The sequence below is a fragment of the Myroides sp. C15-4 genome (genome assembly GCF_050522745.1).
GTDB lineage: Bacteria > Bacteroidota > Bacteroidia > Flavobacteriales > Flavobacteriaceae > Flavobacterium.
This window is the reverse complement of the sequence record NZ_JBMVQX010000019.1, coordinates 1-57,671: the sequence shown is the minus strand read 5'-3', so window position 1 is coordinate 57,671 and position 57,671 is coordinate 1. Positions and strand designations below refer to the sequence as shown.

The 57,671-nt window shown below is 37.2% G+C and carries 47 protein-coding genes and 2 pseudogenes (1 of these 49 running past the window's edge); 35 read left to right on the top strand and 14 right to left on the bottom strand.

All coding sequences use genetic code 11. From position 1 onward, the window contains the following. Positions 1-39, top strand: partial view of a helix-turn-helix domain-containing protein gene (locus ACPDHL_RS09895; protein WP_430532605.1) — the final stretch only. 2,247 nt of this gene lie to the left of the window's left edge; only the last 39 of its 2,286 coding nucleotides appear in the window; its start codon lies beyond the left edge, outside the window; its stop codon occupies positions 37-39. A 5-nt stretch (positions 40-44) separates the two neighbouring features. Here ACPDHL_RS09895 and ACPDHL_RS09890 read toward each other — a convergent pair whose 3' ends face one another. Next, positions 45-1,190 carry an ATP-binding protein gene (locus ACPDHL_RS09890; protein WP_430532604.1) on the bottom strand — a complete coding sequence of 382 codons (1,146 nt, stop codon included), beginning with the start codon at positions 1,188-1,190 and terminating at the stop codon, positions 45-47. Between the two features lie 200 nt (positions 1,191-1,390). Here ACPDHL_RS09890 and ACPDHL_RS09885 point away from each other — a divergent pair, with 200 nt between their 5' ends. The 3 genes from ACPDHL_RS09885 to ACPDHL_RS09875 all read left to right on the top strand — a co-directional run bounded on the left by ACPDHL_RS09885 (position 1,391) and on the right by ACPDHL_RS09875 (position 5,133). Then, positions 1,391-2,581, top strand: coding sequence for a phosphoglycerate kinase (locus tag ACPDHL_RS09885; protein ID WP_430532603.1), 1,191 nt, complete (start codon positions 1,391-1,393; stop codon positions 2,579-2,581). A gap of 55 nt (positions 2,582-2,636) precedes the next feature. Beyond that, positions 2,637-4,130, top strand: a complete 1,494-nt coding sequence (locus ACPDHL_RS09880) for a transglycosylase SLT domain-containing protein (protein ID WP_430532602.1) — start codon at positions 2,637-2,639, stop codon at positions 4,128-4,130. 70 nt (positions 4,131-4,200) lie between these two features. Next, positions 4,201-5,133, top strand: a complete 933-nt coding sequence (locus ACPDHL_RS09875) for a DUF4837 family protein (RefSeq protein ID WP_430532601.1) — start codon at positions 4,201-4,203, stop codon at positions 5,131-5,133. Positions 5,134-5,253: 120 nt separating this feature from the next. On the opposite strand, the gene rnpA is transcribed toward ACPDHL_RS09875, so the two are convergent. The 4 genes from rnpA to ACPDHL_RS09855 form a co-directional block, all read right to left on the bottom strand. Further along, positions 5,254-5,667 carry a ribonuclease P protein component gene (gene rnpA / locus ACPDHL_RS09870; RefSeq protein ID WP_430532600.1) on the bottom strand — a complete coding sequence of 138 codons (414 nt, stop codon included), beginning with the start codon at positions 5,665-5,667 and terminating at the stop codon, positions 5,254-5,256. 127 nt (positions 5,668-5,794) lie between these two features. Next, positions 5,795-7,690, bottom strand: a complete 1,896-nt coding sequence (locus ACPDHL_RS09865) for a M1 family metallopeptidase (protein WP_430532599.1) — start codon at positions 7,688-7,690, stop codon at positions 5,795-5,797. Positions 7,691-7,773: 83 nt separating this feature from the next. Further along, positions 7,774-9,387, bottom strand: coding sequence for a S8 family peptidase (locus ACPDHL_RS09860; protein ID WP_430532598.1), 1,614 nt, complete (start codon positions 9,385-9,387; stop codon positions 7,774-7,776). Between the two features lie 73 nt (positions 9,388-9,460). Next, positions 9,461-10,321, bottom strand: a complete 861-nt coding sequence (locus ACPDHL_RS09855) for an MBL fold metallo-hydrolase (RefSeq protein WP_430532597.1) — start codon at positions 10,319-10,321, stop codon at positions 9,461-9,463. A gap of 542 nt (positions 10,322-10,863) precedes the next feature. Here ACPDHL_RS09855 and ACPDHL_RS09850 point away from each other — a divergent pair. From ACPDHL_RS09850 to sufD, 4 genes are all read left to right on the top strand, one after another. Then, positions 10,864-11,193 (top strand): HesB/IscA family protein, encoded by a 330-nt coding sequence (locus ACPDHL_RS09850; protein ID WP_430532596.1) that lies wholly within the window; start codon positions 10,864-10,866, stop codon positions 11,191-11,193. Between the two features lie 88 nt (positions 11,194-11,281). Further along, complete coding sequence (sufB, locus tag ACPDHL_RS09845) at positions 11,282-12,730, top strand: Fe-S cluster assembly protein SufB (RefSeq protein WP_430532595.1); 1,449 nt, start codon at positions 11,282-11,284, stop codon at positions 12,728-12,730. A gap of 60 nt (positions 12,731-12,790) precedes the next feature. Next, the gene (gene sufC / locus ACPDHL_RS09840) at positions 12,791-13,537 is read left to right on the top strand and encodes a Fe-S cluster assembly ATPase SufC (RefSeq protein ID WP_430532594.1); all 747 of its coding nucleotides are present in this window, start codon (positions 12,791-12,793) and stop codon (positions 13,535-13,537) included. Positions 13,538-13,592: 55 nt separating this feature from the next. Continuing rightward, complete coding sequence (gene sufD, locus ACPDHL_RS09835) at positions 13,593-14,912, top strand: Fe-S cluster assembly protein SufD (protein ID WP_430532593.1); 1,320 nt, start codon at positions 13,593-13,595, stop codon at positions 14,910-14,912. Between the two features lie 213 nt (positions 14,913-15,125). Here the strand turns inward: sufD and ACPDHL_RS09830 are convergent, their stop codons facing one another. After that, a complete protein-coding gene (locus ACPDHL_RS09830) occupies positions 15,126-15,776 on the bottom strand; it encodes a LuxR C-terminal-related transcriptional regulator (protein WP_430532592.1) in 651 nt (216 codons plus the stop codon). A gap of 90 nt (positions 15,777-15,866) precedes the next feature. On the opposite strand from ACPDHL_RS09830, the gene tssO (ACPDHL_RS09825) reads away from it, so the two are divergent. The 20 genes and pseudogenes from tssO (ACPDHL_RS09825) to ACPDHL_RS09730 all read left to right on the top strand — a co-directional run bounded on the left by tssO (ACPDHL_RS09825) (position 15,867) and on the right by ACPDHL_RS09730 (position 40,876). After that, positions 15,867-16,382 (top strand): type VI secretion system TssO, encoded by a 516-nt coding sequence (gene tssO, locus ACPDHL_RS09825; RefSeq protein ID WP_430532591.1) that lies wholly within the window; start codon positions 15,867-15,869, stop codon positions 16,380-16,382. A gap of 6 nt (positions 16,383-16,388) precedes the next feature. After that, positions 16,389-16,913 (top strand): type VI secretion system TssO, encoded by a 525-nt coding sequence (gene tssO / locus ACPDHL_RS09820; RefSeq protein WP_430532590.1) that lies wholly within the window; start codon positions 16,389-16,391, stop codon positions 16,911-16,913. Position 16,914: 1 nt separating this feature from the next. Continuing rightward, positions 16,915-17,823: a PKD domain-containing protein gene (locus ACPDHL_RS09815; RefSeq protein ID WP_430532589.1), complete on the top strand. Its 909-nt coding sequence runs from the start codon at positions 16,915-16,917 to the stop codon at positions 17,821-17,823. 2 nt (positions 17,824-17,825) lie between these two features. Further along, entirely contained in the window at positions 17,826-20,324 is a 2,499-nt protein-coding gene (gene tssR, locus ACPDHL_RS09810) for a type VI secretion system protein TssR domain-containing protein (protein ID WP_430532588.1), read from the top strand. Between the two features lie 14 nt (positions 20,325-20,338). Then, positions 20,339-22,804: an ATP-dependent Clp protease ATP-binding subunit gene (locus ACPDHL_RS09805; protein ID WP_430532587.1), complete on the top strand. Its 2,466-nt coding sequence runs from the start codon at positions 20,339-20,341 to the stop codon at positions 22,802-22,804. 5 nt (positions 22,805-22,809) lie between these two features. Continuing rightward, entirely contained in the window at positions 22,810-23,250 is a 441-nt protein-coding gene (locus tag ACPDHL_RS09800; RefSeq protein ID WP_430532586.1) for a GPW/gp25 family protein, read from the top strand. A gap of 12 nt (positions 23,251-23,262) precedes the next feature. Next, positions 23,263-25,161, top strand: coding sequence for a type VI secretion system baseplate subunit TssF (locus ACPDHL_RS09795; RefSeq protein ID WP_430532585.1), 1,899 nt, complete (start codon positions 23,263-23,265; stop codon positions 25,159-25,161). Positions 25,162-25,164: 3 nt separating this feature from the next. Further along, a complete protein-coding gene (locus tag ACPDHL_RS09790; protein WP_430532584.1) occupies positions 25,165-26,103 on the top strand; it encodes a hypothetical protein in 939 nt (312 codons plus the stop codon). Positions 26,104-26,122: 19 nt separating this feature from the next. Beyond that, positions 26,123-27,016, top strand: coding sequence for a TssN family type VI secretion system protein (locus ACPDHL_RS09785; protein ID WP_430532583.1), 894 nt, complete (start codon positions 26,123-26,125; stop codon positions 27,014-27,016). After that, complete coding sequence (locus ACPDHL_RS09780) at positions 27,013-28,170, top strand: hypothetical protein (protein WP_430532582.1); 1,158 nt, start codon at positions 27,013-27,015, stop codon at positions 28,168-28,170. The genes ACPDHL_RS09785 and ACPDHL_RS09780 overlap by 4 nt, the downstream gene beginning before the upstream one ends. An 11-nt stretch (positions 28,171-28,181) precedes the next feature. Further along, positions 28,182-28,817 carry a type VI secretion system contractile sheath small subunit gene (locus ACPDHL_RS09775; RefSeq protein WP_430532581.1) on the top strand — a complete coding sequence of 212 codons (636 nt, stop codon included), beginning with the start codon at positions 28,182-28,184 and terminating at the stop codon, positions 28,815-28,817. Positions 28,818-28,823: 6 nt separating this feature from the next. Next, a pseudogene (locus ACPDHL_RS09770) lies at positions 28,824-30,181 on the top strand (DUF5458 family protein). A 265-nt stretch (positions 30,182-30,446) separates the two neighbouring features. After that, entirely contained in the window at positions 30,447-30,854 is a 408-nt protein-coding gene (gene tssD, locus ACPDHL_RS09765; RefSeq protein WP_430532580.1) for a type VI secretion system tube protein TssD, read from the top strand. Positions 30,855-31,222: 368 nt separating this feature from the next. After that, entirely contained in the window at positions 31,223-33,196 is a 1,974-nt protein-coding gene (locus tag ACPDHL_RS09760) for a type VI secretion system Vgr family protein (protein WP_430532579.1), read from the top strand. 4 nt (positions 33,197-33,200) lie between these two features. Beyond that, positions 33,201-34,541: a hypothetical protein gene (locus tag ACPDHL_RS09755; RefSeq protein ID WP_430532578.1), complete on the top strand. Its 1,341-nt coding sequence runs from the start codon at positions 33,201-33,203 to the stop codon at positions 34,539-34,541. Continuing rightward, positions 34,538-34,840, top strand: coding sequence for a hypothetical protein (locus tag ACPDHL_RS09750; protein WP_430532577.1), 303 nt, complete (start codon positions 34,538-34,540; stop codon positions 34,838-34,840). The genes ACPDHL_RS09755 and ACPDHL_RS09750 overlap by 4 nt, the downstream gene beginning before the upstream one ends. A gap of 100 nt (positions 34,841-34,940) precedes the next feature. Next, the gene (locus ACPDHL_RS09745) at positions 34,941-39,578 is read left to right on the top strand and encodes a DUF6531 domain-containing protein (protein WP_430532576.1); all 4,638 of its coding nucleotides are present in this window, start codon (positions 34,941-34,943) and stop codon (positions 39,576-39,578) included. Then, the gene (locus ACPDHL_RS09740; RefSeq protein ID WP_430532575.1) at positions 39,578-39,910 is read left to right on the top strand and encodes a hypothetical protein; all 333 of its coding nucleotides are present in this window, start codon (positions 39,578-39,580) and stop codon (positions 39,908-39,910) included. The genes ACPDHL_RS09745 and ACPDHL_RS09740 overlap by 1 nt, the downstream gene beginning before the upstream one ends. Positions 39,911-39,957: 47 nt before the next feature. Then, on the top strand, positions 39,958-40,374 hold the full coding sequence (locus tag ACPDHL_RS09735; RefSeq protein ID WP_430532574.1) for a hypothetical protein: 417 nt from the start codon (positions 39,958-39,960) through the stop codon (positions 40,372-40,374). Positions 40,375-40,552: 178 nt separating this feature from the next. Beyond that, positions 40,553-40,876 (top strand): hypothetical protein, encoded by a 324-nt coding sequence (locus tag ACPDHL_RS09730; RefSeq protein WP_430532573.1) that lies wholly within the window; start codon positions 40,553-40,555, stop codon positions 40,874-40,876. 287 nt (positions 40,877-41,163) lie between these two features. On the opposite strand, the gene ACPDHL_RS09725 is transcribed toward ACPDHL_RS09730, so the two are convergent. The 6 genes from ACPDHL_RS09725 to ACPDHL_RS09700 form a co-directional block, all read right to left on the bottom strand. Further along, entirely contained in the window at positions 41,164-42,858 is a 1,695-nt protein-coding gene (locus ACPDHL_RS09725; RefSeq protein ID WP_430532572.1) for a ribonucleoside-diphosphate reductase subunit alpha, read from the bottom strand. 28 nt (positions 42,859-42,886) lie between these two features. Further along, positions 42,887-43,864 carry a ribonucleotide-diphosphate reductase subunit beta gene (locus ACPDHL_RS09720; protein ID WP_430532571.1) on the bottom strand — a complete coding sequence of 326 codons (978 nt, stop codon included), beginning with the start codon at positions 43,862-43,864 and terminating at the stop codon, positions 42,887-42,889. A 404-nt stretch (positions 43,865-44,268) separates the two neighbouring features. After that, entirely contained in the window at positions 44,269-45,309 is a 1,041-nt protein-coding gene (locus tag ACPDHL_RS09715) for a hemin-degrading factor (protein ID WP_430532570.1), read from the bottom strand. A gap of 13 nt (positions 45,310-45,322) precedes the next feature. Further along, positions 45,323-46,099: a heme ABC transporter ATP-binding protein gene (locus ACPDHL_RS09710; RefSeq protein WP_430532569.1), complete on the bottom strand. Its 777-nt coding sequence runs from the start codon at positions 46,097-46,099 to the stop codon at positions 45,323-45,325. Between the two features lies 1 nt (position 46,100). After that, positions 46,101-47,132, bottom strand: coding sequence for a FecCD family ABC transporter permease (locus ACPDHL_RS09705; RefSeq protein WP_430532568.1), 1,032 nt, complete (start codon positions 47,130-47,132; stop codon positions 46,101-46,103). Positions 47,133-47,142: 10 nt separating this feature from the next. Beyond that, on the bottom strand, positions 47,143-48,009 hold the full coding sequence (locus ACPDHL_RS09700; protein ID WP_430532567.1) for a heme/hemin ABC transporter substrate-binding protein: 867 nt from the start codon (positions 48,007-48,009) through the stop codon (positions 47,143-47,145). Positions 48,010-48,287: 278 nt separating this feature from the next. On the opposite strand from ACPDHL_RS09700, the gene ACPDHL_RS09695 reads away from it, so the two are divergent. From ACPDHL_RS09695 to ACPDHL_RS09670, 6 genes are all read left to right on the top strand, one after another. Continuing rightward, the gene (locus ACPDHL_RS09695; protein ID WP_430532566.1) at positions 48,288-49,085 is read left to right on the top strand and encodes a M48 family metallopeptidase; all 798 of its coding nucleotides are present in this window, start codon (positions 48,288-48,290) and stop codon (positions 49,083-49,085) included. Positions 49,086-49,841: 756 nt separating this feature from the next. Continuing rightward, a complete protein-coding gene (locus ACPDHL_RS09690; RefSeq protein WP_430532565.1) occupies positions 49,842-51,056 on the top strand; it encodes an aminotransferase class V-fold PLP-dependent enzyme in 1,215 nt (404 codons plus the stop codon). Between the two features lie 22 nt (positions 51,057-51,078). After that, the gene (locus tag ACPDHL_RS09685; protein ID WP_430532564.1) at positions 51,079-51,495 is read left to right on the top strand and encodes a SufE family protein; all 417 of its coding nucleotides are present in this window, start codon (positions 51,079-51,081) and stop codon (positions 51,493-51,495) included. Between the two features lie 28 nt (positions 51,496-51,523). Then, positions 51,524-51,844: an iron-sulfur cluster assembly protein gene (locus tag ACPDHL_RS09680; protein WP_430532563.1), complete on the top strand. Its 321-nt coding sequence runs from the start codon at positions 51,524-51,526 to the stop codon at positions 51,842-51,844. A gap of 1 nt (position 51,845) precedes the next feature. After that, a complete protein-coding gene (locus ACPDHL_RS09675; protein WP_430532562.1) occupies positions 51,846-52,361 on the top strand; it encodes a DUF2480 family protein in 516 nt (171 codons plus the stop codon). A 56-nt stretch (positions 52,362-52,417) separates the two neighbouring features. Continuing rightward, a complete protein-coding gene (locus ACPDHL_RS09670; RefSeq protein ID WP_430532561.1) occupies positions 52,418-53,263 on the top strand; it encodes a DUF3078 domain-containing protein in 846 nt (281 codons plus the stop codon). Positions 53,264-53,313: 50 nt separating this feature from the next. Here the strand turns inward: ACPDHL_RS09670 and asnA are convergent, their stop codons facing one another. Both asnA and hflX read right to left on the bottom strand, forming a co-directional pair. Beyond that, a complete protein-coding gene (gene asnA, locus ACPDHL_RS09665; RefSeq protein ID WP_430532560.1) occupies positions 53,314-54,315 on the bottom strand; it encodes an aspartate--ammonia ligase in 1,002 nt (333 codons plus the stop codon). Between the two features lie 255 nt (positions 54,316-54,570). Further along, complete coding sequence (gene hflX / locus ACPDHL_RS09660; protein WP_430532559.1) at positions 54,571-55,821, bottom strand: GTPase HflX; 1,251 nt, start codon at positions 55,819-55,821, stop codon at positions 54,571-54,573. A gap of 352 nt (positions 55,822-56,173) precedes the next feature. Here hflX and ACPDHL_RS09655 point away from each other — a divergent pair. Beyond that, positions 56,174-57,671: pseudogene (locus ACPDHL_RS09655) on the top strand (hypothetical protein); the annotation flags it as partial.

The window sequence follows — 57,671 nt, the reverse complement described above, 5'->3', positions numbered from 1 at the left end:
TTATATCAACGTACAATAACCGATAGCGAAACAGATTAGTTTCGCTATTTTTTATGAATTAAACGCGTTAGCTTAATCGAGAGATCTGTAAAAATCATTTTGCTGTTTCCATTGCGTTCAATGTGATAAATCGCATTGGACAGCTCTTCGAATATTTCGTCAATATTAGCACCATTGACAAATGGAGCAAAGTTTTCTAGTTTAAATCGATCAACAGTCGTTTGGTAGTAAACCAAATTAGCCGATTGGTAGTTGTGCAACAAGGCTTGGCGAAACAACTCAATACAAAATTCTAAAAATTGCTTTTGTTGTTCTCGTCCTAAAGTAGCCAAATCTTCACTCCAATCTACTAAATCTTTGATCACTGTAGCATTGCCTTTTGCGCGAAAGGCTGCTCTTACCCAAGTGACAAATTTTTGTTCAAAATCCGAAGAATCTGCTGCATTGCTCTTCAATTGCAAGGCTTTGTTGTAATTGCCTTGTGCCTGACGTGCAAGTAAAGCAGCTTGTTGTTTGTCACATCCTTGATTGACTAGGGCTTGTTCGATTTCAACACTGTTTAATGCAGTAAAACGCAACAATTGACAACGCGACAGAATCGTCTGGAGGATGGAGGTTTCATTTTCGGCAATTAAAATAAAAATCGTCTTGGCAGGGGGTTCTTCTAAAATTTTTAAAATCTTATTGGACGCTTCTGTATTGAGTTTATCAGCCATCCAAATAATCATGATTTTATACCCTCCTTCATAGGATTTCAGCGCTAATTTTTTGAGGATTTCTCCTGCTTCATCCACGCCAATTTGGCCTTGCTTATTTTGTATATCTATGTGATTGTACCAATCAAATAAACTGCCATAGGGATTGTTTTTGATAAAAACTCGCCAAGCTTCAGCGAATTTATCACTGGTTGGATGTTTGGTTACTTCCGTTGTTGTGGCTACAGGATAAACAAAGTGGAGGTCGGGATGCATCAACCCATTAAATTTGATATTACAACTTTCATTTCCACCTGTGTTTTCTCCACCTGTATTGCGACAAAGAAGGTATTGCGCATAGGCAATTGCCATAGCAAGAGTTCCTGTACCCTCCTGTCCAATAAACAATTGGGCATGCGGGATTCGACCAGATGCAGCACTTTGTACTAGGTGGTTTTTGATGTGGTTTTGACCAACGATTTCTGAAAATAACATAATGCAAATATAAAGGAATTCTTTGGGTATGAGGAAGTCTTAGAAAAGAAAACTTCCCCTTATTAGGGGAGGGATGTACTTCGCATTTCGAAATGCAATTGCCAAGAGAAAATTAAGATAATAATGAAAATAAACGTACGTTGGATTTTAAAAAGATTTATATTTGCGTTAATCGGAACCTATTTTAGAAAAATACAACTATGAAAACAATTGATACTGTGAATTTTAATAATAAAAAAGTTTTAATTCGCGTTGATTTTAATGTGCCGTTGAACGATGCTTTTGAGGTGACAGACACCAATCGTATTGAAGCGGCAAAACCCACGATTGACAAAGTGATTAAGGATGGTGGAATAGCCATTTTAGTTTCTCATTTGGGACGTCCAAAAGGAGAAAAAAACCAAGCGTACTCGCTACGTCATATTGTCGAGAAAACACAAGAGGTATTAGGTACAAACGTTACATTTGTGGACGATTGTATTGGAGATACAGTTAAACAAGCGGCTGCAAACAGTAAACCTGGAGCGGTGCTTTTATTGGAAAACTTGCGTTTTTATGCAGAAGAAGAAAAAGGCGATGAGTCCTTTGCTGCTGCTTTGGCTTCGCTTGCAGATTTTTATATCAATGATGCTTTTGGAACTGCACATCGCGCCCATGCTTCAACGACAATTGTAGCAAAATTCTTTCCCAATGACAAGTGTTTCGGTTATTTGTTAGCCAAAGAAATTGAGAGTATAAACAAAGTGTTGCACAGCACAGAAAAACCGGTTACGGCCATTTTAGGTGGATCAAAAGTATCTTCTAAAATTACGATTATCGAAAATATTTTGGATAAAGTAGACCACATGATTATTGGTGGCGGTATGGCCTTTACTTTTGTTAAAGCACTTGGAGGATCTATCGGTGATTCGATTTGTGAAGATGATAAAATTGAATTGGCTTTGCGTATTTTAGAGCAAGCTAAAGCAAAAAATGTTGAGATTCACTTGCCTATTGACGTAGTGGCAGCAAATGCGTTTGCAGCAGATGCACAAACGCAAATTGTCGCTGTAAAAGCAATTCCTGCAGGATGGCAAGGACTTGATGTAGGACCTGAGACACTAGCAAGTTTGAAAAAGGTGATTTTAGATTCTAAAATTATTCTTTGGAATGGACCACTAGGGGTATTTGAAATGGAGAAATTTGCCAATGGAACCATTGAATTAGGAAACTTCATCGCAGAAGCAACGACAAAAGGAACCTTCTCTTTAGTTGGAGGAGGGGATTCTGTTGCAGCTGTGAAACAATTTGGATTAGCGCCTAAAATGAGCTATGTATCGACTGGTGGTGGGGCTATGTTAGAAATGTTAGAAGGACAAATATTGCCTGGTATCAAAGCAATACAAGAATAATAGTATAGGGTATAGATAGCTATGGTGTCTATACCCTATATCAAAATATAAAATTATGATTTATAAAGGAGTAGCGTTATCCCTTATTAGCCTATTATCTTTAAGTTTAAGTGCACAAGAACAAACAGAAGGAATAGAAGGAAGTAAGAAAGAAGTAGATCCACAGGTATATTTGGATTCGATTAAGGCAAGTTTTGTCAATCATTCTACTAGCGAACGCATTGAGAAGCTTTGGCTAGGTGAATTGATTAACCAAGATTTGTATGAAGAGATGAATGCAGATTTGACAGGCGATGATTTTTTTAATGAAGAAGAGGCGGAGTATGATGGATTAACTACGGAAATTTTGAAAGAGCGATTGGCATTGATCAATGAAAAAACGCCATTTAACGTGGAGTATAACGAGTCCTTAGAGCGACTGATTAAGTCTTTCTTGAAGAAGAGAAAAAAGTCGTTTGAACGCTTATTAGGTCTTTCAGAGTACTATTTCCCTTTGTTTGAAGAACAATTAGCAAAAAATAATATTCCGCTGGAAGTAAAGTATTTAACGATTGTTGAATCAGCATTAAATCCAAAAGCGGTGTCGCATATGGGAGCTACTGGGTTATGGCAGTTCATGTACGCAACTGGAAAACAGTATAATTTAGAAGTGTCTTCCTTTAAAGACGATCGCGTAGATCCGTTAAAAGCCTCGGAAGCGGCAGCTAAATTCTTAGGAGACCTCTATACTATTTTTGGTGATTGGGACTTGGTTTTAGCTTCGTATAACGCAGGTCCAGGTAATGTTTCTAAGGCAATTCGCCGTTCTAATGGACTAACTAATTATTGGAATATTCGTCCGAATTTACCACGCGAAACGCAAAACTATTTGCCTGCTTTTTACGCAACTATGTATATTTTTGAATACGCAAAAGAGCACGGAATCAAGGCCAATGAAAATATTCCGATGAAACTAGTTCAAACGGATACCGTGGCGGTAAAACGCATGATGAGCTTTGAACAAATATCTAAATTATTAGACGTAAGTCAAGAGGAATTAGAGTTTTTAAACCCAACCTATAAATTAAAAGTAATTCCCTATTCTTCTAGTGAATTGAATTTTGTTCGCTTGCCATTAGATCGCGCAGGTGTACTGGTTTCAAATGAAGAGAAAATATATGCCTATGTCGATTTTGAGGAAAATCGCAAAGAAAAACCGAATTATGATATTGCGATTGCGCAAACATCAGGGGTGCGCAACAAGTATCACACCATTCGAAAAGGCGAAAGCGTTGGTGTAATTGCCAAAAAGTATGGTCTTTCTGTTGTTCAATTAAAACAATTAAACAATATGAAAACGAATGTTATTTATCCAGGTAAGAAATTAATTGTTGGAAAATCTGCAGTTGCACAAGCGTCAACCAATGGATATTACGTCGTTAAAAAAGGAGATTCTCTCTATTCCATTAGCAAGAATCTACCTGGTGTAACGATTTCTAAATTGAAAGCTTTAAATAACATGAGTGATCATTCAACCTTACAACCTGGGATGAAATTGAGAATTAATTAAATCCAATCTGTTGAGATATTTTATTTTCTATATCACTTGTTTCGCATTTTGTGTGAGTTGTACTAAACCCATGCGAAATGAAGCACTACAAACATCAGCACAAGGTCAAGCTAACCAAGTATTGGTGGTTATTGATGATGATTTGTGGTTGAGTAATGTAGGAGATACTATTCGAAATTATCTGGCTGCAGCTATTGATGGGATTTTACCCGTGGAGCCCAAGTTTGATATCGATCAACAATCGCCACGTATATTCGAAAGCACAACCAAGAGTAATAAGCATATTGTGTATGTTACTGTAGGTCAGGATCACGCGAATTTCGAACTGTTGATTGACGAATATTCACAACCTCAGAATTGTTTTTTAATTCAAGGAACGGATAACAAAAGTGTAATAGACAATTTTTTAAAGCATAAGGATTCTATTATCAGTCGATTTCACCAACAAGAAATCAGTGATATGCAAAAGCGGATAAAAGAAGGTACTTTGCATGAGACGGTTTTTTTACACCAAAAATACAAGATAAACCTCGATTTACCTGCTTCGTATAAACGCGTATTGGTAGACGATAATTTTGTGTGGTACAAAAAGGAAATCGCTTCTGGGAATAGCAATATCTTGGTCTATAGTTTGCCTTTTAAGGATGTAAAGTCCTTCCAAGACCAAAGAGAATTGACGAGAGAAATTAACGTTTTGAGAGACTCTGTGGTGGAGCAATACGTTCATTCTTCCGAGCCGAATACATTTATGAATTTGATTGTCGATGCCGAACCCATACATAAAACGATGGAACTCCAAGGATTTGAAATTACTGAAATTACTGGTGTTTGGGACATGGAAAATAGCTTTATGGGCGGTCCGTATTTGACCTATATTGTAAAAAAAGAAGACCAGAAATATTATTTGGTCATTGAAGGGTTTACGTATAATCCTTCAATGAGTAAGCGCAATGTAATGCTCGAATTAGAAGCCATCATACGCACCTTACGCGTATATCAATAAAAAAAGCGTAGCAAATGATCATTTGCTACGCTTTTTTTATAAGCTATATGTAAAATAAGACGTTTTAAGCTGCTGTTCTTTAGAGAACCTCTATTTGTCTTGTTTTAGTTTAAAAATGACTTAAATCGATTGATTTTCGCTTTCTATACGGGTTTGTTGGTATTGGTGGACAAACTTTTCAAACAAACCTTTCATTTTGTGTTCTACTTCTTGATAGCTTAGGCGATCTTTGGTTTGGTAAAACAACATCATTGCAAACTTTTGATCTACCTGATCCAAGATAAGCGTTCTATTTTTTCGGTAAGTTTCACGCAGTAAACGCTTGTAATAATTGCGGTCTACTGCCTTTTTAAAATGGCGTTTAGACACGGAAACACCAGTCTGCAAGGGAGGAGCTTGTTCGTCGTTTACCTCAATATAAACCAAGCGAAGGGGGTATTTACTCACAGATTTTCCTGTTATAAATAATTCATCTATAAGCTTTTTAGCTTTTAGCTTTTCTTCTTTTGGATAAGTTTCGTCTTGTTTTGTCATAGATGATGCAAAGGTAGAAAAGGAAAACGATATCTATAAAAGAAAAGTCCTAGAAATAAACTAGGACTTTTATATTTTTTCTTGCGATTTAGGAGATGTAGTTCTAATCACCCATAATTACGCGGTTTTATTCATTGTGAAAAACGTTGTTTTCTTGGTTGACATCGGCCATAAATTGGCTAGGATCAATAAGAATCGTTTTAATGGTGTTTTTGGGTTTAGAGATGATGAACTTATATTCAGGTTGCGCCCAGCCCCATCCTTCTAAAATCGTACGTTCATATTCGATATACTGGTTGGGTTTATTCCACATCATGGCTGTATAAGGTACATAGAAGGTTTCCATTGACCCATCTTCGTAAGTAACTAAAATATCCAAAGGCATTCCTGCACGACCAATGCGCTTCAAGGTGACGAGTGACTGGTTTTTTTGAATTTCTTCGACAAATAATACCGCATAATCTACCGTATTGGTAGTCATGGTCCAATCAGTCATGTACCAATCCAAATTTGCTCCTGTTAAACGCTCTGCTGTACGTTTAAAGTCGTTAGGCGTAGGATGGGTAAATTTGTATTGGCGGTAAAATTCTTTAATCGTCTCCATCATATTATCCCACCCAATGATATAAGCCAATTGGGTTAAAAAGATGGATCCTCGGCTGTAGGCCGAAATAGAATACGCTCTATTGGTCAAATAGTGATCAGAATGCGTAGTTAAAGGCTCTTGAATGTTTCGCGCCACCATGTTGTAGTAACTTTTGTAGGTAGAAGCAAAGGGATTATCGTCTTCTAAATCATCTTTAGGCAAGATTTGCAACATAGCCAAATCAGAAATAAAAGTCGTAAAACCTTCATCCATCCATTCGTGTTTCGTTTCATTGGTTGCTAAAGCGTGTTGAAACCAGCTGTGCGCTAATTCATGTGCTGTAACACCAACTAGGCTTGGAAATTTGCGTTCACCTGTGATTAAGGTACACATGGAATACTCCATACCACCATCTCCACCCTGAATTACAGAATATTGGGAATAGGGATAGTCCCCAACATTTTTGTTGAAGAAATCCATTAATTGAGCTGTAATGGGTTGTAATTTTTTCCAGTTTTCTACAATGGCAGGGTTGTTTTTATACAAAAAATGCAACTTAACTCCATTAGGACCATCGTATATATCGTGAATGTAGTTAGGATCTGCAGCCCAAGTAAAATCTAGCACATTGGCCGCTTTGAAATGCCACGTTAGGGTTTTCCCTTTAAGAGGGCCAACTTTCACTCCTGGATCTTCATATCCATGACCAATTTCGTTATTGTTTTGTAAGATTCCTGTCCCACCAACAATATAGTCTTTGTCTAGGGTTATTTTTACGTCGTAATCACTCCAGACGCTGTGAAACTCTCTTCCTAAGTACTGTTCTGTGTGCCATCCTTCAAAGTCGTATTCCGCTAGTTTTGGAAACCATTGCGCCATGGATAAGGCAACGCCTTCTTTGCTATTGCGTCCAGCTCTGCGGATCATTTGCGGAACTTGTCCATCAAAGGTTAAATCTAATACAGTTGTTTGATTCGGTGCAAGTGGTACTTTTAACGTTACTTCCATTACTGTTCCTACCACTTGATGTTCAACAGCTAGGCCGTCTTGTGTAAGGTTTTTGATTTTGAGGAAGCCTATTTCGCTCTCTTTGAGCTTATTGATTTTACTTTCATAGATTTTACGCCCTCTAATTTCTTTGGTGTTTACCATACGAGGATCTGGATCTGGAATAGACATCAACAAGGCATCCATATCACTGTTAGGTTGGAAAGCATTGAAATACAAGTGATAAAATACCTTGCGTAAGGTATCAGGTGAATTGTTGGTATACGCTACGGCTTGTTTCCCTGTATAGGTGAATTTCTTAACGTCCATTTTGACATCCATGCTATAATCTGCATGTTGTTGCCAATACCCTGGATTAGGGTTTTGTTGTGCATTTGCCTGTTGTAAAAACGGCAAAAAACAGAAGAAAACTGCAACTAATTTTTTCATATGTTACTTTAAATTAAAACTCCACAACAAAGAAGAACTAAGTTGTGGAGTATAGGATTTTTTTCCTGATTAGAAGAAAAATATTATTTTTTTGCCTTAGCCAACTTTTCAGCTAAAAGCAAGGCATTGTATGCATTAACAAATTTTCCAGAAGTAGAAATTGAATTGAAATTACGCACTTCTTTTTTCTCCCCAACAACGACATCAATATTTACAGCTACACCAGAATCCATGATGATTTTTTTCACTTCAGCTGCTGTAAATTCAGGATAGTACGCTCTAACCAATGCAGCAACTCCAGCTACGTTTGGCGATGCCATTGACGTTCCTTGTAAGTATTCGTAAGTATTATTCGGTGTTGTTGCGTAAATTTTTACTCCAGGCGCAAATACGTCAACGTCATAGTGTCCGTAATTTGAGAAAGTCGCAACCATATTTTTTCCGAATTTAGGGTTTAACGCCCCTACAACTAAGAAGTTGCTTGCTACTTCAGGCCCCATTTTTACGTTGTCATTTGGATAGCGTTCTACTCCACCTTCGATGTTTAAATCCATAGCGTCATTTCCAGCTGCTACAACGATTAATACGTCTTTTGATTCTGCGTATTGGATTGCATCACGCACCCATTGGCTGTTTTCTTCAAAGTATTTTCCAAAACTACCATTGATTACTTTGGCTCCATTATCAGCTGCATAGCGAATTGCTAAAGCGATATCTTTATCGTACTCATCTCCATCAGGAACAGCGCGTAAAGCCATGATTTCTGCAACCTCTGATGCAACACCATCTCCACCTAGTTTATTGTGTCTCGTTTGTGCAATAATTCCCGAAACGTGTGTTCCGTGTTTAGCTTCGTCTCGATCTGGACCAATTACATCGTTATCTCCATAGATACGATCGTCGATATTCGTGTGATCATCGCCTACCAATTCACGTCCGTTGAAGTCAATGTTTAAGTGATATTTTAACTTGCTATCCCCATAGTTTTTGTATGTTTCTAACCAAGAAAGCTCACGTCCATTGTTTAAAATATTAGCGATTACTTTTTTAGAGTGTAGAATTTCTTCAGACGCATCATCGCCAATTGCGTTTAGGTCTGCCAAGGTATAGTCTTTTTTACCTAAGAAAGTGGCTAACCTTTCGTTCGCACGCATCAACATATCCGCCCTAACTTGGATTTCTTTTGCTTCTTGGATTTCTTTCGCCAATTCTTTTACTGCTCTTTGGTACTGATCAGATCCATCATTACCTCTGCGAACTACGCGAACCATTTCTACATTTTCATGTACAGATTTTCCTAAGAAGTTCCAACCGTGAATATCGTCAATATAGCCATTGTTGTCATCGTCAATATGGTTACCTGCAATTTCATTTGGATTTGTCCAAACTTGAGTTTTTAAGTCATCGTGATCAATTTCGATTCCCGAATCAATTACGCCAACAACTACCTTTTTAGGAAGTTTTTTTCCTTTTAATAGTTCTTCATAGGCACGATCAACAGACATGCCAGGCACAGTATCTCTAAGGATGTCTAAATGACTCCATCTCTTTAATTGTTCTTCTGATAAGTCACTACTTCTTGTAGGTAATTGATCTACATTTGAAATAGGCTGTTGTATAATCGCTTTTGAGCCTCCACAGCTAGCAAGAGCAAAAGCTAAGGCTGCTGATAGGTAAATTGGTTTAATCAAACGCATTGTTCTTTTTTTTAAAATTCGTTTAAGACCGATAAAAATAGTATTTAATTAGTTGAAAACTTTAGGCTTAACATTAAATTAAGATATCTGATGCCTTGAAAATTTCATTTAAACGCACTCCTTTTTCGGTGTGTTGTACTGTAATTATTTCGTTATGTGCATCATGTTCTAAGAATAGCAACCAGTTTTCGTCAGCTGCCATTTTTAAAAATTTTTCTTTTTCACTTAAAGTTAACAAAGGTCTGGTGTCATATCCCATTACATAGGGCAAGGGTACATGACCTGCTGTTGGTAGAAGATCGGCAGCAAAGGCCAATTTGCGTCCCTTGTAGTTGAGTATGGGAATCATTTGCTTCTCTGTGTGTCCATCGGCAAAGAAAATCGAACAACCCAAATCCGTTTCCGCTAGGTAGTCAGTGTTGCCTCTAGCGATAAAATGCAAGGCTCCACTTTTTTGAATGGGCAGTATATTCTCAGGTAAAAAAGACGCTTTTTCTCTTGCGTTGGGGTGGGTTGCCCATTGCCAATGCTCTTCGTTTGACCAATAACGCGCATTTTTAAAGGCATTGACATAACCCGTTCTATTTGCATTCCAATTCACTGCACCACCGACATGATCAAAGTGAAGATGCGTCAAGAATACATCCGTAATATCATCAGGATGAAAGCCGTGTTGTGCCAGTGATTTTTCTACTGTATGATTACCCCATAGTGCGTAGTATCCAAAGAATTTGTCCGATTGTTTGTTGCCCATACCTGTATCGAAGAGTAGGAGTCGATTGCCCTCTTCAAGTAGGAGTAAACGCGCCCCTAGATCAATTTGATTGTTTGTATCGGCGGGATTGGTTCGGTTCCAAAGGGATTTGGGAACCACGCCAAACATAGCACCCCCATCTAATTTAAAGTTACCACTTTCTATGCTGTATAATTTCATATCGACTTGTTTTACATGTGATGGATGCAAAGTAAGAAATTTATGCAAAAGGAAGGGTATAGGAATTGGATTTCCTTGGGCAAAAAAAGTTCTATTGGTCGTACATCAACAGAAAAATAAAGCAGAAGATTCATCTAAAAAAGCAAAAAATAAAACGTAATGTCTCATTTTTATGCTTTGTATTTAAAGCGTTGAAAAAAAGTATTTTACCTCTAAGAAGGAAAAAAAATGCTTTTCTTGGATTTGTTCAATCCTTTCTTTTTTTTGTGTCTTGTATATCCAAAATTAGATGCGAAATTTGTAACGAAAGCTTTTTAAATAGAAAAAGAATTTATTTCCTGTATTAAACGGATTTTGATTTGGTAGTAAATTTGATAATCTACTGCGTAATAAGTAATTAAAAATGGTTTAGAACAATAGATTTTATCGATTTTAGTATTAAAACTTCTAATCGTTATAAATATGTTAGTTAGTGTTAGAAACCATTTTTTTATAATACCTTTGTCAATCGGTATAGAATTAATCTATTTTAAGTAAAACGTATGATAAAAGTTTCAGATATAGCAAGTAAACGCGTCGCTCTTTTGATGGAAGATGAAGGATTCGATTCCAAAAAAGATTATGTACGTGTAGGGGTAGAAAGCGGCGGATGTTCCGGCTTATCCTACCAATTGAAATTTGACCGTGAAATTGCAGAAACAGATCAAGTTTTTGAAGACAACGGGGTGAAGATTGCTGTTGATAAAAAAAGCTTTTTGTATTTAGTAGGAACAACTCTTGAATATTCAGGAGGGTTAAATGGAAAAGGTTTCTACTTTAACAACCCGAATGCAAGTAGAACTTGCGGTTGTGGAGAAAGTTTTTCTTTATAGTACAAAAAAGGGAAGAACTCAATCTTCCCTTTTACCAAAGTAAAGTCTAATGTAGAAGCAGGTAATAATTGCTTTTAAGTACCAATATATGAGCAAGTATACAGAAGAAGATTTAAAAAAAGAATTAGAAGGTAAGGAGTATGAGTATGGATTCTATACAGATATAGAATCTGAAACATTTCCGATTGGATTGAATGAAGAGATCGTCAGAGCTATTTCTGCTAAAAAAGAAGAGCCTGAATGGATGACAAACTGGAGGTTAGAATCGTTCCGTATCTGGAAAGAGATGACAGAACCGGAATGGGCCAATGTGCAGTATGAAAAGCCAGATTTCCAAGCTATTTCGTATTATTCAGCACCAAAAAGTAAAGATAAATACAAAAGTTTAGATGAAGTTGATCCAGAATTATTGGAGACGTTCAACAAATTAGGTATTTCAATAGACGAACAAAAACGTTTGTCTGGTGTTGCAATAGATATTGTAATGGATTCCGTTTCTGTGGCTACGACATTTAAAGAAACCTTAGCAGAAAAGGGAATTATATTCTGTTCTATTTCTGAAGCGATTAGAGAATATCCCGAATTAGTAAAAAAATATTTGGGAACTGTAGTGCCGCAAACGGATAATTTCTATGCTGCATTAAATTCAGCAGTATTCTCTGACGGATCGTTCTGTTATATTCCTAAAGGCGTTCGTTGTCCGATGGAATTATCGACGTATTTCCGTATTAATCAAGCGGGAACAGGTCAATTTGAGCGTACGTTAGTTATTGCAGATGAAGGAAGTTATGTTTCTTATTTAGAGGGATGTACTGCACCGTCTCGCGACGAGAATCAGTTGCACGCTGCTGTGGTTGAATTGATCGCTTTAGACGATGCTGAAATCAAGTACTCTACAGTTCAAAACTGGTATCCTGGAGACAAAGGAGGTAAAGGAGGCGTGTTCAACTTCGTAACAAAACGCGGATTGTGTGAAACCAATGCTAAGATCTCTTGGACACAGGTAGAAACTGGATCAGCAGTAACATGGAAATATCCTTCTTGTATATTGAAAGGAGATAATTCTGTAGGAGAATTCTATTCTGTTGCGGTTACTAATAATTTCCAACAGGCGGATACAGGAACAAAAATGATTCACTTAGGTAAGAATACGAAATCGACTATTATATCGAAAGGTATTTCAGCTGGTAAATCTCAAAATAGTTATCGCGGTTTAGTGCAAGTAGGTCCTCGTGCCGAAAACGCTAGAAACTTTTCTCAATGTGATTCATTGTTAATGGGTAACGAATGTGGGGCCCATACTTTCCCTTACATTGAGGCAAGAAATTCAACAGCTCAAATTGAACACGAAGCAACAACAAGTAAAATTGGTGAAGATCAGATTTTCTATTGTAACCAACGTGGAATTTCAACTGAGAAAGCAATTGCTTTGATTGTCAATGGTTTCTCAAAAGAAGTATTGAACAAATTACCGATGGAGTTCGCTGTAGAAGCACAAAAATTACTAGAGATTTCATTAGAAGGAAGTGTGGGTTAATCCACGATAAACTAATGAAGGCATTTCGTATCATTACAAATTTAAAATAACAAACAGTTTATGTTACAGATAAAAAACCTACACGCAAGTGTTGAAAATAAAGAAATATTAAAAGGAATTAATTTAGAAGTAAAGGCAGGTGAAGTTCACGCAATTATGGGACCGAACGGTGCTGGTAAAAGTACATTATCTTCTGTAATTGCTGGAAATGAGGCTTTTGAAGTAACGGAAGGTGAAATGTTATTGGAAGGAGAAGAGTTAGGTGAATTAGCTCCTGAAGAAAGAGCACACAAAGGCGTGTTTTTATCTTTTCAATACCCAGTTGAAATTCCGGGAGTTTCCGTAACGAATTTCATTAAAACAGCCATCAACGAAGCGAAAAAAGCAAAAGGAGAAGAGGAGATGCCTGCGAATGAAATGTTGAAAAAGATCAAGGAAAAATCAGAATTACTTGAAATCGATAGAAAATTCTTATCGCGTTCGTTGAATGAAGGATTCTCTGGAGGAGAGAAAAAGCGTAATGAGATTTTTCAAATGGCGATGTTAGAACCTAAACTTGCCATCTTAGATGAAACAGACTCAGGACTAGATATCGATGCATTGCGTATTGTAGCTAATGGAGTAAATAAATTAAAAAGCGAAGATAATGCCGTAATCTTAATTACGCACTACCAACGCTTGTTAGAGTATATCGTTCCTGATTTTGTACACGTTTTATACGACGGAAAAATTGTAAAAACAGGAGGAAAAGAATTAGCCTTAGAATTAGAAGAAAAAGGATACGACTGGATTAAAGAATCGCTATAATCTTGCGATTGGTTACAGTATACAGTCATTTTAATCTAATAGGTAAATAAGGAATATGGAACTTAAAGATAAATTAATAACGTCTTTTGTTGCTTTCGAACAGCAATTAAGTGGTGAGCATGATACGCTACACAAAATTCGCGTAGAAGGACTAAAGACTTTTGAAGATAAGGGATTCCCAACAAAAAAAGATGAAGCGTGGAAATATACTTCGTTGAATTCAATCTTAAAACAAGATTTTTGTGTGGTTCCCAAGAAAGAGGTAGCAATCGAGTACAAAGAAGTTAAACAGTACTTTTTAAGTGATTCTGATACGTATAAATTGGTATTTATCAATGGCGTATTCAGTTCGCATTTATCGTCTACTACACATGATGGTTTAGATGTTTGTTTGATGTCAGCGGCTTTGACTAAGCCGAAGTATAAAATGGTGATTGACAATTACTACAATACCATTGCAGATAAAAACGACAGCTTAACGGCTTTAAATTCGGCTTATGCAGTAGAAGGAGCATTTATTAATATTCCTAAGAGCAAAGTAGTTTCTAAACCGATTGAAATTATTTATTTGTCTACTTCAGGAGAACAAGCTTTATTGGTTCAACCGCGTAATTTAGTTATCGTGGGTGAAAATGCACATGTTCAAATCTTAGAACGTCACCAAAGTTTAGACGATTGCAGTGTATTTACCAATTCAGTTACGGAGATCTTTAGTCACAAACGCGCAATTGTCGATTTCTATAAATTGCAAAATGACTTAGATACAGGGACATTGATTGACAATACCTTCATCAAACAAAAACAAGAGAGTAGAGTATCAGTACACACGTTTTCTTTTGGAGGTAAGTTAACGCGAAACAACTTGAATTTCTATCAAGATGGAGAGCGTATTGACAGTACGATGAAAGGGATTACGCTAATTGGCGGTAAACAACACGTGGATCACTATACCTTGGTTTCTCATGATAGTCCAAACTGTGAAAGTCACCAAAATTATAAAGGATTGTATGATGACAATTCAATAGGTGTTTTCAATGGAAAGATTTATGTGGATAAGATTGCTCAAAAAACAGATGGTTTCCAACAGAGTAACAATATCTTGTTGAGCGATAAAGCACAAGTGTATACAAAACCACAGCTGGAAATCTTCGCAGATGACGTTCGCTGTTCGCATGGTTGTACCATCGGTCAATTAGATGAAGAAGCAATGTTCTATATGCGTCAACGTGGTATTCCTCAAAAAGAGGCAAAAGCATTGTTGATGTATGCCTTTACAGATGAAGTAATGGAATCGGTAAAAATTCCAGAATTGAAAGGTAAAGTGGCAAAAGTAATTGCTTCTAAACTTGGAGTATCTATGGGATTTGATATTTAATATTTAAGTATTCAACATAACAAAAGGGTAGTTAACGATGGGTTAACTACCCTTTTTTATTTTCCCTGTTTTAAGCGTTTAAATTCGATTGTAGTAATCTTAGTTCTGACAAAGGAGAAAGTGCTTTAAAACGAAGATAATGGATCTGTAGGCTATCCATGGGCCCCATTGGGGAAAGTTATAGCTAGTATCGTTTATCTTAATCCTTTTTTTTTACTTGTAATTGTGTAGGTTTTGCTCCACACAGTAAGTAATTAATTGAATTTTATTTTTAACCTTGAATTTTTGGGTAAGCTTTTTGATATAGGTCTCAACAGTTCTTCCACTAAGGTGTACTAAAGCTCCAATTTCTTTATTGGTCAGCCCTTTACTTGCATGATTGATGATTTGTAGTTCCAGAAGAGAGGGTTGATAAAAGGCTTTTTGTTGATCGATGTTGGAGACAGAAAACGCAGTTGTACTCTTTTTCCATTGATCAAGATGTTGGGTGTAGGTATCTTCCTGTTCCTGGAGTAAAGCAAGTAATAGCGCAAAGATTACTGTACTGTTTTTTTGACAATAATAGACCTTTTTATATTCTTTTAATGATTGGTGAATATCCGCTTGATAGACTTGTGAATAGGTTATTATCGGTGTTTGATTATTTTTTTTTCGCAAAATTTTAATGGCTTCAATACCAGTTATAATAGGGGTGAAACTATCTATTAATAGAAAATTATTCTGTTTGAAAATTATTCTATTAACGAGCTCATAACCATTAGCATACGCATCGAGTAATTCGAAGTTTAATGTACGATTAATATGTTCAATAATTACATTTCTGAAATGTAAGTCAGACTCACAAATGGATAGATTAATTGGCATTTATGTATTTTTTATCTTGGATAATATAAAATTAATACTAATTTTGAGTAATTATATTATTCGTGATAAATAAATTAAATTAGTTCTATTATGTATTTGAAAAGTATAAATTATAAGAATATTTATTTACAATTCACTTATTTCTTTGCGAAGTTTATATTTTTGATTTTAGCTTTTTTTCTAGTTATCTACTTTTTTTTTGAAAGTTCGGACCAACAAAAGAAACAGGTGAGCAGAGATATTACAGCGTATAAAACAGTGCTGAACAAACAATACACTTTGCAAAATAAAGTGGACACGGTGTATTACTATATGCGCTTATTAAACACAGATAAGGTGCAAAATGACGGGGCATTAGAACTGTATATTATCAAACAAGTACAAGAGATAAAAAATCTAGTGAAAGTCGAAAAATCAGAAGATTTCAGTTATTATAATTTATTGTTTACTCAACTGGATAGTTTGTTGCTTTTGAAAAGTCAAATCATCCAAGTGAATACGGAAGAAGCATTGGCTTTAAAAGATCTAACTGAATGCTTGAACCGTTTCAAAGCAGTACACAAAGAGTTAAATGATGATCCCATACGAAAATTCAACATTAAATAATTTCCAATGCGATACTATCGATCTCAGTCACTTTCTCAAAAAGAGCGTACCTATCAATTTTTATATCTAGTTAGCATGTTACTACTCACGCAGCTCTTATTAGGCTTGATTTTTTTGTCTTCCTATCAGTCGCCATTTTCACAAACAACTGTATTGGATGCCCAATTAGTAGAACAGTACAACCAATTTAATGATCTACAAAAGACGGTGGAGCCAGTCATGAAAGAAACGTTTCAAAAAATCAGTCAACTGCAAGCTACTAGTCCGCAACCTCAGGTTGAAAATGACCTAGCAAGACGCATTGATGCTGTGGCTAGTTTTTTTAGCCATACGAATAGTTATGATCCTAGAAAGGAAGGCTATAGGCAAATAGCAAATTTTTATCAGATGTATTTTGAAGACAAAAAGATTGTAGGAAGGAAAACGGAAAATACCGAACAATTTCGCAAGGAGTTTGAGGAATGTAGCATTGGCTTTAAAGATAAGAAACAACAATTGATTCAACGAAAGAACATGCAATTGGCGAAATAAAATGAGTTATAAGAGAAAAAATAAGGATCAGTTGATTTTACTTCTAGCAGGAATTTTGCTCTTGCTACTAGGGGGTATTTACTTTTTCCAAAAAAAAGTTTACGCTCCGTTTTCAGGGATGAAAATAACCGTATACCCAACGGTACTTGAGGTCGGAGATACGCTTCATGTTAGTGAAGATCATATCGCCTTTCAAGGAGTAAAACGATGGGAATTTGGCGATGGGAATTTTTCTATGGAGAATAAAGGGACACACAGCTATAAAAACCCTGGATTTTATCAAGTGACATTTACGATTAATGAAAGGGTAGCTCGAACTGTTGCTATTGAGGTGAAACCAAGTTCAAAAAAGGATAATGGCGATTATTTTACCACGGTAGATGCACCTTCTGAGGCCATGCAGTATGAACATGTGATTTTCCGTGCCAATACAACTAAGGCTAGCTTATTCAGCTGGAAATTTGGAGAAACAGGAACGATTGATGCCAAAGAACCTTTTGTCATTTATACCTATCAAGAACCTGGTGAGTATCGGGTATATCTCTATACCGATGAAACAGCGTATCCTGTGATACACAACATAACCATTCACCCTTCATTTAAAAAACTGACGGAGGCATTAGATGTGGAAGAACAATACAAAGAAATCGATAGTGATTTTAAAGAACACCTGCAACAAATCGCGCTAGGAGTAGCTTTTAATGAGCACTATAACTATTTGGTAAAAAAGTATTTATGTGATAATGAAAATGCTTTTGTTTCGGTGAATACCAGTAAAAAAAATTCGTTTTATTACTACTGTATGGGACTGCGATTTGATCGCAATGCAGTGATTCAATCGGTTAAAGTAGGTTTTGATCAAGAAGTGAAATGTGTGACAAAAATTGCGGTTGAACAAATATTGAATTAGAGATGAAAGATCGGGTTGCACGTAGATTATGGGCTTTATTATTTGTTGGAGGAATAGGGTTATGGAGCTGTGGAGGGAAAAAAATTACGGTTCAAAAAACACCTCCATCTAGTATGATTTACCCGTGGAGAGACAACGAATTGTTGGTTGGATTTCCAAAATATTCGAAGCCGTGGATTGTTTTTGCTTCGAGAGAAGCAGGGTCATTTTATGCTAGCCCAAAGGATGAGCAGGCGGATAAGAAAGCTTTGTTTTTTGATCCCTTTGTTGTTTTGAAAAAACGCGGAGATCGCTATAAAGTAATAAAATACGAAGCAGGTAGTATAGTGAATGGGCAAGTGGACAAAGCACGACTAAACACGCAAGGATGGATGCGCGAAAAAGATTTGTTGTTGTGGAGCGAATCGCTTCGAAGTGCTACAAGCGGTTTCCGCTTGAAAGGATTGCTATCACTTCAGGATACCGATGTAATTACTCATAGTGAAGATTTTGTACAAAATGATTCAATCACGCTATTTCAAGACCCAAGCTTATTGCATCCTTCGACTCGTAAAATGCCAATTAATGCTGTCGTTTACCCCTATATGTTTACGGCTGATCAAAAACGAGTACTTATTGGAGAAAACCCTAAAATTGATGCCGATCAATTGGATCCTAAACAGTATGGTTGGGTAGATGCGCGTATTTTGTCTATTTGGGGAGAACGAACGGCTTTCAGAATCAAATCAACACCCGGTATGCCTGCCGTACAATTGGGCTTAGGTAATCCAAAGGGAGTTGCTGCTTTTACACCTGTAATATCTTCCGCCGAAGTAGAGGATATAAATGATCTTTATCATTTGTATCCCTTGACCTATCACTGGAGTAAGGATGATTTTGAGATTCGCTATTGGGATCATTTTTTGGACTATACGGAAAACAGCATTTTCAATGTGGATGGGGCGTCAATATCCTATTCGACCTATAAAAAAATGGTAGAAGAGCAACGAAAGCTGAATGTAGTTTTTGTGCTCGATGGATCACAGGAAGTCATGCGTCATGTCTCGTCTTTTAAAGCTATATTTCAGGGATTAGCAACGCAATTTGACCCGCAATCACACTTTGACTCTATTTCCTATTCAACACTTTTCTATCAAGTTGATCCAGCTAGTAAACAACAGTATGAAGTACAGATGAAGGATTTTGCAACATGGGCTAATTCTTTTGAACGACCTATGGATTTTCAAGAGACAACAGCAACCAAAACAACATTGTATGAATCGATTGAAGACTTGAAAAACCTCTTGCAGTCACGTGAATACCAGAGTAATCTAGTGGTTATTGTTGGTGAAACAATACAGACAGAAGATAGAGAAAAACAGCAAGATATCATTGCGAAAATCGTCGATACACATTGTCGTTTACTTTTTTATCAAGTTCAGGCAAATTATAGGGATCCTTATAACGATTTTGTCCTGTTTGCGGAAGACGTACTTAAAACTTCGTCTGATCAGCTTGTACCGTATAAAAAGCAACAATTGATTCACCATGAAAATGTTGTAGAAACGAATGAATTTGATTTGTCACGCGGAAATGAAGGGGTCTATCAACTGAATTATCCTTTGCAAAGCATGCATCAAGGCGCAGTTATATTTCCCAAAAAAGGAGAAGTAAATACGCCGTTTTTGTTGCAAAAGACCCTACAAGCTATAACACAGTCAATTGTTGTGGATAATCAGAAGATAGATAGTACGTTGACGGCTGTTTTTAGGAGTGATCAGGGGATGTCTCGGACTAAAATAAAACCGATGTACCTTCCTTTTTTTCCACAAGAACAGCGTTATGTTTCGCAAGCTATTGCTCGTTTATTAGGCGATCAAACTTATGTCTACCTACAAAAGGGGAGACTTAAAAAACAAGAGGGTGCTGAATCTAATGTCTTGGAGTATGGTGTGTTGTTGGATGAAGATGAATTGGAACAACTACGCGATTATTACCTCAGTATTTATGCGGGTGTCTTTAAGAATAAGAAGGTATCCAATCGGCAAATGATTCGCAATTATATCCAAGTTGCAAGAGATAAAAGTATTTTGCCTAAAAAGCTCAAGAGAAGATTTTTACTTGATAACACCTTGTTCCTTGGGTTATTTCAACAGACGGGACTGTATGAAATACCTCTTGATTCACTGTCGAATCTCCAACTAAAAAAATGGAGGCAAAGCCGGTGGATGAATGCGAAAATGTTGGAGGATTTCTTTACAAGTTTTAAGACAAAAGCCAGTGAAATAGAGGAACACAAAGGAGATAAATCCGTTCGTTTTCAGCAACACAACCAAACTTTTTATTGGTTAAACACAACCTATCTCCCGCTATTAAATTATAGTACTGGAAAAAGAAAAGATCAGGCTTTTGATTTTTTACCTGTCGAGCATGAGAAAATCAAGGAACAACTTCCAAAAAATGAAATTAATGAAGGCCACGCGAAGGATTATATAGAACGCGTGAAAAGAGGAATGCCTTAAAAACAAAAGAGAATATGAATGCAGTACTATTCAATGAATCCGTAGAAGAAGTGATTCATATCGCGAAGTCAATTGCGAGAGAAAATTATAATGCTAGATATGATGGAGCACATGTCTTACAAGCATTGATGCATAAAAATATCGATTTATACGATTTTTTAGAGCGAATCGATAAAGATCCAACTTATTTTTATGAATGGGCAGAGGTTAGAATTGAAGCATATCCTAAAACGACACAACTCACAGCTGATATTACAGCGGCAAGTACATTGCGATTGATGTGGGATAATGCAGAAGATGTGCGAAGTAAATTAGGCCTTGTAGAAATAACGCCCTTTTGTGTATTGGCTAGTCTGGTAAAGCCCAATACGGTTTTTACGGCGGAAGAGTTAAGTTCTTTATCACTAAGAGAAGCAGAATTGTTTCAGGCTTTTCAATCTCAAGAGGATTCATCTTTTTACTTGGACGAGGAACAAGAATTCAGCTCAATATTGTTCTCTGCTTTGGGAAATTATGGAATTAATATGCTTCATGAAGCTAAAAATGGACATTTTTCGCCCTTGGTTGGTCGTGAACAAGAAACTCGAACGCTAGTTGAAATTTTAGGTCGAAAATCAAAGCCCAATGTTCTTTTAGTTGGAGAACCAGGTGTTGGCAAAACGACATTGGTTGAAGGATTTGCACATCAGTTGATTCAAGGAGCTGTACCTGAGTTATTAAAAGCAAGTCAACTGTTTCAGTTAGACCTAAGTCAACTTGTTGCGGGTACGAGTTACAAGGGTGAAGTAGAAGATCGCTTGAAGAAGGTGCTAACGGAGTGTAAATATTGGGGACATACTCTTCTTTTTATCGATGAAATTCACCAATTGCTGGATCATAAAGGAAGTTTAGGAGGGATTGCCAATTTGTTGAAGCCAGACTTGGCAAAGGGTACTTTGACCGTTATTGGTACAACAACCGTGGAGGAATATCGCAAGATTATTGAGCCAGCGTTGGCTTTTAACAGGCGATTTGAGCGATTAGACATTGTCGAACCCGATGAACAAACGGCAGTGAAAATGTTGTTGAATGTTGTTGGAAGTTATGAAGCCCACCACGGAATTCAAGTAGAGGAAAAGGCATTGGTTACTTGTGTGGCATTGGCCAAGCGCTATGCCAAAGAAAAGAAACTACCTGATACGGCTTTGGACTTACTAGATCGCACCATGGCGGCGATTAGTCTGTTGGATGATCGTTCCACTGCTGCGTTGATGTCATGGAGGAATGATTATGATTCCTGTTTATTGCAGGGATTTGTTGATGAGCAAGCCAAAGCAATAGAGCTGGTTTGGCAGTATAATCAATTGAAAAATAGAATTAGTCCCATTTTATGGGGATTTTTAACTGAACAACCCAAATTAGAACAAAGTATGTCCAGTGCGCGATTGGATCAAGAAATAAAGGCAATTTATGGCGAATTATTGGAACATAGTACGCGAAAGTTTGGTCGAGTAACTAGTTTGGAGCTTGCGGCCGTTATGGCGGCTAAAACGGGTATTCCTTTGGGAAAAATACAAGCGCAAGAAAAAGAGAAACTCCTGACAATGGAAGAACTACTAGGCCAACGTGTAGTGGGCCAACAACACGCCCTAAAAATAGTTACAGATGCAATTCTGGAAAGCCGAAGTGGATTGAATAAACCAGGTCAACCTATTGGATCTTTTTTCTTTTTAGGACCTACGGGTACAGGAAAAACAGAACTCGCCAAAGCTATTGCTTCTTTGCTTTTCAACGATGAAAAAGCCATGATTCGCTTTGATATGTCAGAGTTCAAAGAAGAACATGCAGCTGCTTTACTCTATGGAGCACCCCCAGGATATGTTGGCTATGAAGAGGGCGGAATGTTGGTCAATAAAATTAGACAACAACCCTATGCCGTGGTTTTATTTGACGAAATTGAAAAAGCACATCCTTCTATTTTTGATGTCTTTCTCCAGCTAATGGATGAGGGGAAAATCCACGATAAACTAGGAAAAGAAGGCGATTTCAGCAACGCTTTGATTTTGTTTACCTCCAATATTGCCAGTGATGCTATACGTACTGCTTTTGGCAAGCAGGAGATTCCAACTTCAAAGCAACTCATGGAGCTCATGGAAGGTTATTTTCGGCCAGAATTTCTCGGTCGAATTACAGAAATTGTTCCTTTTGGACCCATTACAGAAAGCATGGCAGAAGAGATCTTTTCCATTCAGTTGAAGTCCTTAATTCATGCCTTCGAACGATTGAATATTGCCTTTGAAATTTCGGATTTAGCAAGGAAAAAATTGGCCCTATCTGGATTTACTAGTCAATATGGTGCACGACAGATCAATGGTGTGATTCGACAAGAAATTGCACGACCTATTTCGAAAATGATTGTAAGAGAACAGTTGGTAGCTGGACAAAAAATTCAAGTTGATTGGCAAGGAGAATCTGTTGTTTTCACCTTGTTAAATAGTTAAAATGGATGCAACATACTTTTTTAAAATTTCCTTTTAATCCAGAAACTGCCATGACGGAAGGATCGCTAGTACCCATGTGTAGTTTGGCTGAAAGTATTGCTCAACATGTGATGTTGCTGATTTTGACACGAAAAGGAGAAAATCGTTTTAACCCTGATTATGGCAATGCGATATGGGATTTAGAGTTTGATAATGCCATTACAATTGTGGAATGGGAATGCATTTTTGAAGAGAGTTTACTAGAACAAATCAGGAAATATGAGCCGAGAATCTGTGATCCCCAGATTCAAGTACATATGGAGTACGTGGAACATACTTATGGGACGAAAAACTTTGTGGAGATCCGAAAAAAAGCCAAAATAGGGATTAATGCGACGTTAACGGACATAGGGGAACGCTATACATTTAGCACGCATATCTATTTAAGTCCAATGGCGGTTGATTAAAAAAATAAAGCGATGAAAAAGATTGTAAATAACCATGCAAAGGAAGTCATAAAGGCAAGAATTCTTCATCAGGCTACTAAACTTTGGGGGGTACATAATCCCAATGCGCTGGATCCACTTGTTTCCTTATTGATTGATGCATTTAGTACGGAGATTTTTAAAGTGAATAATGATATCGAAAATATCAAAGTCAATATTTTAGAAAAAATAGCACGAGTATTGACACCGAGTATTTATACCTATCCAAGACCTGCCCATGCTATAGCGATCACCCATCCCGAAGAATCAAGAGAAGTTTTGTTGAATCACCAAGAGTTTTACAGTAAAAAGATATTTACTTCAAATGTGAAAGCAGTGGCGGATCTCAAACTTGATATTCCTTTTACTGCTGTAGATCATGTACAACTTGTTAAATCCAAGGTCTGTTATTGCTTAATTGGGAATAGAATTTGGGAGTATGATGTTTTTTACAACAGTCGAGCAATCGTAAAACTCGATCGAGCTATAGCGAATAATCAACTCTTTCTGGCTTTGGATCTCAGTGGATATGAATCAGAATATACTCCTGATCGCTTTAGTTTGTATTGCGATAATCCTACCTACGAGAGTCTGGGTTTTGTGTATCAATTGCTGCCGTTTATCAAGGCTTCAGCGAAAGGTAAACCCTTAGTGGTTACAGGTGGGTTATCCTATTCAAACCAAGTAAATAAAAGCGGATATGAAGCAACGATTGAGGATTATTCTATTGAAAATCGAATTCAAGAGAATATTAAGGCGATTTATGCAGGTAAATTCATAGAATTAAGTGGATTTAAACGAAAGATGGAAGATTTAGCACTTGGTGTTGTGCCAGAAGCTATCGCTTTTTTAAATCGCAATGAAGAAGCTCAAAACTTAATAAAAGACAAAAAATTACTTTGGATTCAAATCGATTTTCCAGCACAATATAGCCAAGAAATTATGGAAGGTTTTTCTTTTTACTTGAATGCCTTTCCTGTATACAACAGAGGGTGGAGACAGAATGAATCGAGTTTGGACATTATGGGAAATACGATTCCATTGGTCACACAAGTTGGAGAAGCCTTTTTATATACGGAGCAGATTGTCGATAGTCATGCAAGGATATACAATGAGATTCTCTTTTCGGAGAACAACAGTTTAAGGCAAGGATTATATACCGTTCGCAAAGGAGGAATGGAGCGATTTAGTGAGCGTAATGCTATTGATCTTATTACACAGGTGATAGAATTAACGAGAGATGAGGTTTCAGCCTTTGGGATTTTGGATCGAGATAAAGTGATTGATGCGCTCAAGAAGATGGTGGATCAGATGCAGTCATTAGATCAGAAAGTCAAGGCTGTGAATGGCCGTGTAGCTAATGAGGTCCACTATGTCATTGTAGAGCCAATGGCACAGACTGAATACGTAAAAGCAACGTATTGGGTTACCCATTGTACACTAGCTAATAGCATTCGAAAAGGCATTCAGCTTAGTCAACAAGATAAAGTGTACACGAACGTCAATAGGCACATTACGCTGTTGAGTACCACTTTAGGAGGAGAACGAGAAAAGACGGGGACGGATGTCATTCAGGCCTATAAATATGCGTTAACCACGCGGGATAAAATTATTTCAAATGAAGACGTAAAAAATTATTGTAAAATGGTTTTACAAGCGAATTGTAAGCATATAGCTATTTCCAAAGGGATACAGGTAAGTGATAAGCCGAAAGAAGGCTTTGTACGAACAGTAAACATTGAAATTGTAGTAGATAATTATGAAGAGATGGGGACACTGTATTGGGCGGATTATTCGCGTAGTTTAAAGCAAGAAATTGAGAGTAGATCAATCGATGGAATAACGTATCTGGTCCATTTTAGAGGAGGTCATCTGAATGAAGAAGAAGCCTAGTACATGAAAGATATCAATGAACTATACGTCCAAGATTACAATAGCTTGGAGACGGATTATAAAACAGAGGTAATTGCTTATACTATTTGGAAATGTTACCCCGATCTCGATGGTGTTTTTTTGAAGCGATTAGGGAGTAATAATCGCAGCTTTCACAAAGATCTAAAGTGTATTAAAGCGGAATACATGGAGGTGAAAGAAAAAATAATTCATATTGAAACCTATAGAGAAGGTCTTTATGATTATTTGCCTGAAGGTATCTTTCATCCACCTTCCCTTAATCGAGGGCAAAAAAATATTACGGATGTAGTGGATCAAATTCGACAGGAAAGGCTTGTTGAACAAAAAGCACGCTCCTTTTTCCAACCTTTTGAGATGGAAATCTATTTCAGCCAATTAAAAGCTTTAGATCTCGCTGCTAGTTTTGACGGGTTGGATCAACACAATCAATATTTAGTCTTGTTAGAAGAATTATGGCCCTTATTAAAGCTTTTGGACGCTAAAAATGCGCGAATTTTTACCTTTTTGCTTCCCTATTTTCACGTGGCAAGAGGCAAAAAAGAATGGATAGAGCAGTGCTTAAGTACTTGTTTTAAACTACCTGTAACCATTTACTTTATTCCCAATGTAATCGCAGAATTTGAAGCAATTTCCTCTTCCTTGGTTTTGGGAAATATACGACTGGGATTAACGAGTGTACTAGTCGATGATCATTTTGATGGAGAAAAAAGTTGGATGTTTCACTTTGGGCCAATTGTTTATTCGGATCTGCATTTGTATTTGGATGGAACACCTTTGAGGATTTTGTTACAAGCGCTATACGAGTATTGTTTACCCGTTACTGCTACTGTGATAGAACACTTCCTTACCCAAAAAGAGAAAGAGTCATTTCGACTAGACAATAACAATAATAGCTTACTAGGATATTCAACCTATTTGTGAACTATAAACAACAATCGTTATGCACATAGAATTTATAAAAGCCTTTTTTATTCAATATTTAATTATACCAACAGTACTTGTTGTACTTGCTTTTTTACTGATTTGGCTGAAAAAAAAATTGCCCTTTATCAAGTCTAAAGAACTAATTTTTTACCTTTTGGTTGGGGGTGTACTGCTTAGCTTACCTGGAGTATTTGGCTTTGCAGGAAATACTTTTAACCCTTATTGGTACTTGATTGGGAGTATTCTTTACTTCTTATTGGGTTGGATCCATTTACATCAAATACTAAAGCGATTTCAAGCTCCCGATATCCCCGAAGGATTATCAATGCTATTTGAATTGACTATCACAGTATTTCTACTGCTGTTTGGGACAATGCTCTTTGTCTATCTTTTCGATTGGCTTAGCCCTTTTAAAGGGTATGCATGGTTAGCCGCTTCTTGTAGCCTTACTTTTTTAATACCCTTGCTTTTTTTCTATAGCTACGTTCAATTTTTAAAGATACCCTTTAGTATTTATAAGACGTGGAACTATGATGAAAATAAACAAGTGTTTGATTTAGATGGTTTTGATTTAAATAAACTTAGAGTAGTTACGCTGGAGTTAAGTAAAAATGGCAGAGATGGACATCAATTTAGGATTAAGGCAAAAACACTTTTGACTGGACTTACTTTTGGCGATTGGTTTCAGAAAGTATTGGAGGATTACAACTTCAAAAATGCAGGGAATACAATCGAATTGAGCAATGAGGAGGGCGTGTATTATACCTGGATTTTTTACGTAAAACGCTCTCTTTTTCACTTGAGAAACTATATTGATTTTGATCTCGATATGGCCCAAAATAAAATTAGGGAAAACGATGTAATTATTTGCAAACGCGTGATCGAATACAAACAACAAATAGACGAATGAAAATGATAAATTCCGAAAAATATGAAGCCGTTAACTGGGTTGACGGTATGAAAATTTCGCAGCAACACTTTGATGCACACACTAATTTTATTTTGGATGGATTTAGAGAGGTACGCGCTGTTTTTACCAATGTATTTAATTATGGTTTGTTACCCGTAAGCTCTAGAAAGAGCGAGCAAGCCATTTTTGAAGTTTTTGATTCTTTAACGGGGGATGTTGAAGTGATTATTAAGCGTTGTAGTGCTTTAACTCCTGCAGGTTTTAGAATTGATCTCACCGATTTTACAACGAGTTTAAAGGGATTAATTCCAGTAGTGGGAGAGGAGTTACATCAGCAAAATATCGCCTACTACTTGATTGTTTCGGTAAATCCCTTTGATAAAATTCCATATGGAACGCTTGATTTAGAAGAAAGTCCTCCCCGATATCCTTTTACTAAACCAAAACATCGGATAGATTTTATGCCCGTAAATTCTTTTGATACGGATGGATTAAGAAGTGATTCCAATTTTATTGTGTTAGGTAAAGTGATTGTTCAAGGGGAAAAAATACAACCTGATTTGCACTTTATCCCCCCTTGTACGAGTATGATGAGTCATCCGTTACTACTTAATTCATACAATCGCGCAGCAACATCGATGCCCATGCTACAAAAGTATGCGATGCGCATTTTTCAAAAAAATCTGGTAGACAAACAAAATTCAAAACTCGCAACTAGTGTGAAGCAATTGTGCCAGATACTCATTCATGATATCGGTAGTGTTTATTTTCACTTTAGGAACGTGATCCCTCATGTATCACCTATTTATTTTGTGTCGTGTTTTTCGCAATTGGCTATTCATCTACATCAAGCAACACAAGTACTATCTCCAGTAGAACTAGAGGAAATGCTCAACTATATTGGCGAATGGAGTGATATCGCTCCTCATGTTTTTTTGCATCAGTTAATTCATGTGTCGGAAATAAAGTATCAGCATGTGGACTGTGGACTGCATTTGGATCAAATACAGCTTCTATTAAACAGTTTGGAAAAGATTTTTTTACAACTAAGCGAGTTGGATTATATCGGACAACGCAAGGAAAATATCATCATTACAGAACTGGATGTAACACCCACGCCGAAAACAAATCGCGGTTGGAGTGTTTTGGATTAGAAAGAAAGTATATGGTGCTGTTTGATCAAGTAAAAAAAGTAGTACAGTCGATTGCAGAATCTGTAGAAGTAAGTCTGGACCAGGTATTCCGGGCAAAGGCCTTTAGCAGAAATAAGAAGGAAGATTTTGATAAGGATCAAGATAAACAAACGGTTTCAAACAGCGAAAAAAATAATTTTAATTTAAATAAGAACAAGAAAATGACAATGTTTAATTATGGTGTTGGCGGAAATGAAGTAAAAGTAGATGCTAACGAAGCAATTCAAGAAATACAGGGCAATAAAAGTTTATTAGTCGCCAAACTTACAACGGATGACGCGGTTTCACCTGAAATCGTTGCAGGTTTGAAAACAGTTGAAGCGGTGTTCAATTATTATGGACCAAGCTTAGCGATGGAACATGAGACCACAACAGGTCAAACGGTAAAAGAAGAATTTAGATTCGAGAATTTAGGGGATTTTACGCCTAAAAAAATGGTGGAAAATTCGGCCTTTTTAAAAGGACTGAAAGTAGAGGAAGAACAGTACAATAAGATTGTTAAACAAATGCGCGTCAATAAAGTACTTCGAAAAGTACTGGAAGACCAAGAGGCAAAAAAAGAATTTGCCGATACATTAAAAGCAATTGCAAAAGAATTAGAAAAGTAAAAAAACATGGCAAAATTAGATCAAGAAGCACAACAAGTATCCAATCAAGCACAACAGAGTATGCTAAGTTCGACGGTCGTTGGAAAATCGCTAGATAAATTAGGTGGATTTGGATTTGTTGAAACTGTGGTGGACGGTATGGCAAATATGAATCCCGAACGTAAGGCGCGAAAGCAAATTTTTCTTACCGATTCAAGTAAAAGAGAAGAGCGTGAAGATTTGTTGAAAAATATTCAGTTATGGTTGGAATTATTAGAATCTGAACAACCTGTAGCGACGCTGATTGATGCTTGTAAAGAAAAAGCAACACAAGCCGTAACATGCCTAAAAAGCAATTTAAAACAAGCGTTGCTTCGAAGTCGTGAGTTAGAGATTTCCTATCGAACGATGGCACAGTTTTATAAAAATACAGAATTAGATAAAGTGGATAATGTACATATTATCAATGCGTCCATGGAACAAATAACGGATCTAGACAACCCAGTATTCATCAATTTTATTGCAGAAGAATTTAAGTTGTATTATGATCGATTAGACTTAAGAGACAATTATTCCTTGTTATCCATTCCCGGTTATATGGGATCTAATATGGTCGTCGATAAATGGGCTAAAATTTGCAATGAAAACAAGGTCATGTTATTGACGGATTTTGCGAATTTAGATAAGCCAGATGATGTCGTTGATTTGTTTAATTCTGCAATTTGACCAGTGGTGATGTTCACAAAAGCAATGTTATTATGACGTGTAATTGGTTGGTTGGTCGTGGTCGAGCAACGGAGGTAGGAGAAGAAGAAGATGTGTTTATTGCTCCTTCAACTTCTCTTATGGGGAAGATTCACAAAACACTAATGTCCCAAGTCGCTGCAGGTAAAAAACATGGGGGAATCAACGAAGTTGATGCTGTTAAGTTTGAACTCAAAAAAAGTGAAATCTCTCAGCTTGAAAAAATGGGACTTGTCCCTATGGTCAATGAATATGGAAAAATTATGGCTTTTTCTGCTAAAACTTTATTTGATGGAGATAATATTGGATTGCAAACGTATTCTGTAGTTCGTGTTTTCGATTATGTAACTAAAGTTTTGCTTGATTTCTTAAATCGCAGAGCCTTTGAAAATTGGAATGCAAAAAATGAAGATGATTTGAGAAAGCAAATTGTACAGTTCTTAGATGGTATTAAGGGAGCGGATAAATTGATTGAAAAATTTAAAATCGTTCGTTTTGAGCAAGATAAGCATCAAAAAGACCGCGTGTGGCTCGATATCCGTCTAACACCTTATTTCCCCGCAAAAAGCTTTGTAATTAAGTTAGATGGGCATAAAGGAGATGATGGTAATGATTGGGAGGCGGAATATGTACAAGATTAATTCAATACGGAGGTAACCCCGTCAATTTTAACTCAAAAGCAGGAGGTGAAATACGATTTTAACTACCTTGTATTTGCTTTCTATAGGGTATTGCATTATAGTTCTTTGAATTGTGTATTTGTTGGGTATTAATATTTAGATTTGTTAATTTCTATTGTTTTTTAACAGTAAAATCCCTTTATTTTTTTAAAAACAGCAGAAAAATAAAGTTGGATTTAAAAATACTCTTTAAGTTTGATCTAGTAATAATTTAAAACTAAAAACTATGGCAGAAAACAATTCAAGAGCTGTATTAAAATTCAATGGCGGCGACGCACAGAAAGTACTAAATCTGAAGTACGGTGTATCTCGTTCTGTAGATGTTTCAGGACGGGTAGCATCAGATCCTTCCAATGCTCTTATTACTATTACTGTAGAAGCAACTGATAAATCAGAGATTTTAGAAAGTTTGCTTAATGGTAAGTACAAACCAACAACTGGAGAGATTATCTTCAATAAATCTCATGAAGAAGGTACTTTAATTTCGTTGAAATGGTCTAATGGATATGTGATCCAGCATCATGTTGATTTTGATGCAATTAATTCAAATGCCATGTATATTTCTTTTGTGGTGAGTGCAGAGCAGATTGATTATGGAAATTCTGCATATCAGGGAACTTGGCCAAGTGCATAATTGAGTTGAGTTAGAAGTTAGTACACTGTTTTTTAGAACCCAGAATGGGTATAAAGTTTGTTTTACAAAGCTTCCTGTAGCAATGCAAATTGTATAATCCAATGGTTTTGTTTACTTACTTCATACTTGTTCTGGTTTCTTTTATACTTAGGTAGGTCGATCTCCATCTAGTTTGAGATGTGATCCTAACATGTTCTTCCATTTCGAATCATCAGATCTCAAATGGATATAGGGGGGGATAAGGTAAGTCCTAGAATACTAGTATTTTTCTTTTCTACTTTCTATCAAATGAGCTCCAACAATTGTGGAGCATTTTCTCCTATAAGTAGTTAGTAACTAATTAATCCTATTGTAAGATAGCGTAGTTTATGACAAGTAAAACTTTATTTGATGCCAAGGAGCCTGAGCAAACCAATACCTCTTCTGACAATAGTAACGCTTCATTTGTTAGTACAACCAATTCAAATGTAGCGCACAATGCAAAAGCAATTGCCAATCATACGCTTTTGGGTGTCAATCATTTAGTAGGTTTAAAAATTGTAATTGAGGGGACTGAATGTTTGAGTATTAAAAAATTTCAATTGACTCAATGTATCAAGGGACATCATGCGTTTGAATTATCCTTACATCACAATGCACTAGGTGGGAACGAAACCTATCAAATGGTGCATACCCAAGAATTATTAGGAAAGCGTATTTTAGTGCGTTTTTATTATAAAAATAGCGCAGCAAAACCTGAACGGGATTTTGTTGGCATTATTACAGAAGTTAGCTTTGAACAAAAGCAAGGAAGCCATGGAGATATTATCCTAAGTGGACATAGTCCGACTATTTTACTTGATAAAGCTCCTAATATACAGAGCTTTGGAGGAGCCAATCCCATTTCTTTACAGGCAGTAGTCCAAGCTATTTTGGAAGAAGGCTATACTCAAAAAGGAAAATATAAGTATGCGATTCAATCCAGTAATCCAGTAAATCTTGCCTATAGTTGCCAATACAATGAGACAGCTTATAATTATTTGGCCCGTACGGCAGAGGCCTATGGTGAGCAATTCTTTTATGATGGAGAAACCCTGTATTTTGGAGATATTCCTAAGACAGAGGCACCAATTTCTCTGACTTATGGACGTGATATTGATCAGGTAAAAGTTAGCCTAGCAGTGCAACATGTTAACCGAGAACTATACGGCTATAATAGCCTAGATAATGAGCTCTTAAGCGCAATAGGTGATACTGAATTAAAGACTAAAGGAACTTTAGCCAAGGCGGCTTATGAAAAATCACAACGCATTTTTACAACACCTTCTTTACAAGTAGCCCCTATAAAGGCAACGACTAATCAAGATATAACTCAAGCACAAAAAGGACTTATTGGAAGTGAAGGCATGCGTGTTTTTGTTATTACAGGAACAACTACAGTTCCTTTTTTATATCCTGGATGCAAAGTAGAATTGAATGTGGTTCAATCTCAAAGTAAAGAAAATCAATATTTTACGAAGATAATGATTACAAGTATCCGGCATGAAATTAATGCATTGGGTATTTATAAGGGATACTTTGAAGCTGTCGATGCAGATACAGGATTTATTCCGCGTATTGTTTACGAAACTCCAGTTATAGAACAACAAATTGCAACAGTAATTAACAATGTAGATCCTCAAAATAAAGGACGTGTTCAAGTGCAGTTTGATTGGCAAGAAGTAAATGAAAGTACGGCTTTTGTTCGCGTTATGACGCCAGATGCAGGAAGCAGTACTGTAGTAGACAAGAATCGAGGTTTTATGACAGTTCCAGAAGTTGGAGATCAAGTGATCATTGGCTTTATCAACAAACATCCTGATAGACCTATCGTAATGGGAAGTCTATTTCATGGAGAAATAGGTGCTGGAGGCGGTAGTAAAAATAGAATTAAAAGTTGGAGTTCTAAAAGTGGTCATATCATCGAATTCAATGATGAAAATGGTGTGAAAATTATAGACAAGAATAAGAATTTTATTGAACTCGATGGGGAAGGAGCTATTCTGGTGAAGAGTTCAAAAGCAATTAAGATGCAATCGGGAAAATCGAAGCTGGTACTTGAAGAAAATGGAAAGATTACCCTAGAGGGGGAGGAGTTGTATTTACAGGGTAAAACCATTTCTAATATTGCCTCAACTAAACTGGTAGAACAAAGTGGGGAAGCAATATTGTCTTTGGATGCGGAGCATAATGAAGCAAAACTCACGTCAAAAGTTACAACAATTGACGGCAATAGTACTGTGACAGTGAGTGGTGGATTAAATGCCAAGTTAACTGCAGGTGGAACAGCAGCTGTTGAAGGGGCCATCGTAAAACTAAATTAAAGTTATGGAGAGCAATCCTATTCAGCAAAGAGCAGAAGAGTTTGAGTTGAAGTACCTTGAACTAAGTTATACTCAAACATTTACTTTTCTTGTTTTTCGCACTGCATTAGATGATTGGGAAATGATAGAAACATTTTACGACTATATGGTTGCCATGGACAATGAGATTGAAGATGTTGTTTTCGTTTTTAAGTCGCCCTTGCTTCAGGTGAATACCTATAGTAAGGCCTTGGTAGAAGAGCTTTTTATGTCCATTTTTTTGTGGAATTACGCTGATAAACCCAAGGAAATTGAGGCAAACTATATTCCGTGGACTATGGATTTAACCGCTTCTTCAACGAGTAATGTAGCTGAACTATTTGTATCGAATATTAATGCCTTTTGCGAAAGCGTTGAATTTGAGGAAGATTCGCATTGCGTCTGTGTTTTAGATTATCAAAGTAAGGATGCAAAGTATATACTCCATTGGCTAAAAGAATTAACGAAACTGGAATTGCATCCCAGAATACGCCTTGTTTTATCTGACACATTTGAACGACCAGTATTCAACGAACTCAAGAATTACGCTCCAAAGTCCACGCAAATTTTGTCTCATCATTTTGGTTTAGCACAAGCTATAAAAGAAGTTGCTGCAATGGGTGACCCTGAGGCACCAGACACAAAGTACAGATATCACCTGGTACAGCTCTATGAGGCTATCGATAAAAAACAAGATAAGGCTATTGATAAACACGCTACAAAATGTCTAGCGATCGCAGAGCATAACAAGAATGAAAATGCCTATTGGCAGGTTCAAAAGGTAATGGTTTACTGTGCTTTAGCTACTTCTGAATTTGGAAAAAAGCAATTTAAAAAAGCAATTCACTATATCGATCAAGGGATACTAATCCTGCAAGAAATTGTTGGATTACTTCCAGAAGAGTTGTTAGAGAACCTGGCTGGACAAACGCATCTGTTTAGAGGGAGCTTGCTTATGATGGTCAAGAAGAGTAAAAGGGCAATAGAAGATTTTAAAAGGGGAGAAGCCTATTACGCTCATCGTCAGGATCATTTGATGCAGGTAGAGGCTTTTAGATTATTGGCAATAGCAGCGGATAAAGAAGGAGATAAAAAGTTGAAGCATGAGGCGTTAAACCAGGGGATTCGCCTAGGTGTAAATTTGAATGAATCACTGGCTCAAGCATCAACATATCGCTTACTGATTAAAGAGGTGTTAGACTCTCGATATACGGATTACATCTCCGATACAGAACTGGATACTATTATTCGACCGTTGTTAGGAGAACAATGGAGAATCAAAACTAAAAGTGTAAAAAGTATTATGGTAAATAAAAAATTAAAATGAGTAAACAAGAGGATGGATGGGTCGTTGAACTCGTACAAGTATTTCCCGAATTGCCTGGCGTAGTCCTATTGTTAGTTGGTGTTGTGATATGGTATTGGTCAATGAAAGGACATGAATGGATGTACGATACAGGAGGACCAGGTGTATTTACGAATATTACATGGATTAAAAATGTGTTTGGCGAGGCAGTAGCACGGCGATTGAATGGTATTATTTCTTGGGGGATCATTGTATCAGGAATTGCTTTTATAGGCCTTGGTCTATGGTTTCGACTACTAATTAGTTCAGGTAGAGGTTAAATTGATAAAAGCTGCTCACCAGTAGGGTATGAAAAGGATAAGATAATGATTTGTAGGGGGAAAAGTTGTGAAAATTTTGATCACTAAGAGATGAACCACTATGATAGAGAGAAACACCTTAAGAGATGAACTTGTTGGTAGTCAGGAAGAAAATGTCCTTAATCAAGAAGATAACAAGTCTTTTTATTCCGAAACATTTGAATCTAAATTCGAAGGGTATAAGAATACTTTTACCGATATATATAATAAACACCACAATATTGTTAACGATCCGAATCTAAATCAGGCGGAAAAGATAGTTGGAGCGATTGTAAATGTTGCTAATGGTGGACTAGCCGCCTTCTCTACCATAACGAGTTTTGCAGATAACCTCAGCGATGCTTTGATGTTACCCTTAATTCGAACTACAAATTTTGCTAAGGGAATCGGTTGTTTACCTGTGTCTAAACAATTGGATCCCGTTTTGAATTTGATTGATATTCATATGGTGATGATTCCGCCCTCGCCCTCGCCAGTCCCATTGCCTCACCCTTTTATGGGGCTGTCGTTTTGCGCAAAGGATTTTCTTGCTTTAGTGGCTATGACAGCGAGTATTGGGGGACTTAAAGCGATTGAAATGGGGACGGATGTATTGGTTGAGCAAAATCTGATAGGAGAACAAGATGCGGCAGTCACTAATGATGTGGCTGCGAGTGTAACCAGTTTTGCACGAATATTTATTAGTAACCTCGGAGCATCAGTAAAAGTGGGGCATGCTTTGCCTCGTACTGTTGCTGGAACTAGTATTCGCTGCTTTCAACATGCGCCTGGAGGAGGTGGTTTTCATCCTGTAGCAGAGAACACGATAATGAAGAATAGGGGGCATTCATGGTTAGGCAGTATGTTTGTTATAGCAGATGGTTCCCCATTAGTTGGCTCCCCTGTCCATCTGCAAAACGCCTGTTCAGATATAGGGATGACGTCTATCCACGATGCTAGTGGTCCTCCTGACCCCGAAAGTGGAGTGAAAGCCAAACTCTACGTCCCTACTGGTATGATCGTACCGATTCCTCTAACCCATATGGTGTTAACCAATCCTGTTCCCTGTCCGATTAATCCACTAGGATCACCTAAATTTCTTGTTCGGGCAGGGTTCACTAAACTAAAAGTGAAACGCATTAAACAAGTGCAGAAAAATTTGGATAGCGGAAAACCCTGTAGCAGTTTTTCAAGAGCACTAAATCGAATAAATAAACGATTGTTTAAACACAAGTATACGGAAGGATTATACAATAAGATAGACAAAAAATTAAAAACCTATGTTGGACACCCTATTGATGTGGCTGGGGGAGATTTATTTACAGATAGTGTAGATTTTAAATTTAAAGGGATTATTCCCTTGTCTTTTGAGCGTGTTTGGTATAGTGATAGTGATTATTGTGGTCCTCTGGGATACGGATGGCACCACAGCTATGATTGGGCCTTATTCATTAATAAAGAGTACCAAAGAGCACAAGTGAGGTTAGGGGATGGACGATTGATTAATTTTGATCGTATTCCAACGCGCGAATTCCCAACACCTCGATATCATCGTTCAGAAAAACTTTGGCTGTGTTTTCACTCTGATGGGTATTACTACATCAAAAATCAATCAGAAGAGTTGTATCTGTTTCATGCGTACTCTTTTCCAACGAAACAGGACGTTCATTTGTTAGCTTCAATCTGTACGCATGAGGGATTTGCTATTCGTTTTTCTTATGATTCCAATGGAACGTTGTCCGAAATTTTAGATTCAGTTGGTCGAGTATATCGAATAGAGAGTGATAAACAAGGACGCCTAACTAAGGTTTGGACAGATGCACCAGAAATGAATATGCCAGCAGTTTGTATCAGTGAATATGACTATGACACTTCAGGCAATTTGATTGTCCATTATGATGAAATACGACAACCACAACGCATGAAATACGAAAATCATTTGCTAGTGGAAGAAACTTGGCGCAATGGGCATCATTGGTTTTTTAAATACGAGGGCAAAAAGACAGGGGCACGTTGCATTGAATCTTGGGGAGATGGCGGAATTCAACACGTTAAACTGACGTACTACAAGGGAGAAACTCAGGTCGTAGACGGCGAAGGGAATACAACGATTTACAAGCATCAAAATCAAGTGGTGTATGAAACGATTGATCCAAATGGCGCAGTATGGAAGAAGTATTACAACAAATACAGTGAATTAGAACGAAGTATGGACCCTTTGGGCAATGTACAAAACCAAATTCGAGATGAATTAGGCAATGTAATTCGAGTGATAGAACCCGATGGCCAATTTACGCAGCTGAACTATGAAGATTCAGATTTCCCCTATTTACCAACGGAAGTTGTCGATTCCCGTGGAGGGAAGTGGGGGTATAAATACGGAGCTGGAGGACGCATTCGCGAAAAATGCAATCCACTGGGGGCCAAAACCAATTTTTTCTATAATGAAGACGGACTCTTGTCGAGGATTAGCAATGGGTTGGGAATATACACAACATTGGAATACGATAAGCAATACAACGTTATAGCGATGGTTAGTACAGCTGGTGAACGAACGCAATATCAATACGATTTGTGGAATCGCTGTACCCACAGTATTAATCCCAACGGTGGTTTGCAAAAACGTGTATTAGACTACTTAGGACGTGAATTAGTAGTCTATGAATTAGATGGGAATGTTATTCAGTTGCAATACGATGCACTGGACAATGTGATTCACTATGAAGATCACCATCGCAATATTTACTACCAATATAAGGGCATGCACAAGCTGATTAGCAAAAGTGAGGCTGGTCAACGGGTCCGTTATAGCTACGATTCAAATGAACGATTGCGCAGTATTCAAAATGAAGAAGGACAGCTGTATCACTTTGAATTGGATGCCGTGGGACAGGTCATTTGTGAGCGAGGATTCGATGGATTAGAGAAGAAGTACAAGCGCAATGAAGCGGGTTGGATCATAGAAGAACGAAGTGCAAATCGATGGAAGACTTATGAACACGATGAAATGGGACGGGTGATACAGGTTAATTACAGCGATGCAAGCAGTGAAACCTTTGTTTATGAATGTGGTGCTTTGTGCCAAGCGATAAATGATACCGGTGTTTTGGAGCTAAGCTATAACAAAGAGGGTCAGGTGATTAAGGAGTGTTTTAATGACCATCAGGTTGAAAGTACCTATGATGTTTATGGACGTCGCATTGGACTAAGCAGTAGTTTAGGCGCAAAATTTGACTATCAGTTTGACGTGTGCAGTAATTGTATTGAAAGCGAATTCAACGATTGGAAGGTTATGCAAACCTATGATTCTTTTGGTATGGAATTGACCAGAGCTTACACAGGCGGCATGCAGCAAGCGTGGTCCTATGATTCAATGGGGCAAATGCAGAACATACGCGTGACTAAACAACAAAAAAGCAGTGTGGCAGTTCCTCAATTTCACCGACAGTACACCTGGGAAGAAGGCGGAAGATTGCGTCAATTTGTTGATCAAGGACAGAAATTAACGCAGTATAGACGCGATCCAAGAGGATTTTTACAACACGTTGTTTATGAGGGAAATGAAATAGAAGGGCGTGGAGTGGATGCCAGTGGAAACCTATATCAACAGTTGGGATGTAAGGATCGAGTGTATACTAAAAATCGCTTAATTGAAACGAAAACGACAAAGTATACGTATGATAAAGCGGGATATCTCATTGAAAAAATAGAGAAGATAGCGGGTAAAAAGTGGGCGTATTACTGGAATGGTTCGGGTATGCTGAGTCAGGTGGTGCGACCAGATGGAGAGGCTATAACCTTTGAATACGATGCTTTGGGGAGACGGGTGAGCAAGCGCTATAAAAGTGCGACAACCCATTATGTATGGCAAGGTAATGTCATCTTGCATGAGTACAAAACTTTCGATGCTAGAGTAACTACAGTTGACGATATCATGACTTGGGTGTTTGAGGAAGATAGCTTTACGCCTATGGCAAAGATCAAAGGCAACAAGCGATACAGCTTGGTTAGCGATCATTTGGGAACGCCTATCCGCGCCTATACAGACACGGGAGATAAGGTCTGGGAACGCGAACTCGATAGCTTTGGAAATGCGCGTATGACTGTTGGGGATGCCGGATTTTGTAACTACCTTTATCCTGGACAGCTCCTAGATATTGAGACGGGGTTAGCCTATAACCGCTTTCGATACTATGATCCGAGTGTAGGTAATTACATCAGCCAGGATCCTATTGGCCTTGCTGGTGGAAATCCAACCTTGTATGGGTATGTATCGGATCCAACGATTTGGTTGGACGTGTTTGGGTTAATCCTTGTATATAGGGCTTTAAATGACAAGCAGGAGCCTTTTGGACGTAACAGACAAGATATTTATCCAGATGATGTACATGGCGTTGCCACTATACAACAACATATAGACAATGGTTCATGGAAAACACAGTTTTTATCTACAACAAAAAGTTTAAAAACAGCTAGACGATACGCTGATCCTAAACCATGGAGAGGAAAAATGCATACTAGTACAATTATTGAGATCAATACTGATTTGTTGGGTGAATCTAGAGCTATTGATGTTTCTAATGGATGGGATCCATCTACACGTGAAGATTTGCTCGAACCAGCATGGAAATATGCTCGAAAAGATCAAGAAGTTTTAATATCTGGAAAAATTCCAAGAGAATCCTATCGAATTGTTGGTTATAATAGAAATAGAAACTAATGGAAAACTATAAAAAAGCGCTATATCGCATAGAGAAAGAGTGGGCAGATTTTATGAAAAGTGAACGCTTTTTTGATGAAGAGGAAAATAGAGTGGAAAAGATGAAAATCAAGAAATTGATTGTGCAAGTTTGGGAGGATAAATCCTTGTCCAAAGCGAGTAAAGATCAACTCATTGAAAATAGTATTCGAGTGTTAGGTGCACATACGGGATGCGCTGAAGATTTAATGATTTCTGATGAAATTATGGAAGAATTAATAGAAAAAAAAATACTTGGTGCCAATATTTCTGATGTTTTCTTTTCCAACTCACCGATGAAGCGTTGGCTGTAATTGAGGAATATGAGATTGAAGTGCTTATTTGTTTATCGGAATGTGCCATGAATATTATAGAAATTATCATGCGCAATTATTTTTTGAAGCAGTTATACCCAGCAGGACTAACAGAAGTAACGGTTGTCTCTTTTTCAACTGATTTATCGTATTATACCTTGTGCATCCGTACCTCCATAAAGCCTGCAATAGCGGTTGAAAAATGGGGAAGGTGGCTCATGGACTATGACACAGTTGAAATTGAATTGAGCGATAGTTTTATCAAAGCAGTAAAAACCTTTAATTGGACTAATAATACCAAAAAGATTTGTCAAGTAAGTGTAAAGCAATTAGAAGGAAATTGGATTCAATTGCGATTTTTTAATGAGGAAGAAAATTGGCATCTTGAATTGGTTGTATCTGGATTAGTCTTTCAAAGATGTAGGGTATATAAGAAAGAGGAGGAAGAGGATTATGCTGAATAAAATAGTCTTGCTGAAAAGATTTTAGTATCAAAGAAGATAGTCAATTGTATAATTAACCTTAGTTTTTGAATGAAATTCTACCTATATCAAAGGTTGAGGTGTTTTCACTTATAACAAGTGTCAATTTAATTTTATGTAAAGTGTGGTGAATTCTAATATCCAAAAACTAAAAATTTCCTTGTATAAAAAGCAACTAATTGAGGCGTTTGCTTCGTATACGTTAGTCGATATCTATCAGGGTGAAGAATTGATCTTGTATACTTCATTTTGCCAAGACGTAAGTCGATCCGAAACAGTTAAACGAAAGAGATTCCCTTATTATGATTCAAACAACCAGCACTATTTGCCGATGGATCAAGCCTATGCTGATGCATTAAAATATGCTGTATATGAGGAGACTCTATTTTGTGAAGAAGAGGAAGTCATTTGGTTTGTGTGGTTCAAAGAAGAATATTTTGGGCTGAGGTTATTGTTTACAAAAACAACTATTCCAAGCAGTTGATCAAGGGGATTTATGTTTGATTAGTGTAGATAGGAAAAAACTGCTCGAATTAACTCGATTAGAGTATGAGATCGAAGTGCTTACTTTTTTAGCTGAAGGAGAAATAAGCTGAAATAAGCCACAAAATTCAACTATAACCTGGATTGGTAGAAAGAAGTAAAAAAATAGAACTAGGAAGCTTAGAATGCATTTTTCGTTGAGGTAGAGGTCTCATCGGAAATAGGAAGTTGAATATGAAACAAAAAAGCCTCAAAAGGATTCCTTTTGAGGCTTTTTTTATTTTGTGATTACGATTCGCAACTGCTACAGTTTACTAAGTTAGTCACCATTTCTTTAGAAACACTTTGACTTCTTTGGTAGTATAGCGTTTTAACTCCTAATTCCCATGCTTCAATCATTAAGCGGTTTACGTCTTTAATTGGAAGAGAAGATGGAATATTCAAGTTCAAACTTTGTGCTTGATCTACATATTTTTGTCTGATCGCTGCTTGTTGAATAATCTCCAGCTGGCTGATTTCTTTGAATGTTTTGAAAACAGCTTTTTCTTCTTCTGTTAAGCCTTCTAGTTGTTGAACACTTCCTCCAGAAAGCATGATATTTCTCCACGTTTCTTCATTATCCATTCCTTTAGACTCCAATAAAGCCGTTAAGTATTTGTTTTTACGCATGAAGTTTCCTTTAGACAATCCTGCTTTGTAGTAGTTACTGCTGAAAGGCTCAATTCCAGGCGATGTTTGACCTAAAATGGCAGAAGATGACGTTGTAGGTGCGATAGCCATGGTCGTTGTATTTCTTCTACCATATCCTTTTAAGATTTCAGGTTCACCGTAAATACGCGCTAATTCTTGAGAGGCTCTATCTGCTTTAGCACTGATGTCCTCAAAAATTTTGTTTGTCAACATTTTCGCTTCTAACCCTTCAAAAGGAATCATGTTTTTTTGTAGGTAAGAATGCCATCCCAAAACACCTAAACCTAAAGCTCTGTGTCGTTTCGCAAAGCGATTCGCCGAAGCTAAATAGTAGTTTCCTTCTGTTTTTTCAATGAATTCCTGTAATACAGCATCCAAGAAGAAGATTGCTAATTTAACTGCTTCTGTATCTTTCCACTCGTCGTATAACTCCAAGTTCATGGAAGATAAACAACAGATGAATGATTCGTCATCAGAAGAAGGCAACATAATTTCTGAACAAAGATTACTTGCGTTGATGCGCATGTTCAAATCTTTGTATACCTGTGGTTTATTGCTATTTACGTTGTCAGAGAAGAATAAGTAAGGCATTCCTTTTTGCTGTCTGCTTTCCAGTACTTTTGCCCATAATTGTCTTTTTTCTTTATCTCCGTCAATCATTTCTTTCATCCAATAATCCGGAATACTTACCCCGTAAAATAAGTTTTGGATTGGATTTCCGATATTTTTAATGTTTAAAAACTCATCACAGTCTGGGTGATCAATATCCAAATAAGCTGCAAATGCACCACGTCTTACTCCTCCTTGAGAAATCGTGTCCATCGCTGTATCAAAAAGCTTCATAAAGCTTACGGCTCCGCTACTTTTTCCATTGTCTGTTACCGCACTACCTCTTTCGCGTAAGCCTCCAAAATAACCTGAAGTACCTCCACCAATTTTGGTTTGCATGATTACTTCTCCCAATTTGTGTGTAATCCCTTCAATACTATCCGGAATATTCACGTTGAAACAAGAAATTGGCAAGCCACGCTCTGTTCCCATATTAGCCCAGATCGGTGAACTTAAACTCATCCAACCGCGTTCAATCATTTCCTGAAATGATTCTTTTAATTCAGGTTTGAATAAACGTTTTGCAGCTGCCGTTGTAATACGGTCAATTGCTCCTTCAACTGTTTCTCCCTTCAACAAATAGCCTCTATTTAGGATTTGCTCACTCTCTGAGTTCTTCCACCATAGCTTTTCTTGTAGGTTGTCATTCTCTTTTACTTCTAATGGTAATGCGAAATTGTTCATAGTGTTTTTTGTGCAATTAAAGGGGTTATTAGAATAAATCTTCAGCGGTTATACTCTTGTCGTGTTTCGTATAGTCTACGGGTCTTTTGGCGAAGAAATCGTCTAAGCTATTCGCAAATACTTCTTCTTCAAACCACGCCATCGGTTTATATTGCTCCTGGGTGATATTGTACACCTTTTTCAAGCCTATTTTTAACATACTTTCATCTACTCTAAACTTCATGAAGTTTAATAGATCGTGTTTGTTTACTGTTTCAATAGCGCCTGTCTCAAAAATCCAATCTAAGATCTTCGCTTCAATATCAATCGAGGTACGAACTACGTCGTTCACGTGGTTGATTAGCTCTTCATCAAAGAAATCAGGATATTCTTCACGGATGATGTTGATAATGTAGATCCCCGCATTGGCGTGAATTTGTTCATCAACAGAGGTCCAAGCAATGATATTACTTACGTTCTTCATTAATCCTTTGAATCTTGTAAAAGATAAGATGATGGCAAATTGACTAAACAACGATACGTTTTCAATAAGCAAAGAAAAGAGAATCAAAGAAACGACGTATTTTTTTCTGTCTGTACTATTATTTGAATTTTCAAGAACAGAAGATAAATACTCCACGCGTTCTTTGATTACTGGAATGGTAAGCAAAGCTTCAAATTCGTCGTTGTAACCCAATACATCCAACAAGCGAGAGTAGGCTTCCGAATGTCTAAATTCGCATTCAGCAAAAGTAGCACCTAGACCATTAAATTCCGGTTTTGGAAAATGAAGAAATAGATTTCCCCAAAACGTTTTTACTGCTACCTCAATTTGTGCAATGGCTAATAAACTGTGTTTAATTGCCAATTGCTCTTCTTTGGATAAGTGCGAGTGGAAGTCTTGAGTATCTGCTGTGAAATCTACTTCACTATGTACCCAAAAAGACTTGTTAATCGCTTCAGTAAATTGGTAAATACCTGGGTATTCAAATGGTTTATAGTTAACTCTTTTATCAAAAATAGACATAGCAATATATTTTTAAATTAATAACAGACGTAGTTTTCACAAAGGTAGTATAGACGTGACTTTCGATGTGAAAAGATCCCTCATTTTTTGCTTAACTCCCTTGCTTTTACCTTCTTAAGAAAACGCAAATAGACAAAAGAGAATAGTGCTAAGTTACTATTTAGAAGCTATGATGTCAACTTTATTTTAGATTAAGTTATCAAATATTGTTAATAACTTTTTTAGCCCTGTATTTCCCTTGATTCGTCGCAGATTGAGGTGAACAACGTTTGTTTGATTTGATTTTTTTTGTTAAGAAATCAAAGTTTTTTAAGTTACAAAATTCAAAAACAAATGCAATAGTATTCAAAATAAAAAGAGCATCTATCAAGTGGAAGGATGCTCTTTTTTTTCATTATTTTGGTTTAGTTCAGTTGAGAAACGATTGTTCTCCACGTTTCTAATTCTGGAATTCCTGGTTTTCTTTTTCCAAAGAATTGAATGATAATTTCACCCATTTCATTGAATACTTCCACGGCTGTTACAATGCCATCTTCTGTTGGTTTTCGCACAATCCATGTTTGTGCTACTTTATCCATATCCAAGTGCATGTTGAAATCGGGATCTAAAATGTTGTACCAGTTTTGGTGCCACATTGTTTTGTTGATTTCTCCAGTGTGGATTTGAATATTTCCTCTGTTTCCAACGAAAGCCATGATCGGTGTTTTTTCTGTAGAAGCTTGCTCTAATAGCGTGATAATTGACTCTTTTGCAATGGGCTTCGCGTAAAATTCACTCGGTGCTAAACGCAAGGCTTGCGTTCGTGTTACATTGTATTTTTTTAGCAAGCTAAAGAAGTTATGCGTGTCTTTTAGGCTTTCCCATTCTTGTCTAAATCCTTCTACATCAACCTCTTCGTCTAAACGCTCGTCTAAGTTTTGGATGTAAGGTTCAGTTTTTCCTGTAAATTCTTGAACGTCTTCTTTGTATTTTTCAACTAAAGCGTCAAAGGCTTCCGCATTACTAATAGTTGTTAGGTAAATTTTGTGGATAGCTTCTCCATCTTTACCAAAGAACTGCAAGCTTTTGCGCACGGTATTTCCCGTTTCTTCCACTACGGCAAAAACGAATTTCCAGTGAGACAAGAAGATGCGTAAATCAATGTCAGGGTTAACGAATAAACCTGCATGTGGATTAGAGAAATCTGGGTTGCTATATACCCCTTTGCGTTCGTGTACACATTCGTCATTACGCGTTAAAGCCATTACTTTTCCCAACGATTCAATCTCGCTTAAGATGGCAACCATTTCAGGACGCAATAAAGTAGCTGTTTCTCCTAACGTGGTAGCAAGTAATTCCATTTCGCTTGCATTTAGTTCAGCAGCAGCGTTTCGAATGCGAAGACGGGGATTTTCTTCTTTTAATTTAGCCCAACGGTCTTTTAATGTTGCTATTTCGGTATTCATTTCGGTATACGTTTTAGACTCCAAAGATGATTAATGGAGCATTGTTAACTGGGTTTTTCGTTACAATACACGGGAATTTGTACACTTGAGAAATAGTCTCTTGTGTCAGTACTTTTTCGGGTGTATCATAGTGTACTTTTTCTCCTTTGTTGAGTAAAAGGATGCGATCGGCATATTGGGCGGCGATATTCAAATCGTGGATCACCACAATAGCCGTATTACCTTGTTTGGTAAAATCTTTGATAAGATCGAGAATCTTGTGTTGATGTAAGACATCTAAATTATTGAGGGGTTCATCTAAAAACAACAATTTATTTTCGATCGAATTGTTGAGTTGAGATAAGACGCGCGCTAAGTGTACGCGTTGTTTCTCACCTCCTGATAGATGGTTGTATTCGCGATGTTGCAGCGGACACACATCAATGCATTCCATGCTGTGTTGAATCGCCTTTTTATCTTCTTCAGATGGCGTGTGTTCAAAATAGGGATAACGTCCCATCATGACTACATCTTCAACCTGTAGCGGAATATCAGTATTAAATGATTGAGAGAATTTAGCTTTGTGTTTAGGCAATGTTTTCTTGCACCATTTGGGGTATTCACACTCTTTTAATAAGATGCGATTACCTGGTTGGTGTAGTTCATCAGCAAGTAAGCTCAAAAAAGTGGATTTCCCTGCACCATTTGGACCTAATACAGCAATAAATTCCCCATTATTACAACTAAAATCAATGTCGTTAATAAGGAATCTATCTTTGGCTTTAAAACTAACTTTTAGTGCTTCAATCATGTTACAGTGATTTTTTGAATTTAATTAAAATGGCAATAAAAACAGGAGCTCCCATGATGGCGGTTAAAATTCCAATTGGAACTTCTGTTGGCGGAACTAAGGTTCGACTAACTCCATCAGCTAGAAGCAATAGTATACCACCCGCAAGTATGGATAACGGAAGGATAAAATAGTAGTTGGACTTGAAGATTAAACGCAAAATATACGGTACAACCAAGCCAACAAATCCAATCGTTCCTGTAAAGGCAACGATGGTCCCAACCATTAACGCAGAAAATAGGATAATTCGCTTTTTAATGCGTTCTACTGTAATGCCCAAATGATTGGCGTCTCGCTCGCCTAACATCATGGCATTTAATGCTTTACCTAAATTTAATAAATAAAATAGGGATACGCCAATTACGACTGTTAAAATTCCTATTTTCGTCCAAGTGGCACCAGCTAAACTACCCAAAGTCCAAAATGTTAGGTTTCTCAATTCTTCATCGTTGGAGATGAACGTCAACAAACCCGTAATAGAACCCGATAGCGCTGTAATGGCAACTCCAGATAACAAGAGTATACTGATGTTGGTTTTTCCGCCAACTGTGGACATTTTATACACAAAACTCATCGTTAAGATCGCTCCAAAAAAGCTCATGATACTCAAAAGCGAATAGTGAAGAACCTCAGGGATGAAAGGTTTAATAAAAGCGCCTAAAACAATGGTTATTGAAGCAAATAATACGGATCCAGAGGTGATTCCAATCAAATCTGGTGAAGCCAAAGGGTTTTTAAACATCCCCTGTAACGCTGTACCAGATAAAGCCAAACCACCTCCTGCTAAAATAGCCATAATAATACGAGGTAATCGAACATGCGTAATAACATATTGATCACTGGGATTTACTTTCTCAGGATGAAAAAGTAAGTTTATAATGGTGTTTAGACTGCTATCCTCAAAGTTATACACTCCTAAAAAAATAGACACAATAGCAATACTCAATAAGACAATGCTTAAGGTGACTATGTAAAAAGAGAGTCTTTTCTGCATGTTCGTGTACTTATTCTGATAACTGTTGATTTAATTGGGTAACAGCTTGACCAATACGAGGAGTGAATCCAGTTAACAACAAGCCATCCATCGCGATGATTTTCTTGTTTTTACCTGCATTGGTGCGGTCTAAACCTTCGATTTTTAAAACGCCATCTACGCCACCCATGCTTTGTAACCCCGTGTCAAACATCAAGATATAGTCCGGATTGTTGTTTAATAAAGCTTCTGGAGTTAGTGGTTTGAAATCGTCGAACCCTGCTACTGCATTTTGTCCACCTGCTAATTCAATGATGTTTTGCATCGGTGTATTATTACCCGCTACAAACAAGTTGGCAGCACCTCGTGCATAGATGAAAAGAACTTTTGGCTTGTTTTCAAGGGTTTTTAATTGGGCTTGATCTTGGTCAATTTTAGCGACTAAGGCTTCGTAATCCGTTAGATTTAAGCTTGTAGCAATATCTTTGATTAAGGTTTTTGTTCCTTCAACAGAATACACCTGGTCAATAACTACTACTTTGATGTTTGCCTCTTCTAATTGTTTCTTTAAATTGTCGTTTAAATCCTTTTTTGCAATGTATACAATTGTTGGTTTTAACGCCAATAACGCTTCAATGTTAATTTTATTTACGTGCTCTAATTGTGTCGCAGTCGTATTTAAATCAGTCGGATAGGTACTTGTAACATCGATTCCCACGATATTATTGCGTTGACCCAAATCAACTAAAGTCTCTGTAATGGCTCCGTTTAAGGAAACAATACGCTCGTTCGAAGTCGTTGCTTCAGTGTTAGTTGTCTCAACAGCTTTCTCTTCCTTGCTGTTTTTACACGCGATTACAGATAACGCGAGTAGGACTAAAATGGCAGTTCTTTTCATACCGGATTCTTATTTTAATTAAATCTGAATAGAGGCAAAAATAGGGTTTTTTAGGCTGAAACAAAATATATTAAGATTAATTTTAAATTATACCTAATGTCGTGGTATCCTGCGGATATGTTAAAAAAAACGAAAAGCAAAAGGCAACAAAGGACGCCTTCTCAGAGCATAGTGAAACTAGAATGAATTGGGTTGATATTCGTTTTGTCAATCTGACAATAATGGGGGCTAAATGGAAGCTTTTTTTGCAGTATATTTGGAGTATTAAAAAAAGAACTATGAAAAAAATTTTGTTTACAGCAGCTGTTGCATTTTTGGGAATGACAACGGCTCAGGCTCAATTGGGAAAATTGAGTGGAAAAAAAATTGATGCAATCTCTACAGCAGTTTCGGCTTTTACAGTATCGGATGCTGAAATCAAGCAATCAGCACAAGAAGCAATCAAATGGATGGATGAAAACAATCCCGTTTGTGAGCTAACGTCAAAGCAAAAAGACATGCGCGAGTATGCAGAGCGCTTAGAGCGCATTTTTGGGCCGTACAAAAACTACGACGGACTAAACTTAAACTACAAGGTATATTACGTCACAGATATCAACGCATTTGCTTGTGCGGATGGAAGCGTACGCGTATTCTCTTCGTTGATGGATATTATGACAGATGATGAATTGTTGGCGATTATTGGACATGAGATTGGACACGTGAAGTTAGAGCACACGAAAAATGCATATAAGCAAATTTTATTAGCTGAAGCAGCAACAAAATATGTTGGTTCTACTAAGGGAACTGTAGCGGATTTAATGAATTCTGACCTAGGTGGTATGTCCGAAAAACTAATGGGTGCTTCTTTCTCTCGTAAACAAGAAACTGATTCGGATGATTACTCATACAAATTCTTAGTTGCGAATGGTAAAAATCCACAAGCTCTGGCGGATGGATTTCAAAAGTTTGCTGACATGGAAAAAGAGTATGGGGCTGATAAATCACTTGGAGCTAAGATGTCTTCCAGTCATCCAGACAGTGAAAAACGCGTAAAACGCGTAGAAGAAAAAATTAAAAAAGACGCAAAAAAATAAACGTTTATACTTAGAAGACAAAGAGACGGTCTAATAAGCGTAACAAGATAGAACCCATCTAATTTAGGTGGGTTTTTTTGTGTTCTATTTCGGAATAGATAAAGGCATGGATCAAATCCGCGCCATCGGACGAAGCGTTTTGTTTATATATGAATTTAGTTGAAAAATCAGTATTTAGTTTCTCGCAGTAAAATGGAAAGGGATTGGGGTTTGTTCGGGTTTTGTTCGAGTCATGTTCGAGTCACCTTCGGTAAATGGGGGGTAATCCCCCGTAAACACACATGTTTATCGAAGAAGACCCAAACAAAACTAAAACAAAACAAAATAAATAGCTGAATAACAGTTGTTTATACTTCTTGTATGAATAAAAACAAAGCCATTTGAGCTTTTTTTTCCTATAAGGGAAGGGGGGTATTGCAGGTTAATTTCGACTGATGTAGATATAGTGTATTTATGTAGCTTGTGAATAGCAAAGAACGATTGTAAAAAAATAGTAATCCGCGCCATCGGATTCCATCTTTTGTGAAAGAAAAGCTAAATAGTAAAGTAAAAACTAAAATCCTTAGGTATTGCATTTAAGGTATTTAGGCGTAAAGTTTTTACTTTTCCTCTTTTAGAAGTAAAGGGTATAGGGTGTTTTAGTAAATAAAGCGTCTATTTTTTAATAAACGAGGTATTGTATTGCGAATAGATTGTTTTCTACAAACAAATGGGATTCACTATCTTTGTATATCATTTTGATTAAAAAGACAGATTATGTTCGATATAAAAGCAGTTAGAGATGATTTTCCAATCTTGCAACAGCAGGTGAATGGAAAACCTTTGGTGTATTTTGATAATGCTGCTACAGCTCAAAAACCCAAAGTGGTTGAAGAAGCAATCAAAAACTATTACGAGACGATTAATGCGAATATTCACCGCGGGGTTCACACGTTGAGTCAATTAGCGACGGATGCATATGAAGAATCGAGAAAAAAAGTACAACAACACCTCAATGCCAAAGAAGATCGAGAGATTATTTTTACTCCGGGAACAACGTTTGGGATTAACTTAGTTGCCAGTGGTTTTGGCGCTTTGTTAAAAGCAGGAGATGAAGTGTTGATTTCGGCTATGGAACACCATTCGAATATTGTGCCTTGGCAATTTGCTTGTGAGCGTTCTGGGGCTACACTGAAAGTAATTCCAATGAACAAGCAGGGGGAATTGATCATGGACGAATTCGATACATTATTGTCTCCGAATACGAAAGTATTGGCTGTTTCTCATATATCAAATGCCTTGGGAACCATTAATCCAATTAAGGAAATGATTGCCAAAGCTCATGCTGTAGGTGCTGCGGTTTTAATTGATGGGGCACAAGCGACGCCGCATATTAAACCCGATGTACAGGAACTGGATTGCGATTTTTACGTTTTCTCAGGACATAAAATTTGTGGACCAACCGGAACAGGTGTCCTATATGGTAAAGAAGCTTGGTTGAATCAATTACCCCCCTATCAAGGAGGAGGTGAGATGATTAAAACGGTAACATTTGAAAAGACAACCTATGCGTGTTTACCCCATAAATTCGAAGCGGGAACACCGAATATCGCTGGTGGTATTGTTTTAGGACATGCCTTGGATTATTTAAATGCTTTAGGATTTGACAATATTCAAGCCTATGAGCATGAGTTGTTGACGTACGGAACACAGCGTTTGCTCGAAATTGAAGGATTGTATATTGTGGGAACTGCAATCAATAAAACCTCGGTTATTTCGTTCAATATCGAAGGGTTACACCCTTATGATGTTGGTGTAATTGTAGATAAACTAGGTGTTGCTGTACGAACAGGGCACCATTGTACACAACCGATTATGGATTTCTTTGGCATCCCTGGTACGATTAGAGCCTCTTTTAGTTTTTACAATACAAAAGAGGAAATAGACATCTTGGTAGAAGCCGTGAAAAAAGCGAAACAAATGCTGTCATAAAGCAAATTGAAATTAGAAGAATATGACTATAAGAGAAGCACAAGAAGAAATAATAGATGAATTCTCTATGTTTGAGGATTGGATGCAACGCTATGAGTATATTATCGAATTGGGAAAGACACTTCCCATTATTGAGACACAATATCAAGTAGAAGAAAACTTAATCAAAGGTTGTCAATCTCAAGTGTGGTTACACGCCGAAAATATTGAGGGTAATATCGTGTTTACGGCCAATAGTGATGCCATTCTTACTAAGGGAATCATTGCTATTTTAATTCGTGTTTTTTCCAATCAAAAACCCAAAGATATCGTAGAAGCTGATTTGTCTTTTATTGATGAAATCGGCTTGAAAGAACATTTATCACCCACACGCGCTAATGGTTTAGTTTCGATGATTAAACAAATTCGCATGTACGCTTTGGCGTTTCAAGCCAAGTAATTTTTAATTAAAAGAAAGAGTTTTTAGTATGGAAGAAATAGACGTACAACAATTAGGAGAGAATATTGTTAAAATATTAAAAACAATTTACGATCCAGAAATCCCTGTAGATATCTATGAATTGGGATTGATTTACGACGTATTTGTCAATGAAACAAATGACGTAAAGATCTTAATGACTTTGACTTCGCCAAACTGTCCAGTAGCGGAAACGTTGCCAATGGAAGTAGAAGAAAAAGTGAAATCCATTGATCAAGTGAATAACGTGGAAGTTGAGTTGACTTTTGAACCTGCGTGGTCTAAGGATTTAATGAGTGAAGAAGCACAACTAGAGTTGGGATTACTGTAATATGGAAGGAGAAATTGTAAATAAAGTAGCCAATAGTGCGTTGGTTGTCTTTGATTTAGAGGATATGTATCCCGATAATCCGCGAATGGAAATCGACATTGCACAATGGCTATACGAGGGCTTTGTGTTAAGAGAAAAAGACTTCAGAGCGGCGTTGAAAGAAGTGGATTGGAGTCAATACCAAGACGCTTATGTGGGGTTGTTTTGCTCTACTGATGCCATCCTACCAGGATGGGCGTATATGCTGCTCACTAGCTATTTACAACCTGTTGCCAAACGCGTATTTTTAGGGGATAAACACCATTTAGAACAATCGATCTATCAGGAGTTATTATTCGCTATCGATTACAGCCAATACCAGGATTTACCCATCATTATCAAGGGGTGTTCCAAAAAGGAAATTCCCGAAGAAGCCTATGTCTTAGTGACGCAGTTAATGATGAATACAGCTAGATCAGTAATGTTTGGTGAGGCATGTTCAGCCGTGCCTGTTTATAAACGTTTAGCAAAAAAGTAATTTTTTTTTGTCTTTTCCGACCTTTATTGTTATTTTCGTGTTAAAATAACAGTATTATGAAAAAATTTTTGCTTAGCATTGCTGCTGTGTTTATGTTGTATTCCGCACAAGCTCAGGAAGCTGAAGGAACGGAAGTTCAAAAAAATTGGACTTCAAAAGGGAATTTCGCCCTTATCGCAAATCAGTCTAGTTTTTCAAACTGGCAAGCAGGAGGGGACAATAACCTTGCTGGAAATGTAAATTTAAATTACGATTTAAATTACAAAAAAGACGATTGGACTTGGGATAACAAATTTCAAGTGAGTTATGGTCTAACCAAATTGAAAGGGGAAAAAGAAAAGAAAACGGATGACCGTTTAGAAATCACCTCTTTACTTGGTAAGCAAATGACCAACAAGTGGTATTACTCATTCTTCATGAACTTTAAAACACAGATGGATTCTGGTTGGGATAAAGATGGGAATAAGAATACACACTTTATGTCTCCTGCTTACTTGCAAATAGGACCTGGTTTATTGTGGAAACACGATGATAACTTAAAAGTTAACATCGCACCTGCGACTTCTCGTTTTATCATGGTTCACAAGCATTTTACTGAATTCGGAGATGCTTTTGGGGTGGAAAAAGGTAAAACAATGGAGTACCAGCTGGGTATGGCAATTAATGGGTACTACAAGTTTAATCCAATGGAAAATGTTTCTATTGAGAATATCTTAAACTTGTATTCAAACTATTTAGAGAAACCAGAAAATGTGGTGATGGATTATCAATTGAACGTGGTTTTGAAAGTGAACAAGTATTTATCTACAAACTTGACTTTCCAAGCGATTTACGATGACAAAGCATACCAAGGTTTCCAATTACGCGAAATGATTGGTTTAGGAGTAAACTATACTTTTTAAGGAAGGATAGTAACATAAAAAAAGCTCGAGCATTGCTCGAGCTTTTTTTATTACAACAAGTGCAAGTGTTGTTGGGTCGCTTGTTGTTTTACTTCTTCGGGCCATAAACTGGCTTGAACTTCGCCAATGTGTCGTTTTCGAAGTAAAAACATGCACAAACGCGATTGTCCGATTCCGCCACCAATGCTCAAGGGCAGTTGATCGTTGAGCACCAGTTGATGGTAGAACAGGTTGGTTCGGTTTGAGGTGTCAGTGATTTCGAGCTGGTGTTTTAGAGTCTCTCGATCTACACGGATACCCATAGAGCTCAGTTCAATGGGTTGTTCAAGGATTGGGTGCCAAACCAAGAGATCACCGTTTAAACCGCGATATCCATCTTCTGTAGGGGTACTCCAATCGTCGTAGTCTGAGGCTCGACTATCATGGGGCTTTCCATCCGATAACGGATGACCTACCCCAATAATAAATACAGCTTTGTGTTCTTTTGTTATCGCTTGCTCTCTTTCTTTGGACGTCAATGTAGGATACAGTTGGACAAGTTGTTCTGCTTGTATGAAAGCAATAGTAGGGGGAAGTATCGGTGCAATATCCAACTGTTGCCAAAGGGCAGTTTCCGTGTCTTTAATCGCTTGATAGATGGTGCGAACCACGTTTTTTAAATAGCTCAAACATCGGTTAGAAGGGGCTATCCGCAACTCCCAATCCCATTGATCTACGTAAATAGAGTGAATCGGACTATAGTCTTCATCAGCGCGAATGGCACGCATATCCGTTAGTATTCCCTCATATAAGGGCAACGTTAATTCCTGTAGGCGAATTCTCTTCCATTTGGCCAGCGAGTGTACAATTACAGCGTTATTCGGTAAGAATTTTACAGGAAATGAAACCGCTTTTTCTACGCCATTGAGGTCGTCATTGATACCCGTGCCTTCATGGACAAGCATAGGTGAAGAGATCGGATACAAATTTAAGTTTTCACTTAAACTTGTAGCAAAGAGTTGTTTAATTAGAGCAATGGATTTTTCGGTTTGTAAAATTTCCTGTTTACGCATAAATGTATATTGTATTAAAATTAATAAATAAAAAAGGCCCCTCGAATGAGGAGCCTTGAAACGTTGAATAAATAATATAATAATTAGCTTATCCTTGATCCATAGAAATTCCCCTTCGAATAGCAGATGCGATTCAAATTAGAAGAGAAATTAGTATTGATTAAGCGAGTAATAAGCATAATGAATTGACTTTGATAAAGTAAAGAATAAAATTACAACTTTTTATCTTGCGGATACCCTCAAAAAAAGTTAAATTTATTCGTCCTCGTTTTTTTCTTCGTTTTCGTTGTTTTCAATTAAATGGTCAAAATCGGGATATAAAAAATTGTTGTAGGGGAAACGGGTAACGTGAATATGTCGTACTGCTTCGTATACTGTTTTTCTAAATTCCTCGAAGTTTTCTTTGTTTGTAGCAGAGATGAAAATAGCGTTGTCTGGCCCTACTTTGTTCATCCATGTTTTTTTCCATTCTTCAATAGAATAGTGACGAGACGTGCGTTCAGTCATCAAGTCATCCTCTGCAATCACTGCGGGGTGATAGGCATCAATTTTGTTGAATACCATGATCGTTGGTTTGTCATCACTTTTAATGTCCTTTAAAATCTCGTTTACAGATGCGATGTGATCTTCAAAGTCATGGTGTGAAATATCGACAACATGCAACAGTAAATCAGCCTCGCGCACCTCGTCTAAGGTACTTTTAAACGACTCAACCAATTGCGTAGGTAGTTTGCGGATAAAACCTACTGTATCAGAAAGTAGAAAAGGCAAATTACCAATCACGATTTTGCGAACTGTCGTATCTAAAGTTGCGAATAATTTATTTTCAACGAAAACTTCACTTTTTCCAATGGCATTCATTAACGTTGATTTCCCTACGTTGGTATAACCTACGAGGGCTACGCGAACCATAGCACCGCGATTGCTGCGTTGAGAAGCCATTTGCTTGTCAATTACCTTTAATTTTTCACGTAGTAAAGTAATTCTGTCGCGAACGATACGTCTATCCGTTTCGATTTCAGTTTCTCCAGGTCCACGCATTCCAATTCCCCCACGCTGTCTTTCTAAGTGGGTCCACATCCCTGCTAAACGAGGAAGTAGGTATTGAAACTGGGCGAGCTCTACCTGTGTTCTCGCATAAGAGGTCTGTGCGCGTTGAGCGAAAATATCCAAGATTAGATTGGTTCGATCCAAGACTTTACAATCCAACAGCCTTGAGATATTCTTTTGTTGAGCTGGAGAAAGTTCATCGTCAAATATTACGGTGTGAATGTCATGTTCGACAATATAGTATTTGATTTCCTCCATCTTCCCTGTTCCCAAGAAGGTCTTTGGATTAGGCTGATCTAATTTTTGACTAAAGCGCTTGTGTACTTCGCCGCCGGCCGTAATCGTTAAGAACTCAAGTTCATCCAAGTACTCATTTAACTTCGCCTCATCCTGATCTCTATTGATAATACCAACAATGACAGATCGTTCAAAATTTATGTCTTCTCTTTCAATCATATATATAGTGTCTATGGAAACAAAATTAGTAAAAAAATATGGCTTGGGTGTTTTGTTGCTTAAATGTTTGGAAATTTTCGTCTTTGTAGAGTATAAAAAAAAAAAGACGATTTTTAGGCTTGTCACAGTCGACAATAGCTGTACTGAAATTTGTTAATAGTTATTGATAGAGGCAAGGTTTGGTTGAAAATAAAAAATTAAGTAAGCCATTGTTTTTGTTATAAATTGTAGTTTTTTATTTGCTTTTTATCTAAAATTGGAGCTTTGGAATATTTGTGTTAACTTTATTTTTTGTTAATGTTGTTTTAAAAAAATGCTATATTTGGAAATAACTAACTTAAAACGAATTCGTATGAAGAAAATTACCATGTTGTTCTTCTTTCTACTAAGTATCTTTTTTACTTACGGACAAGAAGTGACAATTGGCACCGGTACAGAGATGGAAAGACGACCGTTAAGTAGTCATTATGGCTACTCGCGATCAGCTACTCTTTACACTGCTACAGAAATTGGTCAAACCGGATTCATCAATATGCTTGCTTGGGATATTGGTGCGATTAAAGGAGCAAGACCTGTGAAAATATATTTAAAGGAAGTCTCATCAACGACTATTTCTACAGGTTTATGGGAGACTTTTACTGAGGGAGCTACTTTAGTTTTTGATAGAATGTTTACACCTAGTGTAATTGGTTTTAATACATTAAATTTCGATACGTCGTTCAATTATGGTGGAGGAACCAATAATTTATTGGTATTAGTGGAAACCAATTTTGGAAGTGGCGGTAATAGCGATGGTTTTGATGGATTAATGATCAAAGCATCGACAGCGACCAATATGCATTTTGGTGTAGAAAGAGATAATGAACTACCGGTTGCTAATTTAACAGCCATATCAACTAGACCCAATTTAAAAATAACTTTTGGTACAGAAATTATGTGCCCTATGGTTCTTCCAACTATTCTTAGAACCACTGCAACAGGGTTAACGTTTAACGTAACAGAGCGAGAGACGACGCAATCGATTTACTATGAAGTTAGGACAGAAGGAGCAGCAGGTTCTGGTGCTACGGGTCTCGTAACTTCTAACACGGTAACGGACTTAACTACGTTACCAGTCGAGGTATCTAATTTAACACCTAATACAAATTATTCTTTATATGTTCGCGCCATTTGTGCAGAGGATGAAACATCATTATTTTCAGAAGCGCTAAATTTTACTACTTCTGAAGAAGGAGTTATTGGAGGTGGAAGTAGACAAGATAGCTATTTACCTCTTTATTCACTAAACGCGTATAACTGGTCTCAAATGATTTATACAGCAGAAGAGGTTGGTGATGTTTTAGAAGATAGAGGGCTTGTTGAACGCATAAAGCTTTATTATACAGGAACAGGTTCTGTTGCAAATTACAATACTTGGACTGTATATTTGACCAATACAACTAAAGCGGAATTTACAGGAACTGCTGCTTCAGATTGGATACCCCATGCTGAATTTACACAAGTTTTTCAAGGGACTGTGACTTTGGTTGCAAATGAGTGGACAGAAATTATATTTGATAGTCCGTTTGTCTGGGATGGAGAGAGTAATTTAGCCATTGCAGTATATGAGGATGCTCCAGGGTATTCGAGTGGATCTAAGTTTGCAACATTTGCAACGGATACATACAGAGGGATTTTGCGTTCTTCAGATACATTCTATACTCCGGAGGGAGGAGGAGGATCAACCTATGGCAGATACCAATATCTTCCAAAATTGTATATCAATGGAATTGTTCCCCCTAGCTGTTATTTACCAATAAATGGACGTGTTGCTAATTTAACAGCAACAAGTGTTGAAATCGAATGGGGTA

What these genes read in the sequence shown, in the direction of transcription:
- ACPDHL_RS09675 (WP_430532562.1), top strand. Translation starts at nt 51,846, where the DNA reads ATGGAAGGAGAAATTGTAAATAAAGTAGCCAATAGTGCGTTGGTTGTC.
- ACPDHL_RS09890 (WP_430532604.1), bottom strand. Translation starts at nt 1,190, where the DNA reads ATGTTATTTTCAGAAATCGTTGGTCAAAACCACATCAAAAACCACCTA.
- tssO (WP_430532590.1), top strand. Translation starts at nt 16,389, where the DNA reads ATGCGATACTATCGATCTCAGTCACTTTCTCAAAAAGAGCGTACCTAT.
- ACPDHL_RS09790 (WP_430532584.1), top strand. Translation starts at nt 25,165, where the DNA reads ATGAAAGATATCAATGAACTATACGTCCAAGATTACAATAGCTTGGAG.
- ACPDHL_RS09715 (WP_430532570.1), bottom strand. Translation starts at nt 45,309, where the DNA reads ATGAATACCGAAATAGCAACATTAAAAGACCGTTGGGCTAAATTAAAA.
- ACPDHL_RS09755 (WP_430532578.1), top strand. Translation starts at nt 33,201, where the DNA reads ATGGAGAGCAATCCTATTCAGCAAAGAGCAGAAGAGTTTGAGTTGAAG.
- ACPDHL_RS09885 (WP_430532603.1), top strand. Translation starts at nt 1,391, where the DNA reads ATGAAAACAATTGATACTGTGAATTTTAATAATAAAAAAGTTTTAATT.
- ACPDHL_RS09855 (WP_430532597.1), bottom strand. Translation starts at nt 10,321, where the DNA reads ATGAAATTATACAGCATAGAAAGTGGTAACTTTAAATTAGATGGGGGT.
- ACPDHL_RS09705 (WP_430532568.1), bottom strand. Translation starts at nt 47,132, where the DNA reads ATGCAGAAAAGACTCTCTTTTTACATAGTCACCTTAAGCATTGTCTTA.
- ACPDHL_RS09800 (WP_430532586.1), top strand. Translation starts at nt 22,810, where the DNA reads ATGCAACATACTTTTTTAAAATTTCCTTTTAATCCAGAAACTGCCATG.
- rnpA (WP_430532600.1), bottom strand. Translation starts at nt 5,667, where the DNA reads ATGACAAAACAAGACGAAACTTATCCAAAAGAAGAAAAGCTAAAAGCT.
- ACPDHL_RS09725 (WP_430532572.1), bottom strand. Translation starts at nt 42,858, where the DNA reads ATGAACAATTTCGCATTACCATTAGAAGTAAAAGAGAATGACAACCTA.
- ACPDHL_RS09760 (WP_430532579.1), top strand. Translation starts at nt 31,223, where the DNA reads ATGACAAGTAAAACTTTATTTGATGCCAAGGAGCCTGAGCAAACCAAT.
- tssR (WP_430532588.1), top strand. Translation starts at nt 17,826, where the DNA reads ATGAAAGATCGGGTTGCACGTAGATTATGGGCTTTATTATTTGTTGGA.
- ACPDHL_RS09830 (WP_430532592.1), bottom strand. Translation starts at nt 15,776, where the DNA reads ATGCCAATTAATCTATCCATTTGTGAGTCTGACTTACATTTCAGAAAT.
- ACPDHL_RS09670 (WP_430532561.1), top strand. Translation starts at nt 52,418, where the DNA reads ATGAAAAAATTTTTGCTTAGCATTGCTGCTGTGTTTATGTTGTATTCC.
- ACPDHL_RS09875 (WP_430532601.1), top strand. Translation starts at nt 4,201, where the DNA reads ATGCGAAATGAAGCACTACAAACATCAGCACAAGGTCAAGCTAACCAA.
- ACPDHL_RS09710 (WP_430532569.1), bottom strand. Translation starts at nt 46,099, where the DNA reads ATGATTGAAGCACTAAAAGTTAGTTTTAAAGCCAAAGATAGATTCCTT.
- ACPDHL_RS09680 (WP_430532563.1), top strand. Translation starts at nt 51,524, where the DNA reads ATGGAAGAAATAGACGTACAACAATTAGGAGAGAATATTGTTAAAATA.
- sufC (WP_430532594.1), top strand. Translation starts at nt 12,791, where the DNA reads ATGTTACAGATAAAAAACCTACACGCAAGTGTTGAAAATAAAGAAATA.
- ACPDHL_RS09805 (WP_430532587.1), top strand. Translation starts at nt 20,339, where the DNA reads ATGAATGCAGTACTATTCAATGAATCCGTAGAAGAAGTGATTCATATC.
- ACPDHL_RS09795 (WP_430532585.1), top strand. Translation starts at nt 23,263, where the DNA reads ATGAAAAAGATTGTAAATAACCATGCAAAGGAAGTCATAAAGGCAAGA.
- ACPDHL_RS09720 (WP_430532571.1), bottom strand. Translation starts at nt 43,864, where the DNA reads ATGTCTATTTTTGATAAAAGAGTTAACTATAAACCATTTGAATACCCA.
- ACPDHL_RS09745 (WP_430532576.1), top strand. Translation starts at nt 34,941, where the DNA reads ATGATAGAGAGAAACACCTTAAGAGATGAACTTGTTGGTAGTCAGGAA.
- ACPDHL_RS09780 (WP_430532582.1), top strand. Translation starts at nt 27,013, where the DNA reads ATGAAAATGATAAATTCCGAAAAATATGAAGCCGTTAACTGGGTTGAC.
- ACPDHL_RS09700 (WP_430532567.1), bottom strand. Translation starts at nt 48,009, where the DNA reads ATGAAAAGAACTGCCATTTTAGTCCTACTCGCGTTATCTGTAATCGCG.
- ACPDHL_RS09740 (WP_430532575.1), top strand. Translation starts at nt 39,578, where the DNA reads ATGGAAAACTATAAAAAAGCGCTATATCGCATAGAGAAAGAGTGGGCA.
- ACPDHL_RS09850 (WP_430532596.1), top strand. Translation starts at nt 10,864, where the DNA reads ATGATAAAAGTTTCAGATATAGCAAGTAAACGCGTCGCTCTTTTGATG.
- asnA (WP_430532560.1), bottom strand. Translation starts at nt 54,315, where the DNA reads ATGCGTAAACAGGAAATTTTACAAACCGAAAAATCCATTGCTCTAATT.
- ACPDHL_RS09880 (WP_430532602.1), top strand. Translation starts at nt 2,637, where the DNA reads ATGATTTATAAAGGAGTAGCGTTATCCCTTATTAGCCTATTATCTTTA.
- ACPDHL_RS09685 (WP_430532564.1), top strand. Translation starts at nt 51,079, where the DNA reads ATGACTATAAGAGAAGCACAAGAAGAAATAATAGATGAATTCTCTATG.
- hflX (WP_430532559.1), bottom strand. Translation starts at nt 55,821, where the DNA reads ATGATTGAAAGAGAAGACATAAATTTTGAACGATCTGTCATTGTTGGT.
- ACPDHL_RS09865 (WP_430532599.1), bottom strand. Translation starts at nt 7,690, where the DNA reads ATGAAAAAATTAGTTGCAGTTTTCTTCTGTTTTTTGCCGTTTTTACAA.
- sufB (WP_430532595.1), top strand. Translation starts at nt 11,282, where the DNA reads ATGAGCAAGTATACAGAAGAAGATTTAAAAAAAGAATTAGAAGGTAAG.
- ACPDHL_RS09750 (WP_430532577.1), top strand. Translation starts at nt 34,538, where the DNA reads ATGAGTAAACAAGAGGATGGATGGGTCGTTGAACTCGTACAAGTATTT.
- sufD (WP_430532593.1), top strand. Translation starts at nt 13,593, where the DNA reads ATGGAACTTAAAGATAAATTAATAACGTCTTTTGTTGCTTTCGAACAG.
- ACPDHL_RS09775 (WP_430532581.1), top strand. Translation starts at nt 28,182, where the DNA reads ATGGTGCTGTTTGATCAAGTAAAAAAAGTAGTACAGTCGATTGCAGAA.
- ACPDHL_RS09815 (WP_430532589.1), top strand. Translation starts at nt 16,915, where the DNA reads ATGAGTTATAAGAGAAAAAATAAGGATCAGTTGATTTTACTTCTAGCA.
- tssD (WP_430532580.1), top strand. Translation starts at nt 30,447, where the DNA reads ATGGCAGAAAACAATTCAAGAGCTGTATTAAAATTCAATGGCGGCGAC.
- tssO (WP_430532591.1), top strand. Translation starts at nt 15,867, where the DNA reads ATGTATTTGAAAAGTATAAATTATAAGAATATTTATTTACAATTCACT.
- ACPDHL_RS09785 (WP_430532583.1), top strand. Translation starts at nt 26,123, where the DNA reads ATGCACATAGAATTTATAAAAGCCTTTTTTATTCAATATTTAATTATA.
- ACPDHL_RS09735 (WP_430532574.1), top strand. Translation starts at nt 39,958, where the DNA reads ATGAATATTATAGAAATTATCATGCGCAATTATTTTTTGAAGCAGTTA.
- ACPDHL_RS09860 (WP_430532598.1), bottom strand. Translation starts at nt 9,387, where the DNA reads ATGCGTTTGATTAAACCAATTTACCTATCAGCAGCCTTAGCTTTTGCT.
- ACPDHL_RS09690 (WP_430532565.1), top strand. Translation starts at nt 49,842, where the DNA reads ATGTTCGATATAAAAGCAGTTAGAGATGATTTTCCAATCTTGCAACAG.
- ACPDHL_RS09695 (WP_430532566.1), top strand. Translation starts at nt 48,288, where the DNA reads ATGAAAAAAATTTTGTTTACAGCAGCTGTTGCATTTTTGGGAATGACA.